The sequence below is a fragment of the Rickettsia argasii T170-B genome, assembly GCF_000965185.1.
Classification (GTDB): Bacteria; Pseudomonadota; Alphaproteobacteria; order Rickettsiales; family Rickettsiaceae; genus Rickettsia; species Rickettsia rickettsii.
In genome coordinates, this window is record NZ_LAOQ01000004.1 from 1 (window position 1) to 57,671 (window position 57,671).

A 57,671-nucleotide genomic window follows, 5' to 3' on the forward strand; every position below is an offset into this window, starting at 1 on the left:
AGCAAGCGTTATTGAGCCGTTGTATTTTCTAGCTATTCTTCCTGCTTCTTCAATAAATTCTCCAGATCTCTTGCCAGATAGTAATTTCCATGCTTCATCAATCATGATTAGAAAGGGACGCTTCCTATCACCTTTAACCATGCTCTGGTTAATATGAACAATCATGATTTGTACAATTACTGCAAGTAGTGCCGGGCTACTACGAAGATGATCAGTTTCAATTACTACTATATCTGAATTTAGTGATAATTTTGCCTTACCACTAAAAAACTTGCCATATTGCCCATCACGGGTAAATGGAAATAGCATATTACCAAGTTCTTGCGAGTAAGACTCTTCTCTTTTAAGCAACCAATCTGCTATGTCAGTTATCTCAGCTCTTGCTCCTTTTGCTTGCCAGACAGCTATTAAGGCCTTTTGTAGCATTGGTTGCTGCAAATCATTAGTGCCATACTGAGGAGCTGCCATGGTTGCTAGAATTGATGGAAAACTTGCTAGAAAATCTGCCTGTGCTTCAATTGAGCCTTCGCTGCCGTCTGCTGGAATTTCTGAAAATAGATTAATAGAAATAGGATTTTTTACATCAAATTCAATATAATTACCGCCCAGTAGCAAACAGGTTCTTTTAAATGATCTACCATAATCAAGAACAAATACTTTGCCGCCTATACCCAAAATTGATAGCATTAACTCCTGCATAAACACTGATTTACCAGATCCTGGTACTCCTGCTATACAAAGATTAAAATTTTCATTTGGAGCTGCATATGCACTATATAAATTTGAGCCAATTAATGCTGAACCAAAGGGCGACCAATACATAATCTGTCCTCTTCTACCGGTAAGTAACATTCCAGGAGAGCTTAAATCCCCTTTCCATTCACCAATGATAGGCAGTAACACCTTACTTTCTGAGGCAATAGTCCTTATACCTCTACCAAGATTTGATAATGCTACGCCAATCCCCCGAGTCCTTTTATTTAATATATTATTGAATCTATTAAATTTACCCATTAAAGAATTTGGTGCTGCTTCAACTAACTGCATCGGTAAACTAGCAAGCACTACTGCTAAATGATCATATTTACAAGGGACAAAATGCCAGCTACTTCGACGAAGCTGTGAGCAAAACTGTGATGCTGCCCCTTTGGCTTTATTCTTCTGATCCCACATAATGACATTTAAGTGGATATTTACTACTCTATCACCACTTTGCAAAGATGCTACTGCTCCTGCTAAATCTTCTGCTTCTAGTTGCAGATTAGGAAAGAATTTACCCATCCCGGCATTAATGTTTCTCTCTAAAGCTTCTCTTTTAGTAATAGCAGATGTTTTTGCCACTAACTGATTTGGTATAATCTGCAAACCAAAATGAATCAGAAAATTTGCTTTAATATATTCATCTCGTCTTAGCTCATTACCTAAAAACAAATCCATTGCCGATAATCGCCACTCAGAAGGTCTTTTTCCTGCCTCTAAGCTTATAAATATTTGATTATCATTAAGACTTACATAATCTTCCTGTTCATATAAAGAAAAATTACCAGGTAAAATCTGCTCAGATAATATTTCATAAGGATTAAGTTCAGGATGCTCTTCTTCTCTCCAGCCAAATATTAAACGGACAAATTTTAATAGCAATGTTGCCTCAACATTATAAGTAGTAAGACCAATTGATTTAAATGTATCTTGTAATACTTCTCTTCTTCGTATCATCTCATTAATATCAATCGTCAGCGTCGGAATAGTTACTGAAATTAATAACACGACATCTTTGATATTTCCCTCTGCCTTTGCTTTTTGCTCTAGAAACTTTGCTCTTCTACTGCTAAGCTCAGCAAAAATTGTACCTTTTCTATGTAATTGCCAGTTATCTAGATATTCTCTTATATGATCAGAGCCAATCATCAATATTTGAAAACTACTTCCTACCGGTAAATTCTCATCACTTTTTAAAAATTCTGCTATCTCTCCTTGAGCTTGCAAGCTTGTCCCAACCAGTGGCCAACCAAGTAGCACAAATCCTACTGAAGCCCTATTAAAAAACAAGCTACTCTCCTCATCATATGATTCATAAACAAAATGTTTAGCTAGTCTTTCCCGAGTAAAATCTTTATCAATTCCTGATGTCATTAATTATACCCTCCAAAGCATCTAGTAGAGCATCTCGATTTAAAATTAGGCTTATCATTATTATTATTTGGATTAAACATATCAAGATCTGCTATTTTATTTACTTCATATAAAGATTTACATTTTAGTCCTTGGGGCAGCGGGCAATCAAAATCGCTTCTATATGGCATCAACTTACAATTAGCAACGCTAAAGCTTAACATTAATAACAACAGCAGATTAATTATTTTATTATTCATTAAAAATTACCCGGATATTGTTGTTCTGACCGCAAATCAATATCTGTCATTTCATCATCATTCTTAATAAAACGTTCTTGCAATTTAGTTTTTGCCTTAGTAAAACTTGTCACTTTATTACCGGCATAATTTTGATAATTACTATAATTTGTGCTATTTTGCGAATAATCAGTAGTAGTTGGTGGTAGTACTCTATCTACTTTAGCAGCCTCTTTATTCTCTCTTAAATCAAAACCTTTTCTAAATACTACATCTATTACTCTACCTGAAGCTACAACAATTACCGGACTCATGCTTTCTGCCCGTTTAATTGCAAAATCAGCAAGCTTTTCTAAAGCATTACCGGTACCGGCATAAACACCGGTTTTAAGAGAATCCTGAGCTTTTAAGGCATTTTGTTGCCCGGTAATCGGTGACACCGGAAATATGCTATTTGTCGCCTGGTTCTGAAAAAATTGTGCTATCCCGCCAAGTACACCGTTAAGCACCGCCATCCTTGCTATATCTGATGATCTATCAACAACTATCCCTTTAATTCCAGGTCTACCATCTTCTCCTATTAACCAGCCTTCTACCGGTGTTTCAATTATCTTGCCGTTACGATTTAATAAAGATACCGTCTCTAACCGGCATTTAGCCCGCTCTGATGAAATATCCCCGCTGCAAGAACCAATTAAAATTGCTTCTTTGATTTGCTCCGTTTTATATCCTTTAGAAAAAATAGCTGTATCAACAAGCCTTATCATTATTGGCTCAGGAGATGCTGAGTTATTAGTGCCGGTTCCAACTACTACTCCAGTAAGCAGCACCCCTCTTGCAAAGCTGCCAGTAGTAATATAATCTTTAAAATCTTTTTTGAGCTCCACATCAGCTCTTTTTACATAACCAAGTAATCTTTTTACTGGAGCAGTAGGAGCAGCAACAATGCTTTGCTCAAGGTTATTATCTAGTAAATCTTCTATTTTTTGATTATTATTAAAATCATTGCCATCATATAATATAGTTTCTTCATGAGGCTCTCTAATGATTCTAACTTTTGACTAAAATCATCAATTTTAGTTTTAGTTTCTAAATATTTATTCTCTATTAGCTTTTCTAAATGATTCTGCATGTTTTTAACTTCATTTAATATTTCTGCAGTCCATTTAGCCCTTGGATCTATGGCCTTTTCTATTCCTGATATTTCCCTTGATTGTCTATCTTCTTGTAAACCTCGGGAAGCTTTTACCTCACTTTCTGACAATCCATAAAATACCAAAACCATTATTACTCCTATGCAAGCTAGCGTTACTAATGGTCTGTTTTTAATTATCTCTATAAGCCCTGATAATCTTTTACTAAATGTAGATGGTAATTTATGATCCTCTACTGTACTTTGTAATTCTTCCTGCTTATTGAAATCTTGATCCATTGCTTTTAATCAATATCTTAATTATCTAACTGATTTTCATCCCACTAGAGACCCACTCTAAATAAAACCCTAAAATAATACCAATAGCTACAATTGCTCCGGCAAGCCTTAAATTACCCCTGACTACTGCCCAGATTGATGATAAAATCGTTGCTCCTGATATCCCGATAGTTTTAAGTTTACCAGTAGAGAGCCCACCAATGCGATCTAACTGTCCTTCTAATGTTTCTCCTAAAGCAACTTCAGATAGTATTACATTTACACAAAAAATTAACAATACCGGCAATAAAGGATATATTATTCTTAAATACTGTTTATTATTTTCTTTTTCTATTACATCTTTGTTTTTTACATTCATGATGCTTATCTTCCTTATTATTAGTTAACTTTGTTACTTCTTGTTCTAAATCAAACTTAATGAGTCTAATAGGAGCTGGTTTAGTTTTAGTAAAATTCAAGATTAAATCTTGGGTCGTACCATTTTCTCCAATTAGAGTTAGGTAAAGTTTACTGTTATCTTGCTGCGGCAAAATAAACAAACAGCCCGAATCATGCACAACTATTTCTGCAGCTTCCCTAGGGTGAATAAAAATATCATTAATTTTTTCTCCTTCGATATTAATCCTAGTTGGAGCATCTTTGGCTATTTGCAGCTCTAACAAAGAATCAGCATGTAACATATAATGTGTCCCATAAGCATTACTACTAAAGCTTGCAAGCATTATTCCAACGCAAACTACTAATATCTGTAACTCTGACTTCAAACTTTTCATTGCTTATTTGCCTCTTCTTCCTTAATACCTGTAAGTAATAATAAATGATTTGCTCCTCGCTTGTAGGTTAACAAATAAGTTTTATCAGCTGCTATATGCTTATTCTCAGAAAACCAATAACGAAATGTTCCATTAATTAATACTCCATCCGCAATGACTTTTACTTTTTTAGGAAAAAATACTGATGAAACATTAGATCCTTTAACAAAATCTAAATGTTCTTTAAAAAACTTATCTAGCTGTTCTGTATTACTAGACACCACCTTCATATCTGCTATTTGCCTCTCTACTTCTTCTGGCGAAGTAGTAAATAATTCTTTCATTACAAAAACTGCCCATTCTTTAAGATAGGTCTCATGATAGCTTTTGGATGATACTATCATTCTTCTATCTGGCTCCATTGCCGGAATTAATAACCATTTTTCTTCCGTGCTAACTGTTTTAATCATCCCAAGAAGACTCGTAAACGCAAGCAGCAATGTGATAAGCAATAATCTCTTATTATATTTAACTAGCTGCTGAATAGAGCTTTGCTTAAATAAATGATCCATTACTTACCTATTTTTTTACCAAGCAAATTAGGATAAGAAGTAGGAGCATATAGCCATTTCTTAGCAACTAAATAACTCTTAAGTACAAAATACTCCGATAGTTTCTTAAACTTCTTAAATGCATAACAAAGTACAACTCCAGCTATAATGCATATTATACCAAGCTTAGCATGTCCACTATTCAGTAACACTATCCCAGGTACTATACCAAGTAAGATCACGAACCACTCATCTAAACTCAGTCCCATATATTTTAAGGAAGTAGTTAGTGACCAATATAATCTTTGATTAGCACAATTATTATTCATATAATAAGGTGATATTGCCGTTAATAGAGTTTTGCTAGTCATGACGTTAACATCCTAATTTTTACATTGCCAGTGGAGTTTTAAGCCATAACAAAAAAAGCGGTAATTCATTTAAAACTGTGACTATCTGGAGATAGAATCTATAGCTCTATCCATGAATTTATTGATAATTAGCAGTAATTTTGCTAATATTAATGAAATAAATTATTGGTAAGTTATGTATGTTTAGAAGTGATGTGGAGTTAAAACTAGAATGTTTAAAGCTTGCTATCCAGTTATGATGCTGTGGATCTTGCAAAACAATATTATCGTTTCCTTATAGAAAATAGTGAAAATGTGCCGATTCAATTCCTTTTTAATAATAAAACTAATTTAAATTAACCATTATAGTTCCAATTACTTATTTTGGGGTTAGTACGTTGCCAAAATTGTAACTACGATCTAGGGCTTCATCAGACCAAGTGACTTGCAATTTTTGTTACCCTCTTTTTTCTTCTTTACCTTCAAAAGATATTCTGTAATATCTTCAGCAGGTATACCACTATCATAATTCATCCACCAGCCATCTTCAGCATTTTCTATTTGAGCAATATCTTCTTTAGTAGTTGATAAAATATAATCTTTAATATCATTTATTATATTAGCTTTAAAAAATTCCTGTATCTTTTCTTTAGTAATAGTATTATCTGCTTTCTCTATAGCTGCATACCAAATAGAATGTGTATGTGTTAAATGACGTAAATAAGCAGCTGAATGTTCACCATAAAAAGAATATACTTTGTGAAGTAATTTTTTTGTTGCTAAGTTATAAATAGCAAAATCTATTTCTCCGGGCAAAGGAATTACATTATCTCTAAAGCTGCCAAATATTGAGAGTAAAGCTGGTACTACTGGCCCATTTTTCCAAGCCTTAATCTCTTCTTCAAACAACACTTTATCAAATAAAGCAAGATGAATACCTTGAGCAAAATATATTAACTTCTGCAGCTTTAACTGGGTTATACTATCCCATGCTTCTTTATCAACTAACACTAAAAAATAATTAGCTACACCAAAACAGCTAAGTACTTTAGCTTTTTCTTTAGTATTCATAATTATAAAATTCTTCATTGTTGTAAAATCTTCAAAAACTCAATAATTCTTAAGAGTATAGAAGAAGCAAAAAAGGAATTTCCAAGCTTGTTGCAACAATTGCTTTATTACTTTCCTCTTCTAGCCTTTCTGTTCTTATAGAACTCACTTAATACAGGAATTATTATAACATGAATAATATTAATTAATATATATTTAAGATTTTATATTTATAATAGTATTTACGGCTCTTTGCATATATTCTCGAGCAGTATCATTGGCAAGTCTAGCATAAACTGCCGTTGATCTTGGATCTCTATGATTTAGAAGTTGTCCTATTACATATTGATTTGCTCCAGTCATTGCCATCCAACTTGGTATTGTTCTTCTTAAATCATGTATCCTTAAATTTGCTATTCCTGCTTTTTTACAAATTCTATTCCATGCTTTCTTTGGTTCTTGTAGGTGACCACTACTGCTGCTCTCACTTGGAAATATCCAAATGCTATTAGATTGCGCTTTTCTTGCTTTTAATATTTCTATTGCCTGATCTAGTAAAGGTAAACGGTGCGGATCACCATTCTTAGTCTCTGGAAGATATAATTGTTTATCAGCAAAACTAACCTGTTCCCATTTCATAGTAAGTAAATTATCTTTACGAACTGATGTATACAAAGCTATTAAGAAAAAATCCTTCATTACTTTGTTTTTCTCATCTGCTATTGCTGTGAAAAATCGTGGTATTTCTTCCCTAGTTAAATAACGATCTCTAGATTGTTCCTGATGTTTCTTTATCCCAATAACTGGATTATTGTAAGCAATTCCAATTCTATTGCTTTACTAAATACAGGACTTAAAACTTCAAGAAATCTATTAGCTCCATATTTACCAGTTTTAGTTAAATTATTAAACAACTCTTGAATATCTGTTTTTTGAATAGTAGATATTTTTCTAGGATATAAATGTTTTGCATATCTATCTACAGAAGCGGCATAATCTTTCCATCTTTTATTATTAATTTTACTATATTCATTAAGGTATTTATCATAAAGCTCCTTAAAGGTCAGTTCTTTGGATAATCTAGCTTTTTCTTCTACAGGATTATATCCTTTGGCAATCTCACCCTTTAATTCAGATGCTTTTACTCTAGCATCATGAATTGATAAATCAGGAAATACTCCTATTTTGATTCTATGATATTTTTTATTAAGTACTGTACCTAAGTAAAATATTTTACTACCACCATATGATACTATTAACAATAATCCTTTTTCTTTGGTATCTTTATATACATCTCGTTTTGCCAGTGGAGCTTTAATCTCGTGAAGTAGCTCTTTAGTAAAAATTAGTGATTTAACTGACATAAATCCTCCCCCAGCTTAATACATATATAATTAAACTGTAATATGCTTTACTCAGAAAAACAAATCTTATGTTAAATAGGATTATACTTTAAAAAATGATTATTTATCCTAACTATATACAATTAAACAACCAATAGTTGCTATAATTTCTTAGCAAATTCAAAAGGTCCAGGTATATTTACAAGATAAAAATTGCTCATGAATTTGCACTCACTATATGCTCATCATATCCACATGTTATTTTCAAATTTGTAATATTTTTTAGAGATTGACAAATAACTGCAACTCTACTACAGTTAAGCTATAACTATTTGGTAATAAGGAAAAGCCTTAAATATGAGGGTTATGAGCTACAAATTAGTGTATGAGAAAAAAGCAAAAAAGTAGGGTGGGAAGGACTTTTACATTGACATCGTAAAGGTCGGTGGTTCGAGCCCACTATCACTCACCATTCTCCATTTTTTGGTATTTCTACAAAGGTATCAAACGGCGAACGCAGCATAAAGTATAGGCTTTTCAATGTTCAAAGAAGGTTAGAGAATATCAATTAGATAGGATAAAATTTATAAACCTTCGGTAGGGCAAATCTCCAAATGGTGACCGTTAATAAATACTTCAGCTTCTTTAGGGTTGGTCTCATAATCAAAATTTATTAATAACTCGTGTCTTGTGTTTTCATAAATTTTATCCGTTAATATACGTTTACCGGTGTTAATTTTTATTTCAACAGCATTCTCCTTCAAAAATTTAACTCCATTTATTCCATATTGATGATGTATTATTCCTTTCTCCATAGCTTTCTCAAACCGTGGCAGTAAAGAATCAACAGCTTTCTTTATTTTTTCATCAATAATACTATAACAATCTTGACCTTTATATTTACCTATATAAGTAGCTTCAGTATTTTTAATATACCCTTTCTCTAGAATATTCCATGAAGTGATATAATGAGTAATTTTATGACTTAATATATGAAGCTGTTGTTTTTTTAAGCTAATAATACTGATGAATTTTTTTGCATCATATTGCTTAAATAATTGATCTAAATCCTCTGCGTCATTAACCTCTCTAAAATCATTTTTAAAAATTTCTTCTTGTTTTTCCTTACTTAATTGGTTTGCATATTCCTTAGCTTTATTTATGTCATTATTAAGTAAAGCAGCATTTATTCCCATTTCTAAAGTTTCTTCATTTTGAGGGGCGTCTTCTAAAACTTTCTCTACATTTTGTAAAACGTTTTGAGCATTTTTAGAAACAAATTCTTTTGCATCTTCTGCCATTAGCGAGATGCTGGCAGCATTAAGGACTTCTGTTATTTCTTCTTTTTTTAGTGTATTTGCATTATAAATTATAGAATTTGGATCAGGAAAAGCTGCTAAAGTAGATAAATTTAAACTTTTATAAATAGCAATATTGTTGTTAGGAATGTTATTTAATATATTATGTGCTATATCCAATTGTTTTGTATAAATGGCAACCGAAAGTACAAGTAACTCATCAGTATTATTGACATCAGTTTTTTAAATTATTGTATTTAAATCCTTTGCTAAACATATTTTTTGTGCAATTTTTCTCTCATCTGAAAGAGCATTATATTTAGCAGTATATTTATAAAGCGCAAAACTTTGAACGTGGTAAGGTAATAAATTTTTAGAATTCATTGTCTCTAATTTTTCATTGGTGATATTATTTAAGTCTCGACCTAATTTTAGTAAAGCTTTAAGTCTACCTTCAGGCATCTTATTTAGTAAATTTTCTATATTTTTTGAATCAGAGTGATAACCATAGATAGTCCATAAATTATATATGATTTATTCCTCTTCAGGTAACCTATCTATTGCACTGTTATAATATTTTATAGCAAGTTCTAACTGACCAGTTTTATAATAAATAACCCCTAAGTTATACTGATACCAACCTATATTTTTGGCATTTACTTGATCATCTATAGTGATATTGCTAAGTGCTGCCGTAAGCAATTTTTTAGCTTCATCTAAGTGATTATTATTAATTAACATGGTAGAGAGCGTATATGTAATATTGTAATAATGCCTTATATGAGGCGTTAAATCTTTAATAATTTTATCTCCATACTCCATGATATAAACTGATTGACTAACTCAAATAAAGTATTGGTATAAGCTTTATGAATTTGAAATTCGTATTGGGAATATATTAAATTTAAATCTATATTTGCTTTTGACAATATATCTATAAATAATTTTTCTGCTACTTCCACATGGTTATTCATTATACTGCAATGTATAGCAGTGATCATCCCTTGAAGTTGAAGAAAAATATTTATAAAATTAATAGTTTCGGGTTCTTTATTTACAATAGGAGTACTATAAGTTTTGGGGCTTATAAAAATGCTAATTTCTTTATTCGCTTTTAATGCAACATGATATTTGCTTAAGGCTTCTTTCAGCACTTTATGTTCTTGAATATTTTTATATTCATAATTATCAAATAAAGTTTTTAGTGTATTAAGTTTTAGGCTTGTTACTTGTGGAATACCCAATTTTTTTGTTGTTTTGCTATCTAAAGAGTTTAAAAGAGTTGTTGCTATTTCTGCACTGGCATCTATAGAACTTTTTACATTTTTTAATGGTTCTATTCATTCCCCCGCTACAATTAAAGACTTTTTTGATTTAGACTCTATTATTTTATTGTGTGACAATGCTATAGGATTAAATTTTGAGACTGCTGAAGATTTAGGATTTTTTATCATAATAAATACTTATTAATAAATAGGCATGTATTATAAAGTAAACCCACTATTTTATAAATAAAATACTAATTTTTTAATTCAAGTTAATAACTTGAAGCATTTCTATTGGTATTTCACCCCTGCTATTTTAACTCTTAATAAACACCAATTCGTTATCGGATGAGTGTTTAGTACTAAATGCATAACCTAAATATGAGAAATTCTTAAGTAGCTCAGGTGAGTCAATTAGGTTGTTAGCAATAACCTTGACCATCGCCCCGCGAGCTTTTTTAGCATTTATACCGATTGTTGATAATTTACCGTTCCTATTTTCTTTAAAATGAACGTTAACTAATTGATATTTAAGTTTATTTGGGTTTATTACAGATGAATATTCTTGTGATGCTAGGTTGAGTAAATATTTATTTTCCTGTTTAGCAAGAATTTTATTAATATAATTAGTGACTTCATCTTGCCAAAAGTTTGTTAAATTTATTTCATTTAATTTTGTTGCCATTTCTAATCTATACGGCTTAATAGTATCTAGCGGTTTTAAGACTCCGTAAAGTCCTGATATAATAAGCAAATGTGATTGCAGGAAATTTAATTCATGATTAGTTAATTTTTCTATATGTATATTATTAAAAACATCTCCTGCATAAGCAAAAATAGCCGCTTTACTCTCTTGATTATCAAAATCCTTAAATCTTTCTTTATTTATATGTGCAAGTTTTGCACTTATATTCATTATTTTCGATAATTGATTCTCAGAATAGCTTTGGAGTGTAGAAAGTAGTTGATTAGTTAACGTAAGGGACATTGGAGTCGTCAGCTCCGTCTTGGGAGCTAACTTCTCGAAATTTAGAGTTTTAGCAGAAGAAATAATAGCAAGCATTTCTATCTAGCTGGAGTACTCGGAAGAGATGAAGTAGTGCTAGCGATATTTCTGTTAGTACTATCGATTGTTTGCATAATTGCATAGCTTGGATCACCGCCAAGCTCTACTACTTCTTTGGGTTTTGTAGTTTTTTGACCGGTACAGCCAATTAAAGCTATAGAAGCAAATAAAATTATTAAATACCTTATCATAAATACTCTGTTTTAATTTTACACTTAAGATAGCTGCCTATTATTATAATGTCAAGTGAGAGGAAAATTTTATTACCCTACCCTATAACCTTTCAGTAATAGTCTAAAGATTCTCCATAATATTTTAACTCTAATTCTGCATAATTTAAATTAGGTTCATCTTCGCTTCTTTCTATTTCGGGTTCAGATTTAAGCTTATCATAATTTTTTCTAGTGTTTAAAGAATATTCTAAAGTTTCTTCATATTCCCATCTAGGTGAGGGTGATTATCAGATTCTTTTTCTAAATATATCATTATTGATGATGTTTTTTCCTTTAAAGATTCATTACATAATTCTTCAACAATAGGATAATATTCTTTCTTATTCAGATACTAAAGGCATGATTGTTGGTGTACTATCATTTAAGTAATTATATAATGCTTCAAAAAAAAATCATATTTCCCATTACCTATAATATCGTGATATATAAAAGAGTCTATATTAAGTGCTTGAATAATCAGCTTCCCATCTATCGATAATATTTTTTTGAAGAGTTCTAAATCTTCAATATGAAGAGCCATGGAATATTATTATTTACTCCTTAAATAAATTTTTAGGCATTCTGTAATAAACCGTATTATAGAATTTTTCGCTGTCAGGAAATTTGCGTTTGCGGATAGAGAAATTACCGAAATTTCTGATTTCGATACGCTTTTGTTTTGTAAGAGATTCGTTTAAATAATCTAAAATTAAATCTACTGAATCTTTAACATCTTCTTTAGAAAGATAATTCAGCTTATCATGTATTTTATCTATTAAATAATTCTTAGTAATCATTATTAAAAAATCGCTTTGATTCCGTTAAAACTATTTTTAAAAAAACTAGGTGCTATACTATCAAAATCTTCAAGTATTATGTCTATTAATTTTGGTTTTGGTTTTAATTGGTAATCTTTAACTAGTAGATTAACATTAATTTTCTGAACTTCCTGTAACCATTTTAATGCAGTATCTTCCGAGCCTATAGCATCTACAAGCTTTAACTTTAAAGCCTGACGACCTGAATATACTCGTCCGTCTGCGAGCTTTTTTACTTCTTCTATAGGAAGATTACGCCTCTCTGCAACAAGTTCAAGGAAGAAATTATAAGTATCTTCTATATTTTCCATAATGGCTACCCGTACTGCTTCCGTCAGTTTTTCGGTAGGATTTGGGACAGCTTTTAATTCACCCGATTTGAAATTATTAAACTTAATCCCCAATTTTTGAGCAAGCTCCGTTACCTCGGCTGTTTGTAGTATTACACCGATTGAACCTGTAATAGTTCCGTTATGACTGATAATATAATCACCTCCAAGAGAGATTAAATAACCGCCGCTTGCAGCCATTGTTCCCATAACGATCACTACCGGCTTTTTTGCGGATATTTTACGCAGAATATTATAAATTTTTTCAGCGCCGACTACCGTACCGCCGGGAGAATTTACGTTAACTATTAACGCTTTAATATGAGAATCATCGATTATTTTTTTGAGCTTTTTGTCACGCTTTTCGTCTTCAAGAATTATTTCGTCTATTAATACGGAAGCTATATAGTCTGCATTACTATTAATAGGTAACACCTCTTTTGGAGCAAAATCTTTACCGACTAGTAAGAATACGATCGCAATTAAAATAATAGCTGCTAGCTTCCAAATTAACAAACGAGATTTTATTTGTCTTCTTTCAATTAAATAATCAGGTGTTATACTCATGATCTTATATACTTTTTTAGAATACTATAGTCAATGCAGACCTATACTGTGACAGGCGTGAGGAGCGCAGCCTATAATATAATAGGCGAGCCGACGCACAACGAAGCACAATATAGGTATCAATTGACTATAGACCGTTCTTAGGACGTTCAGGACTCTTCATCATCTCAAAAAACTCACCGTTAGTTTTAGTATTTTCAAGTTTTTTGAGTAAAAATTCTATTGCTTCACTGCTACCCATCGGATCGATAATACGACGAAGAACCCACATTTTATTTAATATTATTTTATCTACTAATAAATCTTCTTTTCTAGTTCCTGATCTAGTTATATCAATAGCCGGATAAATACGCTTATCGGCAATCTTACGATCTAGAACTATCTCGGAATTACCTGTACCTTTAAACTCCTCAAAAATTACCTCATCCATACGAGAACCGGTTTCAATTAAAGCCGTACCGATTATAGTAAGCGAACCGCCGTTTTCAATATTTCTTGCTGCCCCGAAAAATCTTTTAGGTCTCTGAAGAGCATTAGCATCAACACCGCCCGTTAATACTTTACCTGATGACGGTACTACGGTATTATAAGCACGAGCTAAACGTGTTATCGCATCTACTAAAATTACCACGTCTTTTTTATGTTCTACTAAACGCTTTGCTTTTTTGATAACCATTTCTGCAAGCTGCACGTGCCTACTTGCCGGTTCATCGAAAGTAGAGCTAACAACCTCCCCACACACGGAACGTTGCATATCGGTTACTTCTTCAGGTCTTTCGTCTATTAACAGTACTATTAAAAATACTTCCGGATTATTGGTTGTAATTGCATGTGCTATATTTTGTAATAATACGGTTTTACCTGTACGAGGCGGTGCTACTATTAATGCACGTTGTCCTTTACCCATAGGGGCAACAAGTTCAATAACCCGTGTACTAAAATCCTTACTATCTTTACTATTATTTTCAAGTTCTAATCCTAATTTTTCATCAGGATATAAGGGAGTTAAATTATCAAAATGAACACGATGATAAGCTTTAGCAGGGTCTTCAAAATTTACTCTATTGACTTTCAGTAAAGCAAAATAACGTTCTCCGGCTTTTGGAGCTCTGATCTGACCTTCTACAGTATCACCGGTACGCAGACCAAAGCGACGAATCTGACTAGGAGAAATATAAATATCATCAGGGCCTGCTAAGTAGTTTACTTCCGGCGAACGTAAAAAACCAAATCCGTCAGGTAGTACTTCAAGTACCCCCTCTCCCACTATTAAAACTCCCTGCTCTACGGATTTTTTCAAAATTGCAAAAACTAATTCTTGTTTAAGTAATGAATTAATATTTTCAATTTTTAATTCTTCTGCTTGAGCTTGTAGTTCCTCCGGTAATTTACGTTTTAATTGTTTTAAATTAATAATATTACCGTTCTCTGCAAAATTATTATAATTGTTATTGGATTCGGTATTGTTAAGTTCTGCTGTGGATTCTTTATTAGTTGTGTTCATTATTTTATTATTAATAGATTATAATTGAAAAGTTGAGTTAGCAATCAAGTTTAAAGGTAAGTAATATACTTATTTAAGTTAGGAATCAAATTAGATTTTTAGAAAGTTTTATTTATTCTTACGGTTTAAAGAATTATTTATCTTGTTAGCTTATAAGAGCTGGCTACGTATGTAAAAGCATACTAACAACGTTAATAGCACATTGTCAACCCAAATCGTCATTGCGAGCAGGTAATCGGTAAATGGTCATTGCGAGAAAATTACGAAGCAATCTTGGGGGTTTATTATTATTTCATGAGATTGCCGCACAGCTTACGGCTGCGTAGCTCATGACGACCCTGGTAACCTCTTCTCGCAATGACGGATCAATCAATCCACGTAACTCTAGCAATCCTTTGATTTTAACAATAACACATTTGTATTAAGTAATGGCATGCATACGTTTTTAACTTCATTTAATAAGGCCTCATTGCTTATTTCTTGGTTTAATTCGTTGCGTACCGCATCAAATATTTCTCTTAAACTTTTCTCTTCTACCATATATTTAAAAATATATTTAGTGCTTCTAAATATCGACATTGAGATATTAACATTATTTAATATCCCATTATTAATAGTAAAATTAATAGCATTATTTACTGCTGAAGGATTAGATTCCAAATGCTCATAAATTTGTTTAGCAAAATTGGCAATATTATGGAAGTACGGTATATTATCAAGGTCATCAAGAGAGGCTACACTATCTTTGTGATTTGATACGTAAAATGAATGTTTAATAATATTACCGGTAAGTATTTCGGAAATTGCTTCTCTAGTTACTTTATCCATCTTTTTAACTTTTTGTAGAAGTGAAAAATCTTTTATATAATTTTCCGGTCTTAATAAAATTTTCTCTAAAGGATCAAGATAATCAACAAAATTTAAGCTTGCTTTTTCTACGAATTCATATAACTCAGGAACGGAATAGGCTCTATCCTGTTTGTTCAGGAACATATCATAAACTCCGACGTCACCGAAATTTTGGTAATCTGAAAATAATTCCCAACCTCTTTTATACCAGTTAGTAGCAGGCAAATTATCTAGAATTAGTTTCCCGTTCATTACTTCTTCGACACGGCTCTTAGTATCTTTATTTATCATTTTCATTAAATCCTGAATTTGATAAACACCGGTACGTCCGTATTTAGCATATACCATTAAACCCATACCGCCGGTCGGCTTTAAAGAATCTTTTAGATTTTTTAAACCTTCATCAGGATTGGCTAAATGATGAAGCACGCCGGTACAATTTATATAATCGAATTTTCCAAGTTTTAGATTAGGTATATTTAATATTGAATCATTAATCCATTTAATATTTTTAAGACCTCGTACTTCTGCACGTTTTTGTGCTACTTCCATGCTAGGCTTGCTGAAATCTAGATATATTATTTCGGCATTTTTATCTTTTAACTGCTCGGCAAGATAAATAGTCGAATCACCGGTGCCGCCGCCTGCTATTAAGCACCTAAAATGATTATTAAAATTTTCTTTTCCTTGATATAGAAAATGGTTTAATTCTCCTAAGAACTCACCGCATGTTGCAAGTAAATATTCTTTTTCTTGATTTGGGTCTCTGAAAGGATAAGGATAATCTTGATAATGCTCTTGTACTTCTGCTAAGTCTTTAGAAATTGTAGTATTTTTTGTTTTCTTTAAATTTCGCATAAATTATTATTTTTTAAGTTGTTATTATATATACTTGTCTATCTACTCTTTTAGAAGTATATCTTTTATAATTAATTGAATAGTATAATTATCTTGCCAATTATTAGTTTTTAACGTTCCTATTACGGCAATATTTTTTGCTTTAGGGCTTAATAAAACATCTTCAAATGCAGTTCCTACCGAATTAAAAGCAATAGCAGATAAGGCTTTATTACCAAAGCCTCGCTTATTTGGAACAAGCATACATTTAATATGCTTACTTCCAACGATATCCGCTTTTAATACAAATAAATCATCAAATTTAAATATAGGCTCATGATTTCCTTGACCGAAAGGCTCTAAAGTGTTTAATTCCTCCATTAAAGGGAAATTCACACTATTAACCGTTAAATCAATATCATATTCCGCATGCTTATAATTTTCTAGTTTATTTATGCTAATTCTAAAAGCATTATTAAAAAAAATCTGCAATTCTTGTAATTTTTCAGCCGTTACGGTAAAACCTGCCGCCATAGCATGACCTCCGCCTGCTATTAGCAAATCTTTGCTTTTAGCATTGATAATTTCAGCACCAAAATCAATACCTAAAATAGAACGGCATGAAGCTTTACCAATCCCATCATTTAAAGCTATAACTGCCACCGGCTTATCAAATTTTTCTTTTAATTTGCCGGCAACGATTCCTATAACGCCTGGATGCCATCCTTCTTTTACGATAAATAATAAACTACTATCTTGTTGTGTCAAAGCAATTTCCATCGCTTCTTCTATCATTAATAACTCAATTACTTTACGTTCATTATTATGTTTTTCAAGTTCTTTAGCTAATTTATTTGCTTCATTAGAACAACTAGTAGATAGGAGATTAGCCCCTAAACTTGACTTTCCTACTCTACCGCCCGCATTGATACGCGGACCTAGAATAAACCCTAAATGATAACATTTTGGTATTTCATTAAGTCCTGCCATATCATATAATGTTTTAATCCCTATATTTTGCCTTTGTTGCATTACTTTCAATCCGCTTGCAACAAATGCACGATTTAAGCCTGTTAATTTCATCATATCGCAAACAGTACCAAGAGCCACTAAATCTAGATACTGCATTAGATTAGGCTGAAGCATTGTTTGCGTGAAATAATTTTGCTTCTTTAAATTCGATAATATTGCAGTTGCAAATAAGAAAGCAACTCCTACGGCTGCCAAATGTTTATATTCGCTTTTTTCATCAATACGATTTGGATTTACTATAGCTACTGCATCCGGTAATATTTCCGTAGCTATATGATGATCGATTACTATAACATCAAGATTAACGTCTTTTGCGTATTTTAGGGCTTCATGTGCCATAGCACCGCAATCAACCGTAATTAATAATTCTGTGCCGTTATCTTTAATTTTTTGCATAGCAAAAGGAGTTGGACCGTATCCTTCAGCTATACGATCAGGAACATAAATATCACATAGTATATTTAAATCTCTAAAAATATTTTTAAGTAAAGCGGCTGAAGTAGCACCGTCTACATCATAATCGGCAAAGATACATATTTTTTGGTTATTGAAAATAGCTGTAACGGTTCTATCTACAGCCTTTTCCATATCAAGTAGATGAAAAGGATCAGGTAATAAATTTTTGATTTTCGGTCTCAAGAAATGTTCTACTTCCTCTAGATTATTTACTCTTAATGATACTATCCTAGCAAGTAAATCACTAATTTTGAAACTACGACATAATTCGGTGACTATATCTTCGTTAATCATTTTCTGTTGCCAGATTTTACCGTTTATAGATGCTTGTGGTTTCATTTGTTTATTAGACTGTATTTTTACTGTATATTGTCATTGTGAGTAGGCATTGTTGCGTGGATCAATTTCACCTCTGTCAAGCCACGTGGTGACAGAGGTGAAATTGCTCCACGCAACAATGCCTACTCACAATGACAATATACACTTATATCTCTAAAAGTTTTTTAGCTTCATCATCCGCAATTAAAGCTTCAACAAACTCATCTAATTGTCCGTTTTTAACTACTTCGTCTATCTTATAAAGTGTTAAGTTTATTCTATGGTCGGATACTCTGCCCTGTGGGAAATTATAAGTACGTATCCGTTCCGAACGATCTCCCGAACCTATCTGCCCTCTTCTGCTATCAGCTCTTTCTTGTCCCTTTTTACGTCGTTCTTCTTCATAAATTCTAGCACGTAGAATTTTTAACGCCTTTGCTTTATTTTTATGCTGTGACTTCTCATCTTGCAAGGCTACGGTAATACCGGTAGGGATATGAGTTATACGTACGGCAGAATCGGTAGTATTAACGTGCTGTCCACCAGCCCCTGAAGCTCTATAAGTATCGATTCTTAAGTCTTTATCTTCAATTTTAATATCAACCTCTTCAGCCTCAGGAAGTACTGCAACCGTTGCTGCCGAAGTATGAATACGTCCTTGTGATTCCGTTTCCGGTACTCTCTGTACTCTATGAACGCCTGACTCAAATTTGAGCTTAGAGAATACATCTTTGCCTTTTATTGATGCCGATGCTTCTTTATAACCGCCTATTCCCGTATCGGAAATTGCTAATATCTCAAAACGCCATCCTTTTAACTCAGCGTATCTTTGATACATATTAAAAAGTACTGCAGCAAAAAGTGCAGCTTCTTCTCCACCGCTTCCTGCTCTAACTTCAATAATAGCACTTTTACTATCCGCATCATCTTTTGGTAATAAAGCAATTTTTACGGCTCTTTCAAGTTTTGGTAACGAATTTTCAAGAGTGTATATTTCGTCCTCAATCATTTCTAAAGTGGCATTATCAAGTCCCACTTCTAGCTTAAAATTATTTGCTTCTTCAAGCTCAGATTTAGCCTTATTATATTCTTTAATTTTTGCTACAACATCTTCAAGTTCCGCATATTCTTTAGATGCCTTAACAAACTCGTCTCCCATAATGCCGGAAGATAGTTTGTTGCCTAAATTTTCGTATTTATCTAAAATTTTTGCTAAATTATCTGAAAAACGCATGTTATTTTATTGTGATTTGTTTATGGGTGAGATTTCAACGTTATTGCGAGAAGCAACTGAAAGTTTCGACGAAGCAATCTCAGGATATTTGACGAGATTGCCACTCAGCCTATGGCTGCTCGTAATAACGACTTATATCAACATCCAAGCGGGACTCTCTATAAACTTTTTAAATGCTGCCAAGAACTCAGCACCGACTGCTCCGTCTACTACTCGGTGATCGGCAGAAAGAGTTACGTCCATAATTGTTGCTATAGTTATTTGATCATTCTTGACTATAGCACGTTTTGCACTAGCTCCGACGCTCATTATACAACTTTGCGGTGGGTTAATTATAGCATTGAAATTCTTAATACCATACATACCGAGGTTAGAAATGGTAAACCCTCCGCCCTGAAATTCTTCAGGGGTTAATTTATTATCTTTTGCTTTCTTTATTAATGCTTTCATTTCACGAGATAGTTCTAGAATGTTTTTTTGATTGGCATTTTTAACTATCGGTGTAACAAGCCCGTTCTCAATCGCCACCGCTACTGAAATATCGACATTATTGTAATATCTAATGGCATCTTCTCCCCAGCTAGCATTGGCATTTGGCACTTCTTGTAAAGCTTTGGCTACTGCTAAAATAATAAAATCATTAACCGATATCCTTGTTGATTTATCTTCAGAACAAGATTTATTAATGTCTTCTCTTATATCTAACAATTTATCGACATTACATTCTATAGATAAATAAAAATGTGGAACTGTTTGTTTAGATTCAAGTAGACGCTTGGCTATAATCTTGCGGATATTATTATTTGGTACTAAACGATATTCTTCAGGATTTCTGCTAACTATTTTATTATGAGCAGTGCTAGGAGTATATGATAAGATATCTTGTTTGACTATTCTACCGTGCGGACCGCTACCTTTCACGCTCTCAAATCTAATATTTCCCATTTTTGCAAGTCTTTTTGCAAGCGGTGAGGCGAATATTTTACTAGCATCATGTTTTATAACTGTTACCTGTTCTTCTACATTAGCTATATTCTCGTGGGGTTTCGGAAGATTAGCATCTGTTTTCGGTGACGGTGATACACTATTATTTTTTGCAATAAACGCATCAATGTCCGTTTTTTCTTCTCCCTCTTCACTTAACACGGCAATTAAAGAGTTAACAGGTACATTTTGACTATTTTGTGGGATAACTATTTTAGCAAGTATACCTTCGTCTACTGCTTCTACTTCCATCGTTGCTTTATCGGTTTCAATTTCAGCAATTACTTCTCCAGGATTCACTTTGTCTCCTTCTTTTTTTAACCACCTAGCTAGATTTCCTTCCGTCATAGTTGGAGATAAAGCAGGCATTAAAATTTTAATCGGCATAACTTATTTAGATTTGACTTTTTATTGTTGTTATTACAAGTCATTGCGAGGAGAAGCAAAGCCTCGACGCGGCAACCTCATGAAACAGTAAAATTCCTGAGATTGCCACACTCTCTACGTTCTCGCGCGCAATGACGATTTGAGTAGCTATTGTACCTTAATATCAGGGCTAACGATCATTATCATCTGTTTACCTTCCATTTTAGCATGCTGATCGATTTTAACGAGTCCTTCGAGCCCTACTTCTATACGTTTAAATAGTTCTTGACCGACCTCTTTATGAAGAATCTCTCGTCCCTTAAACCATAAAGAAATTTTTACTTTATCTCCGTCTTTTAAAAATTCTTTTATTTTTCTTAATTTAGTTTCAAAATCACCTATACTAATATTAGGTTTAAATTTCATTTCTTTAAGTACGACGATTTTTTGTTTTTTGCGTGCTTCATGCAAACGTTTTTTGCTTTCGTACTTAAACTTACCAAAATCTAGAATTTTACAGACAGGGGGTACAGCATTCGGTGATATCTCGACTAAGTCAAGACCAGCTCTTTCCGCCATATCTAATGCTTCTCTAATATTTACGACGCCGTGCATTTCGCCGTTTTCGCCTACTAAACGAACTTCTCTAGCTCTGATTTCTCTATTAGCCTTAGGAAAATTATTTTTAGAAATAAAATTTCTCCGTATTATGTTTATAAATAAATATATATTGCATTTAACTTATTTTATTTAAAATTACAAGTAAATAAAATATTTTATCTTTAATTTTATTTAGACAGTTTTAAAAAAATTGAAACTACAAGGCAAATTCCAAATATTAATAAACAGATTCGTGTTAATTTAGCGACTCTTGCCTGTATTTTCAAGTTTTTTAGGTCTATAGCATGCTTATGAGCTTGCTCTTGTTGTGCCATATGCATTAATTCCTGTAAAGTACCGGGATAAATACTCTCATACTCACTGATTAAATCAATTGGCGGTAATATATGTTCAAATTTTTTACGGTAAAAATTATTATCAGGTTCGTTTACACTAAAAGTCTTAGCATAACCTTTATTTAATCTATTATTTTTGTTAAAAAAACGTTTAGTCTCTTTCATATTCCTTTTTTATTTTTTGAAATGTATATAATATATTACTTTCAACTATTTTAAAATAATCAATTAATTGCGTTTCTTTTTTTTGCTGTTGTTTGGAGCTTTTCATATTTATTATATTCTTTAGCTCTGTATATACTAGTTTTATAAAACTTTGTTTCATTGATTATACTAAATTTATAAAATCTATTTTTGGTATTAGCGGTTCACCCCTAAAATTTATAGCATTATTAAATTTATTGCAACAGGTTATAAAATTTTTATCACATCCGGCAGTAATTTTTATTTCCTCGGCATCTTTAACATAATCCGGTATAATATCCTCTAATATAATCAAATCACCGAAATTGCTTAGAACTTTACTGTTAAAATGATTTTCGCTGAATATAATTTGACCGCCGTTATAATAGCCGTTTTCTTTATCTAAATCTAGTATTCTTAAACTGTCCTTGAGCATTTCTTTAACCTTATACATGCCACTATATAAAGCTTTATCTATTTTACATTGACTATCTCCGAAAACTGCTCTACATGTTTTGCTATATCGATTAATTATAGTCTGATTATATTTTACCGTTTCGGGTTTTAAATGTATTTAAAAGTTTAAATCGTATTTTGTATATAAAGTGCAATAATATGTAACGAAATGCTCAAAAACTTTGTCAGTATATATTATTATTTTAACAATAGCATTATTTAAATCGATTGTTGTCGTAATGCCGTTTTCCTCAAAAATACCTTCAATGATTATATGGTTTTGTGCGGAATCATTAAATTCTGCTTCTTTTAAATCTAAACTGGAATTCGGTAAAAAAAACTCTCTCTTCACTTTTTATAGCATGATCGCTATTTGTTAAGTTTAATTCCTCACCGCTAGCTCGCTTAATTTGAAAACAATAAACAAAATTCGTAAGCTTTGTAATTACCTCTTCAATCGCAATACTCATATAATCACCTACACTAACTCTATGTTGGATAACGCTATAGAACCATCATTACAATAAGAATATTCAAAACTATCTATACTAAATCTAACTGCTACGTCAAAAGTAAAATCAGCAGTTAAAATTACATCTTGAACTAAGGGACTTGGTAAGGTCACTATACCATCGTTGTAATCTACAATGCCCATAGTTCTTACATTATTAATATATAGAATTACGCTATTATTAACCGGTTTAGTGATAACTCGTTCGTAAGGAGCAATAGGATCGCTATATATCTTCCTTAGCTGAAATTTATTTAAATTACCGTCCCCTTTAGCAATAACTTCGTTAATTCCTCTATAATCTGCATAATTCCTAAATCTCAAAGCAAAATTACTTCCACATCTTGCTTTAAAAAAGCTATTAAATTGCTCAAATTCCGTACTGCTTAACCTTGCATTTTTGATTAAATATTTCTGACTCGTTAATTGCGAAAGGATCTTCACTATTTTGCTGTTGACATATTTCAATAGTTTTTACGTGAGTAACAACACTTGGTTTGAGAAATTTTTCATTAATATTTACTGACAATAAGGAGGTATTTGTACATTGTTCATGCTTAAGTTCTCTTCCGACTAAGACCATAATATCTCTAAATTGTGTTATATTTATATTTTGAAGTTCATAATTAGGCATTTTTTATTATACTTCGTCCTATAATTCTACTAAACCTTCACATGCGTTGTTATTACCCGTAAATAGTGTACATTTAAAAGCTTTTTCAATTTTATAAGATCTTGCATTAATGTACGAATGTTATTAGAAGCAAGTTTTTTAAATTCGTTTAATTGCTCATATGCATTTGTTAAAAACGCTTGAGACAGATAACTTGGGTTGTTATTCTCTTGGGGCATATATTTATTACCTTGTTAAATTGGAGCTTAAGTAGAAGTTAACAAAAATTAAATCTACAATTTAAATTTAGTAATATTTTTATTAAAAAAAAGTTCGGCAGTGGAAAAAGAGATTATTTTTTTGGAAGGTAGTTGCAATATTATTCTGCCAGTATTATCGATATCTTTAAAAAGACCGGTTACTATATCATTTTGATATTTAACGCTAATATTTTCATATAACTTATAAGCATGTTCTAACCATTTTTTTTTAATAAAAGGAAAACCGTGATTATGCCAAATTTGATAATATTCTTCAAAATTTTCTATTAATATCTCAAGTAAAGCTTGCGGTTCTATAGGTGGTAGATTTTCGCTTATTAAGCTAGTAGTAGGCTGGTCGATATTATCAGGGTGATAGGTAATATTAATGCCGATACCGATAATAAGGTAATAATTATTTTCTACTTTAACAGATTCAAGAAGTATACCGGCAATTTTCCGACTGTTAATTAATACATCATTGGGCCATTTTAGTTGTATAATGTTATTTTCGTTCCTTATGTCATTCCCGCGAAAGCGGGAATGACATATAGAACTATGGGAGTGACATAAAGAGGTTATACTATCATAAACGCTAAGTGCCATAACAAAAGATAATTGCGGCAATAATTCTAGCTCTTTATCAGGCTTTATTAGTAAACTTACATGTAAGTTACCTGACCTAGACTGCCAGTTTTTGCCGCTTCTACCACGTCCATTAGTTTGAGATTTGGCAAGTACTGCATAGTTTGAATCAACATTAGCATTCTGAGCCATTTTCATAGCCTCAGAGTTTGTACTGTCTAGCTTGTCAAAAACAATTAGTTTAAATTTACCGATATTCATTTTTTTTTAGTAGTCGTCATTGCGAGGAAAGGCGAGCTTTGTTGCATGGCTCGAAAAACCCGCTCGATGTCATTCCCGCTTTCGTGGGAATGACATAAAAACACCTAACTTGCCCCCTACTGACATGACTTGTAGCTACACTATGTTTGCTTTGAATTTTTGGTGCTTCGCTTTTACTCTTAGTTATAAAGCTTTCTAAATCTTGTTTAGTAAATTTAAACTTAGCAATATTTTCATCAAAGGTTTTAGTTTTATCAAATCTTACATCTTTATTTTTATCTATTCCAAGTACCTCAATGAAACTATCTTTTATTTTACTTGAAGCAGTAGTATCATTTAAGGTATACAATAAAGCGTTCAATGAGTTTGTATCGCTTTTAGTGTATTATTACGATTAGTTGCAGCAATAATTACATATTCTTTAAGCTTTTCATTTAATTCTTTTTCGTTTAATGCTCTGGTTTTACAAAATGATAATAACATCTTTGCTTTACCATCATGATTTTCAATAACTCCTTCTTGCCATTTAGAAGTATTATTTTCTTTTGACTGAATAAACATTTCTAACAATTTAGTGCCAAATGTTTTATGTAGATTTTTATTATCATAAACTTCATAAACATTTAGTAGAACTTTTTGATGGTCAAATATTTTATCTGCTTCTTTGCCAAGGTCATGATTATTCAAATGTTCTCTAGTTTGACAATATCCTTTATTTAATATACAAATAATTAGAATATTTTGGTGCATCTTTGAAATCCAAAGTATCTATTCCGGCAGTATCTGAAACAACAGTGTTTAAAGCATTTTCACGTAACTGTTCATTAGTTGCTCTTAGAGTTTCAGTATATTTAAATTTTCCTCCTACTTTTGCAAGCGTCTTAAATAATATATCAGCTAAAAACTTTACGATATCACTTGGGCTGTCAAATTTTTTTGCACTATATATAGCAATATTTGCATCAGCTTCCATACCCGTACCCAAAAGCCATAGCTAGAGTTCTACCTTGTTTTTTAGCTAATGGAATCTCCTCCATATTATCAGTTACTGCTTTTGTATCAAATGCCAGTTCATTGCCTTTAAAATATTTTGTTGGTATATTATCTCTATATTCGCCGTCTATATATTTTTTACTGTCAATTTCTACCGGCTTAAAAACAAGCGGTATAGAAGCAGAAGCACAGCAAGCTAAAGCAATTTCAACATTTGGCGTATCAAAGCTATTGAAAATAGTTAGTTCACTTGTCTCTTGCTGAGTTGCCATAATTACTAAATCTTTATACTGCACTGGATCATATTTTCGCAGTAACGCTATATCCTTAAAATATATTTTACCGTCTTTTTGGTTGTATCTTTCTCTTAATTCATCAAGAGCTTTATAATATTTAACATTTACTATATCTGATCTCTGTAAAAAATTTCCTATATTTTCTTTAATAACAAGTTCTAATAGAGCATATAAAGGTTTACCGTCTTTATTTAACTGTACTATATCCGCAGAAAATCCTTTTTTTCCAAGTAAAGTTTGCAGATTTGTATTTTTAGAAATTTCTTCAAATCGCGCAGGCGGGTGTCCCAAGAGCTACCACTGTGGCAGTTATAGCACCAGCGGAAGAACCTGCTACCGCCTTGACATTATCTAAAATACCAGCTTTTTTTGCTGCCTCATAAGCTCCGGAATATATTGTGCTCCCTTAGCTCCTCCTCCACTAAAAGCTATATATTCGATAGGAGCTTTCTGTGCTTGCTCTAACTCCTGCAATGTTTTTGTTTGATTGCTAGAAGATTGTTGAATTTTTTTAGGTTTTTTAACTCCTCTAATATATCAGATTGCTCATTAACTACAGGAGTTTTTGACTCTTGCTTCAGATTATTAATAATAGGATGTTTTCTTACCTTTATATCAGCCATAGTTTTATTTTATTAAATTATCTTCTACAAACTTCCAGTTAATCATATGCTTAATAAATATGTCAACATAATCAGGTCGTTTGTTACGATAATCAATATAATAAGCATGTTCCCATACATCACATGCAAGAAGCGGCTTCATACCGTTTGCTATAGGTGTACCGGCATTAGCGGTTTTTATAATTTGTAACCTATTATCGTGATATACAAGCCATGCCCAGCCGCTACCGAACTGCCCTACTGCCTCTTGCTTAAACTGTTCGCAAAACTCTTCAAAACTACCGAAATCTTTATTAATTTGTTCTAATATTTTACCGCTTGGCTTACCTCCGCCCTGCGGCTTTATTGAATGCCAAAAAAAGGTATGATTCCATATTTGGGCTGCGTTATTAAAAATAGCCGCATTTGAGTTTTGTGATGACCATTCTATTATTTCTTCTAAATCTTTTTTTGTAATTCTTCTTTATCTTTGAGTAAATTGTTTAGATTTTGTACATAAGTATTATGATGCTTACCATGATGATAATCAAGAGTCTCGAGAGTAAAATGTGGTTTAAAACTTTCTTTCTCATAAGGTAAATCAGGTAAGATAAAAGGATATGAGGTTTGATTAGATTTGTTGCAATAGGTCATGTTATTTTCTCCTATGTTGGTTTTTATATATTTATAGCAAGAATCAATACGTCATTGCGAGGAAAAATTGAAAATTTTGACGAAGCAATCTCAGGAGTCCTACTTTATGAGATTGCCACGCTCCTTGCAGTTGCTTGCAATGATGATTTAGTATCCACGCAGGCATGACATCATAGTAACTTATAAAAATCGGAAGCTAAATAAAGCGATCCGGTTATTATAATATTTGCTTTATTATCGCCGTTTATCTTCTTTATATCACTAATCGCTTCTTCGAGTGAGTCGCTTTCGCTAAAATCAATACCACTCTTTCTGCCTTCCAAATTTATTGTTTCTGCACTATGGCTTAGCGGTTCGGATAAAACTTTAACGCCATAACCTTTAATTGTCAAACCCTTAAAGTAAGAGCAAAATTCCTCAATATTCCTATTTTTAGTCATACCGAGTATTAAATATATCGATGATTTTAAATTATCACGCATCCAATTTGCCAAAACTTGAGCTCCGCTATTATTGTGAGCTACGTCTATCCAAATTTGAACATTATCACCTATTAATTTAGAATATTTTTTCGGTTCTATTTTTTCGATTCTAGCAGGCCAAATAGTATTTTGTAATCCTTTAGCAATAACCTCATTATTAATATTAAATTGTTTGTTAATAAGGCTTATTAAGGCAATAACGCTTGCAGCATTTATTAATTGATGATCACCAAGTAGCGAAGGAGTCGGAAACTCATAGGTAAAATTTCGTGATGAATAAATAAATCCGTTGTCCGTCTTTTTAATACCGAAATCATATTCATAACAGAAACTCGGTACTTCTAACTCTTCAGCCTTGGCAAATAATGTTTCATAAACTTCCAAAACTTGCATACTTATAACGCAAGGAACGCAAGACTTCATAATACCAGCTTTCTCAACTGCTATTAGGGGTAATGTATTACCCAGCATATGCATATGATCATATGAAATAGGTGTAATTAAAGTAATTAAAGGTTGTTCTACTATATTTGTTGCGTCTAACCGACCGCCTAGTCCCGTCTCTAAAATTAATATATCGGCTTTTGTTTTCTCAAATGCTAGAAACGCTGCTGCCGTAGTACCTTCAAAGAAGCTAGGTTCAATATTAAATTTTTCGCTTGCTACCCTCACCTGCTCACACACCTGCCATAATTCATTATCCGAGATTTTCTCACCTGCTACTACAATTCGTTCATTAAATTCTAATAAATGAGGAGATGTATAGCAATGTACCTTATAACCGGCAAGCGTAAAGATGCTTTTAAGCATAGCACTACTTGAACCTTTACCGTTTGTACCTGCTATATGTATGACGGGAGGAAGTCTTAAATGAGAGTTACCTAAGGCTCTTAAAAGTCTTGTTATATTTTCAAGATCATATTTAATGTTATTTTTCCAGGTCGGCACCGGAAAATGCGGTATTAGCATTGTTATTGATTTTTTTCATGAATGATAGAGTTATACCATATTTGTGGTCAACTTAAAGATTGATGCCATTCCTACAAATGTGGTGTTTTTGCATGGTTCGAAAAACCTACTCTATGTCATTCCCGCGAAAGCGGGAATCCAGGGTAAAGCAAGATAAATCAAACTTTTAGAAAGCTTAAAAGTAGTGAATTCCCGCTTTCGCGGGAATGACATCGAAACTTTAGATCAACTGTTTTTAGGCAATACTGAAGTTCATCGGGTTTTTGGTTTTACTGCATTGATAAGTCCAATTAATAATACTGATTTAATTATTCCCGGTATTACAAAAGGTAATACGCCGCCGTAAAATGCACCGCTTGCTCCTAAGAGTGTAGAGAGCCACATCCAGCCTAAACTCATAATAATTATATTACCGATCAAACATAAAGATATCTGATTTAACCATTGATTAGAAGTAAAAATTTTATCTTTTAAGCTAGCTATAACATATACGGCAATTACAAAACCTGCTAGATATCCTCCGGTAGGACCGAATAATATTCGTAAACCGCTTGAAAATTCTCCGAACACAGGGATTCCCATTGCTCCAAGAGTTATGAAAGATAATATTGTTAAAGGTGCGGTAGTCTTATTATATGTAAGTCCGATGAATATCACTGCAACGGTTTGCAATGAAATAAATATAGGCTTTATAGGTATTACTATTTGTGAACAAATAGTAAGTAATGCCACTCCTAAAACTATTTCTATTGCTTGCCTTGTGGTTAACGGTAGTGAGATTGAATTAAGTTGCATAAAATTACCGCATGATCTATTTTTAAGTAATTACACTAAATAGAATTATATAATGTCCTTGTCAAGAATATAAAAATGAAAATAAAAATTTATAATGATCTAGGAGTTTCAAAAGAAAGTATTAAGCATTGCGTGCATACCTTAAGACTTTATGCTCCAAAGTATAACGTAGATTATATTACTGCACAAGAAATTATAGACGAAAAGTGGGTTCAAAACACCTTATTACTTATTTTACTCGGTGGAAGAGATTTATACTATGTACAAAAATTGCAAGGCAAAGGAAATGCTAATATAAAGAATTATATTAAAAACGGTGGTAATTTTCTTGGGATATGTGCAGGCAGTTACTACAGCGGTAACTATGTAGAATTCGCTAAAGGAACAAATATAGAGGTTATAAGTAAAAGAGAATTAAAGATTTTCAATGGAACGGTTAGAGGACCATTGCTTGCTCCTTATTATTACAACTCACATAAAGGAGCAAGAGCTGCTTATCTAAAAATAAATCCAACACTTAATTTAAATATTAAGGATTGTTATGCTTTTTATAATGGCGGTGGATATTTTATTGATGCAGAAAATACCAAAGATACTGAAATAATAGCAAGTTATGAGGATTCTCAGGCTGCAATAATAAGATGTACTTACGGCGACGGGACAGCTATTTTAAGTGGAGTGCATCTTGAATATGAGCCTGCACTCATAAAAAATCAATCTCTTAATAATATTCATAAAATACTAAAAGCTCATGATACGGAAAGAATCAAATTATTAAATTATATATTAGACTTCTTCGAAAACGCGCTTATAGAGAGGAATTTGTAGGAAACACGCGCAGCACAGCACCGCAGCATACATAGCAGTACGTGAGAGGATGCGAGCAGCGAATTGACGCACAAATTACCTCTAGAAGTAGAGTTTCCAAAGAAGTCTATTCAAAAATCTAAATCTGTATAATAGTTTGGAGGGGTAAAGCCAGGGATTCTATCTTGTAGTAATAACCTAAAAGCCGGTCTTGATTTAATTAGTGAATACCAATGTTTGATAAGCGTCCATTTATCCCAATAAATCTCACCGAAGTAATCGAGTACCGATAAGTGACAACTTGCGGCAATATCGGCCATAGTTAGTGAATCCGATACCAGATAACTTCTTTTTTCTAGTAAAGAAGTTATATATTCTAAGTGATAATTTAAATTATTTTTTGCAACACGTAAAAACTCGGTTCGTGGGCTGCTCATTTTAGCAATTGATCTTATAACTTTTTCATCGATAATAATCTTAGTAACTTCACGATAAAATTTATCGTTAAACCAAAAGAATAATCGTCTAATTTCGCAACAAATATCAATATCTTCATCTAAAAAATTAAAATTCGGATATTTGCTATTAAGATATTCAACAAAAGGATAAATACCTACCACAAATAAGCCGTATGATTCTGCTAAAATAGGTAAAGTTCCGGCAGGATTTATTTTTAAGAAATCTTTATTGAATTGCCAATAATCTTCTTTAATCGTAGTAAATTCTATATCTAATTCTTTTAAGAAGACACGTGCTTGTCTTGAAAGAGGACAAATAGGATTATGATATAACTTTTTCATTAAATTATTTTACAGTCCTAGTCATTCCGCGACTTGATCGCAGGATCTATCAATATTTATTAAGCTGTTTTCTAAGCTCCCGCGATCAAGTCGCGGGATGACAATAAGGTCTATAAGCCGGATTCTGTATGAATATAAATTCATTGCAGTTATTTATCTAGGATAAACGTTACCGTTTACCTCAAGCGATCTACCCGCATTACAAGCCGGCTAGAGATAACCCGGGAACTTGATAAGTTCTGTAATGCCTATTTGATCTTGCTCTTGGTGGGGTTTACCATGCGTAATTTGTTACCAACTTACCGGTACGCTCTTACCGTACCTTTTCACCCTTACCAAAAATACTCGATCAACTGCAAAAATTGGCTGCGTCATTTCACAAGTACTACGATACTCACGTATTAAGTATACGCTCCGTTCCTCGTCTTATGAACTCCTAGCGCTTTTTGAAGTTGATCTTCGTATTCATACTTGGCGGTGTATTTTCTGTGGTACTGTCCCTAAAGTAATAATACTCTGCCGGAGGTTAACCGGCACCATACCTCTATAGAGTCCGGACTTTCCTCGTGATCTATAGCTTTGCTATATCATCACGCAACTGCACGACCATTTAGAATTATGGTCAATTTTCTTAAATTAGTCAATAACATTTAGAATAAGTTTAATTAACTTATTAGGTTCTGTGAAGGTTTCTAATTGATTTGCTATTTTGAGATATTTTTTAGCAAAAATTAATAAGATTTTTTTTGAAAATTTGACTTTTGTACACAGGATATAATTAAATTAGTAAGTATAATAACAAATTTAAAATTTCAACTATTTTATTAAAGATATTCTTAATTTAACGTTGCTACTATTTTTTTCATACTGTATAAATATGTATTTAATACTCCTAAACCCATAAATTGTTAGCAAATTTTGATATATGATATGAAAAAATTAATTTATTATTTTGGCAGTAATGGTAGTGATGGAAACGCTAGCATGAAAAATATACTTGGTAACAAAGGTGCTGGTCTTGCCGAAATGTCCAACCTAAAACTACCTATTCCTGATGGTTTTACAATAACTACAGAGCTATGTAATTACTTTTATACCCACAATAATAACTTTCCTAAAAACTTTCAAAGCGACTTAAAAAAAGCTATCACTGAACTTGAAATAATGACCGGTAAAATTTTCGGCAGTACAAGCAATCCTTTATTGTTATCGGTGCGTTCGGGCTCTACGATTTCAATGCCTGGAATGATGGATACTATCCTTAATCTTGGAATGAATAATGAAGTGTGTAATGCTCTTGCGGATTCCTGCGGTGATAAACGATTTGCTCTTGATAGTTACAAAAGATTTTTAGAAATGTACGGTTCAACGGTATTATCTATACCTAGTGATCTATTTGAACAAATTTACGAAAAGCACAAGATACAAGCCGATATTCATAAAGATAGCGATATTACCGTAGAATTATTAGAAAAAATTATTGATGATTTCAAACGGTTGCATATTAAGTATACTAAGCAACTAATTAATGATCCTTATGAACAGTTAGAATCGGCAATTAAAGCGGTGCTACATTCTTGGATGAGTAATAGAGCGGTTATATATAGAAAAATCAATAATATTTCGGAGGATTTCGGTACGGCTATTAATATCCAAGCAATGGTTTTTGGTAATTTAGGTAAAACTTCAGCTACGGGAGTTGCTTTTACTAGATCACCTTCTACAGGAGAAAAAAAGCTCTTTGGAGAGTTTTTAATAAATGCTCAAGGTGAAGACATAGTATCGGGCACTAGAACACCTATGCCTATTATTGCAAATGATTCAAATTCTATGCAAGCAATTATGCCGGAAGTATTTAAGGAGTTATCACAAATTGCACAAAAGCTTGAAGAACATTACTTAGATATGCAGGATATAGAATTCACTATAGAAAATAATAAGCTATATATTTTGCAAACACGTACTGCAAAAAGAACAGCCATCGCTGCTATTAATATTGCCGTACAAATGGTAGAAGAAAAGCTTATTTCTAAAGAACAAGCCTTAATGCGAATCGATCCGGAATCATTAAATCAATTATTACATACAAGAATTGATTACAGTAAGGGGCTTACTTCTATTGCTGAGGGGCTACCTGCTTCTCCTGGGGCTGCAACAGGTATTGCAGTATTCTCACCTTATGATGCCGAAAAATTATCTCATCATCATAAAGTAATTTTAGTACGCCATGATACTAGTCCTGAGGATATTAACGGAATGCATGTTTCTTCAGGTATTTTAACTATTAGAGGGGGAATGACTTCACATGCTGCAGTTGTGGCAAGAGGTATGGGGAAGCCTTGTGTTTGCGGTACAAGTAATTTATCTATAGATGAGAAAAAGCAAATATTAACAGCAGGCGACATAGTTATTAAACAAGGTGATATTATAACGATTGACGGAGATAGCGGTAAAATCTTCTTAGGTGAAATGCCGTTAATTCAACCTACTTTCAGTGAGGAATCAAAATTAATTTTAGATTGGGCAGACGAGATTAGTAGCTTAAAAGTTCGTGCAAATGCTGAAACAGTTAACGATGCTTTAGTATCTATAAAGTTTGGAGCTCAAGGTATAGGTTTGTGTCGTAGCGAACATATGTTTTTTGATAAAAATAAAATTCCTTTAGTAAGAGACATAATTATTGCTCCTGATATAGAACGGAGAAAGCTTGCCGTGCAGAAATTATTACCTCTGCAAACTGAGGATTTTAAAGCTTTATTCAGAGTAATGAAAGATAAACCGGTAAATATTAGATTACTTGATCCGCCGTTACATGAGTTTTTACCTACCACCGAAGAAGATAAAAAAAATTTGGCCAATAGCTTAAATCTACCTTTATCCATAATTAATCAACGTCTTCATGCTATGCATGAAGTAAATCCTATGCTCGGTCACCGTGGATGTAGACTTGGTATATGTTCGCCGGAAATTTACCAAATGCAAATTGAAGCAATTTTTACAGCTATTTTTGAGCTACATAAAAAAGAACACATAAAATGTAACTTAGAATTAATGATCCCTTTAATTAGCAATGTAGGTGAAATAAAAAAGCTTAAAATGGATATTTATTCGGTAATAGAGGAATTAGAGCAACGTTATAGATATAAGTTTTCCTTTACGCTTGGTACTATGATAGAACTACCCAGGGCAGCACTCGGCAGTAAGAACATAGCTAAGGAAGTTGACTATTTTAGTTTTGGTACTAATGATTTAACTCAGACTACATATGGAATTTCTAGAGATGATATTGCCTCTTTTCTTCCATATTATTTAGAAGAAAAGATTTTTGAATCCGATCCATTTACTACTCTCGATGAAGAAGGAGTAGGAGAATTAATTGAAATTGCTATAAAACGTGGAAAAAGCAGTAATGCTAATTTGAAACTCGGAGCTTGCGGAGAACATGCAGGGAACCCTGCCTCTATAGAATTTTTTCATAGAATGAATTTAAACTATGTTTCTTGTTCTCCATACCGTATCCCTATAGCAAGAATCGCCGCAGCACAAGCTAAAATTAAACACGGGTGATAAAGGCGTTGTTGCGATCGGGTATTGGATACCTATAGTACCGGACATTTTCGTTCTATATCATTTCCGCGTGGCCTTGTTGTGTGAATCAATTTCACCTCTGTCATCCCGTGGCTTGACCACGGGATCCAGTTAAAAATACTAAAATTATTAGTATTTTTTATTGTTTTTTGGACCCCGTGGTTAAGCCGCGGGGTGACACAGTGGGTTTTACCGGTCCACGCAATGATCAAAAAATTATTTACAAATTAATATGATCATAATACCGATATTAAGCATTTTTGGGTTTTCATCTTTTTTTGCCAAATATTTCAAAACAAGATTGACTTTCGCTATTCCCGTAATAATCAGCATATTAGTACCAATTTTATATTGTTTTGCTATGTTAAAGCTATTACCGGCTGCAACATATATATATTATTTCATCGGTATATTTTTAGCTTTCATGTCATTCTTGCATTTCATAGGCGTTGTTGTAGGGGGTGGCTCCGCTCCTGTCATCCCGCGACTTGATCGCGGGATCCAGTTAAAAATGTTTAGTATTTTTAAGTTATATTTTTGGATACCGTGGTCAAGCCACGGTATGACACCGCACGCATTTCTTGATCTACGCAATAATACCTCCTTCATGTCATTTCTGTGGAAGCAGGAATCTAGAAAAAATATAATTGAAATCATTGTATTTACTTTATTGATTCTTTTGTTTTTTCTTTATACCAGAGATGCATCGCTGCATGCTTATGATGATTTCTCACATTGGGGAATATTTACTAAAGAATTGTTATATTTCGGTGTTTTTGAAAATCAGTCTTCGTTAACTTCCATTATTACTACTCATGCCCATTATCCAAGAGGAGCTGCTGTTTATCATTATTTTATGCTGCTACTTTCAGGTTATTCGGACGGTAACGTATTATTTGCTCATTTCTTATTACATTTAGCATTTCTAGCTCCTTTAGCCGCAAATAAGAAATTGTGGCAAACCGGAATGTTGTTTTCACTTTTACTTTGCGGCGTAGTATTATATACGACCGGAATTCGTTCAATATATAACGATAGTACTATTGGCTTAATGTTCGGAGCTATTTTTGTAATTTATATCCTTGCGGAAGACAGGAAAAAAGCATTGTTGCTTATTTTACCTATTACGATATTACTTGCCTTTTTCCGAGAAATTGGAACATGGCTTGCTAGTTTTGCTTCGATAATTCTTATAGCTCATTATACAATTTTTTATAAAAAGCCTAAAAGATCAAGTGATTATATTACGTATCTGATTTTACTTACTTTACCTATTTTGTGTAATTTTATTTGGATGAGTTATTTTAAAAACACCCATGATTTTTTTGACAGATGCGAACATAGTTTTAGCAATTTAGTATATATTGCTGAAAATTTTAATGAACAGCATAGATCATTATTACTAAATTACGGTAAATTTCTCTTGTTATTCTTATTAAAAGAAGGAAGTTTAGTTGTATATACTATTTGTATAGCTGCATGGTACGGAATTCGTAAATATAAACCGGATTTGCTGAAAGAATATAAATTTTTCCTGATAAGTACGTTTGCGTGTTTTATAATTTTTGCTTTGTGGCGGTTATATTTATATTTCTTTAACTTTAGTTATGAAGAGGCAATTAGAGGGGCATCGTTACTTAGATATCTTGGATGTTATATTATAGCTATCGGAATGATTGCAGCTTCGTATGTTAAAAATAGTATTTTCTTACACAAGCAAAGTAATAAAGAGTTATTTATATTCCTTCTGCTGCTTGCTGTTTCTACGTTTTCCGTAGTAAAAAATATACTAAGAATCAAACACTTAAACTTAGAACAAAAGAATTTTATCCAGCAAACAACAGAAGTTAAAAAGCTATTAGAGCAAGGCAATAAAATTGAATTTAACTTTAGCGGTAAGAAAGATAATTTACAATGCTATATATTAAATTATAATCTAGTACCGTATTTAGGTAAGAAATCCTTACAAGAATGCATAAAAGCTCCTAAAGAAGCGATTATAGAAACAAAGGAAGAAGCGGTATACGCTCCTTTTAAATAGCGTTGAGGATTTGTTGCACAGCTCCTATGTCATTCCTGTGTGGCCTTGTTGTGTAGATATTACCCCATCATTGCAAGCAGTTGTAGTACTTGCGTGGCAATCTCATAAAATGATAACAGACTTCTGAGATTGCTTCATCAATTGCTATGCAATTTCCGTAGCTCAGACGGGAAAGCTGATTCACGCAACAACATCACGCAAGAATAACATAAAACCAATATAGATTTTAACAATTATGTATATAAAATATAATTTAGCTGCCGCTTACCGAATAATGGCGTATTTATCGCTGGATGATCATACTTATATGCATCTATCCGCAAGACCTAAAAATGCCGATTTTTACTATATTTATCCTTTTGGACTAAGATTTGAAGAAGTAACTACAGAGAATCTTTTAAAAGTTAGTTTAGACGGACAAATTTTAGAAGGAGAAGAATAGCAATATAATAACACCAGTTACTTTATTCATGGTAGTATTTATAAAACACGCCCTGATATTTCTGCCATTTTTTATTATCATACTCCTGCAGCTATTGCCGTTTCTGCTTTAAAATGCGGGCTTTTACCGATCAGTCAATGGGTATTGCATTTTTACGACAGAATATCACAGAATATCATATCATAATTATAATGCTCTAGTACTAGATGCCGACAAACAGAGTAGTAGACTTGTTACTGACCTTAAACAGAATTATGTGATGTTACTTCGTAATCACGGTGCTATTACCTGCGGCAAAACTATGCATGAAGCTATGTTTTATACTTACCATTTAGAACAAGTTTGTAAAACGCAATGCCTACTAAATTCTATAAAAGAATAAAAACTTATAATCCCTTCCGTAGAAATATGTAAGCAGACGGTAAAAGACTTATTATCGTTTGAAGAAGATTTAGGCAAACGTGACTGGGTAGCTTGGCTACGACTTGTGAAGATGTGATCACAATACTACGACCCCAGCGGCTTTACTTGCTTGTTTTAAGGATTTATCAAGTGTGGCTATTGGTAACCCACAGCGTAATGCTAGCTCTAAATAGCTAGCATCATAAAGTGTTAATCCATATTGTACGGCTAAATCCATTGTCTCAAACCATATATGTTCCAATGTTATTTGATCAATTTTGATGTAAAGATCCTTTAAAGTATAAATTGCTTGGTGACGTTGATTTATAGTAAGACGTTTTGCACGCTCTGCACATAATAATACATTTCCAATCTCAAGCTCCCAAATAGCAGGGACAATTGCTTCTTCTGTTATGGTTTTATCTAGTATATCCAAGCTTGCTACTTCATCAGGCATAAGCCATGATAAAGCAATTGAAGAATCTAAAACAAAAGAGACCATTTTTTACTTCTTACCCTCATTTTTGTAATTTAGCCATACTTCTAAATCCGATGGTTGTAAATTAATTTCTTTTGCAAGTTTTCGAAGTCTAAGAGCTGCAATCTTTGTTATTTCAATATTATTATGAGAATCAATAGGAACAATTTTTGCAGCAGCTTTTCCTCTTTTAGTAATTAAAATTTCTTCACCTTTACTAGCTCGGTCTAATAATTTAGAAAAATGGGTTTTAGCATCAAAGGCTGTAATTGTGTTTTTCATACAATTAACTAGTTAATTAACTAGTCAGTTATAACATATTTTAAATTTAAATGTCAAAAACTTTAATAGCAATCTTTCCAAACGCTTATAGAGAGGAATTTAAAGGAGACACGAAAGCACTTGTCACCGCAGCGTATACACTAGTACGTGAGGATACGAGTCTAGGCTTGATGTATAAATTACCTCTAGAAGCGAAGTTTGAGAAAATGTCTAATGCCTACAACCGCTACCGTGAATATGTGGAGGATGGAGTTTTACATGTTTTAGCATCTTTTTAAGTAGTGTATCACGCTTAAGTTTTGATGATAAATAATCTAAGAAAGTTTTGCCGTTTAAATAATCTATTGCATGCTGAATTACAGTTGCTAAAAAGCCTTCTGCTGCTAGTTCTTGCTTATTACCGTTATAATCAAGATATTTTACCTTGATTGCTTTTGATCGTGTAATAGATGCTTCAATGCCTGGAAACGATAAAGAACCCTCAATAAAAGTTTGTTTTTCTTCTGAAAAATAAGTTATGTCCGGATTAATAAAAACTATAGGTGATGATTTATTATTTTCATGTAGGTCAACTACCACTATACGCTTTAATATTCCTACCATATTAGCACCCAAGCCCACTGTCCTTTCTATATGTAAATTCTGAAGCATTTTATCGACAATAGTACGAATATTATCATCAACAATGTCTATATATTCTGCTTGTTTTTTAAAAATATCGTTTGGTGCATAAACTATTTGATAGTAAGGTTTATCTTGATTCATTAATATACTACGATAAATGAAGAGTTATTTTTGCATTGCTAAATAAAGATAGATATCATTATTGTGAGCGAACATTGTTGCGTAGACCGGTTTTCCTATCATTACAAGGAATTATAAAGTAATTGACGAAGCAATCCAGATTGCCACGCAGCCTACGGCTGCTCACAATTATGACTCAGTGTCCATACAACAACGCCTCCTTGCAATGGTGTAGCTTTTTCAAACCATCAATATTTATTTGGCAATGCCATTATTTCATTACGATAGCTGATAATATATTCTGATTATAAGGTTCTTGCAAATGATATGAGCGTCTTTTACTTGGATATTTTAACGGATTTGTGTAAGTATCTTCAGCAATATTTTTTATATCTTTGACGCCTGCTTCTTTAAGTTTTAACTCTACAAAAGCCGGTAAATCAAACATATAATGCTTTTCTTTTATAGAGTTTATAAAAAACTGTTTATTGTTAATATCCTTACTTAAGAAAGCTTTATAATATTCATCATCAACTTCATATGAACTTTGAGCTATAGCAGGACCTATCACTGCTATTAAATTCTTTGCTCCTTTTTCTGTTATTTTAGTAACTATATTACTAATAATATTATTTATACTTCCTTTCCAACCTGCATGTGCCGCTCCGATTATTTTACCGTCGCCGCTTGCAAGTAATACCGGTACACAATCTGCCGATTGTACCGCTAATACTAAATTTTTCTTAGTTGTAATGCTGCCATCTGCTTCAGGTACGGCAATTATGGACTCATCAGCATTAACAATTTGATTGCCATGTACTTGGTTTAAAATTAAAATATCTTGTGCTTTAAAATAAGTAGTAATAGATTTTTTGTTTTCAACTATTTCTGTTTCATTTATAGAGTTATTTTTTTTTATATATCTATGACTAGAATTATTGAATGTTTTATTAAAAATTTTATAATAAACTGATCCGTTTATTAATCCTTCCATGAAAATATCCCATATTAATTATAATAGTTTTATTAATACTTTATCCGGTCGTTTACAAAAAAATAAACAGCTAGAAAAAATAATAGCACAATTTCATCAAGACTATAACCTAATTCCTATTATCGGCGTAGAAATAGAGTTTTATTTAAGTCACAATATTGATATAGCTAAATTTGAAATACTTGCAAGAAAATACTTAGCTAGATTTAAAATTGCTAAAATAAAAAAAGAAAAAGGCAATAACCAATTTGAAATAGATCTCCCTCCTTCTGTAAACTTAATACAATATATAAAAAATATATTAGATGTTAAAACTATTTTAAAAAAAATGGCACAGCAGTTAAACGGTTATATAGATTTTTCGCCTAAGCCGTTTTTGGATGATTATGGTAATAGTATGCATTTTCATATTAATTTTAATTCCGAGTTCAATGATTATTATATAATTTTAGCAGCACAAGGGCTATGTCACTATATGTTAGACACCCTACTCGCTTTTATGCCTACTACTCTAGATTATTCACGGATAAATAAAAAATTTATGGCTCCTACGCATATATCGTACGGTGGAAATAATAGAAGCGTAGCCGTACGAACTCCGAATGCTTTTCCCAAACGTTTAGAACATCGCTTATCTTCCCCCGAAACCGATCCATATATAGCAATTTTTACTATTTTAAAGTCAATATTGTTGGCTTTAAAATCTCCAAGTTCGCTCCAAACAATAGAAAAAATTTACGGGAATGCTTTCGATCCACAATATAATTTAACTCCATTACCGACATCATCTCAGGAGAGCTTTATGTTATTTAAACCGGATTTTTTTAAATAATTTGTATTTTGTTCACAAAACCTAAAAACTAAACAATAATTGTTTTTTACAACTAAAATAAAGATTGATATTAAATATAAAACTGCTGAAAATTGTTTCAATTAATTATTTTATTTTTGTAAAACTAAATACTGATGAAGTGCTTTAAGCTGCACTTCACTCTATATTTTCATAATTTTTCATTAGATAATTAAATTCCGCACCATAGATAAATATCATATTTATAATATAGAAGAATATTAATGTAACTATTATACTACCAAGTGAACCATACATTAGATTTAATTGATTATAGTAGACTATATAAGTTGAAAGCAAATAGCCGCTTATTATCCATAATATCACAGTTAATAAAGCCCCTGGAAATACATCAATAAAATTTAGTTTTACATTAGGTAATATATAATACAAAGATGAGGCACCTAAAAATAATAAAATTAAAATTAAAGAATATCTTATAAAATTTAAAATGATCTTATATTTTTCAATGGTCTCTAATATTATCGGAATTTTTGTAAATAATATTGGAATCACCACTAAAAGAAACATAGTAAAGGTAATCAAGGCACTAATTATAAGAAACTGTATAATACTAAGTAATCTTCTTCTTATATAAGGGGGTGGAGATTTTATTTGATATACACGATTTAAAATAGTCCTTAAACATTCTACAAAAGAAGAAGCAGTCCAAATACTGCCTACTATGGCAAGATTCATTAAACTTTGAGGAGGAGCACTGAGTAATTCGCGTATTCTTTTTTCTATTGATTCCGTTGCTTGTTCCGGAAGACTCTCTAGAAAAATTTGTATAAAATTTTGACCAAGTTCTGAAGCTCCTAAAAAGCTTGTTAAAGCTAATAAGAATACTAGGAAAGGGAAAATAGATAAAAGTATCATGAATGACATATATCCCGAATGTTCAACGCCATCATCTTCTATTGTTCTAAATAAGGCTACGTAAAGACAATTAAAAATTTTTCTCATTATAAAAGCTAAGTTGTTATTATTAATTTTATATTTAATCTTAAATAAGTTTGCTGTAAATAATTAATTTACAATTAAAATGAAACTATACTTTATCCTTGATTTGAAATATTAATATAGAAATGAAATTTTTCCTTGCATTAATTTTATATTTTTCTATAATACACCAAAATTTTATTTTTTATAAATTGTTAATTTATGCTTCAGTAAGTAAGTTTTTAAAACATAAGGTATTCATATTTTAAAAATAATTTTAAAGTTTTTATGATATTTTTATTTGATAAGGAATAATTTTATTCTTTAATAATTATTTACCAAATGATTACAAAAAACTTAAAAAATGTTATTTTGTAGTTGCTTGTAATATTAATTTATGGTATTATTTCTACTTACACTTGGATAAGTTTAATGGTATTAAATTATTAATAACCACATGTTTTATAATAATATAGGATAATATCATTTTTGTTCAAAGAAAATTTTTAAATATAGATATAATTAGTAACCAAGGAGAGGATAATGGGGAGAAAAAACGATATTATACAAAAAATCGATAGTTTTATCGGCAAGAAAATTTATTCTTTAAGACTCGCTAAGGGGTTGTCTCGTCAACAACTGGCTGAAGTAATTGATGTTACGCATCAACAATTACAAAAATACGAAAAAGCAATTAATAGAATTTCTGTAGGAAGGCTAGTACTAATCGCAGAAGCTTTAGATAGAAATATTGATTATTTCTTTGAAGGTTTAGAAGAAGCTAATAAACCGCAGCCCGTACATACTCAACATCAACGTATGTGCATTGAAGTTTCAAGAAATTTTATGAAAATTAATAGCACGGAAGAACAACAAGCCATTAATAATTTAGTAAAATGTTTAGCTGGAAAGAAAAACTAATGCATAAAGGCAAGCTACCATCCTGATTATGTTGTGATATCATTTATGTCATCCCCGCAGAAGCGAGAATAACATTGCTTGCCTTGATAATATACAGAATACAAATCTTGATCAGCGTTGTGGAGGGGGCGACTCTCTTTTAATAGGTGTTGATTTATTTAAATTTTCCGACTGAATGCTATCTCTTGCATTCATTAATGCTCTCATAATTTTTATATTCCCTTTGATATTAACTCTATCTCTTCCTACTACCATTTTCGCTTTTTCAATATCCGGCTTATCTTTACTTATAGGTTTTAATTTAGACTTTCCTGATACTACCCTTACATCTTCCGTTTTAACACTAGGGTTTTCAATTGCTTCTGCTCGTTTTTGTTCTTGTAATAACTTATCTATAGTTTGTAAACGTATCTCTTTAGATAAAGTTTTATCATCAATTAAATTAGCTTTAATGAAACTTTGCTGTTCTTCAGTAGAAGATTTAGTACCAAATGCCTTTACCAGCTCATCTACTTTTTTTATTGATTCCTCTTTTTTTTCTTCAAGAGTTTTAAGGTTACCATTTGAAGAAAGCATAGCACGAAAATTATTGACTTTCTCAACTGCAAGCTTAGATATATTATTTAATATACTAGAAGTTTCTTGTACAATTCTTTCTTCTGCCGACACTACCGGTTCTTTAGATTTTTCTAATGCTTCTATAACAGGACTAACAGTGTTAATTACTTCCCGAACTTTGTTATATATATCATCGTGAGGCTTATGTTCTTCTATATTCTGTCCTTTTAACCCTTCAGTTAAATTTTGAGTTTCTCTATCTAAAGCTGCCTCACTCGCTGCATCTTTAGCTTTTTTAAGTGCCTCTTTCTCAGAGTCATTAATATTACTATTATCGATCCCGCTAGAAACTGCCTTAGTTATTTCAGGACCTCCTTTGCCTTCATAAATACCGTCTACTAACCCTTTAGTCATTAGCTCTCTATCAGGTAAATTGGCCTGACTTTCTGCAATACCTTTTTCCGCTGATGCCATAATAAGTGCTTTATTAGGTAAGGATAAAGAGGTATCACTATGAGTAGCTATAGTCTCGCTTATCCCTTTAACAATCGCTGCTTTGTCGTGAGCTTCAAGCGAGCTTCCTGCAACTGTGTTAGTAATTTCTTGAATTATTTCGCCTTTGACTTCTGCTGTAGCCGGACCATCTAAAACATTAGATGTAATGGCTTGTATGTTTGTTGTTTTTAATTCAGTATTACTTAGAGGATCAAACAAAATATCATTTACTTTTTTTATTGTATCTTTTTTAGTTTGTTTCGCCGTAATCTTATCTAAATTCTGCTGCATCAATTGTTGTTGTGCCGGACTGAGAACTTGGGCTTCTACACCTTTCTTTAATACAGAACCTAATAATTTTTGTTTTTCCGCATTGCTTAATTCAAAGACATTAACCTTATCACCTACTGCTATAAGCATTATCCCTTTATCTTCAGTAGAAAGGTTACTTTTTATTACAGCATCCGTAATACCGTCAATTGCTGCAGCTCTACTTGCATCATCTTTAAGACTTAAACCGACATCTACTGCCTTTTCTAATATCTGCTGTTTTTGCTTCGGCTCAAGATTCTCTGAATTTAAAGCGATAGCTACTGTAGCTTCAAGCATTTTTGATTTTTCTAGGTCTGGGGTATTCTGATCATTTTTTATGGTTTCTAATACTGCATTGACTCCAGCTACTTTTGTATCTGGTGTGAGGTTTTTATTATTGACCGTATTTTCAGCTAAAGCAATGATATTAGCCTGCTTTTCAGCAATATCACTTTTCTTATCATTAAGAATTGCCGTGGCTGCTTCTTTAATTAAATCAATTTCTTTTGTTAAACCTGCATTTACATAATTTAATAAATCTTGCATACTGCCTGATAAAGCCGTAGCTGCATTAAGAAGGTTTGGATTTACTTGTTGCGACTGTGGCATTTGTGAAGTCTCAGGTTGCAGTGGTTGGTTAGTAGGAGTAATTGGCGGTACTTGTTGTTTATACTGAGGTGGTTCAACCGATGAACTTGTTGTTTGCTGTGGAGTTATTAGAGGTTGTTCCTTACTTTGTCCCTGTCCTATTATAATATCTTCAGCTTGCGATAAATCAACGCTCTGCCCTTGGTTTAGTTCTACCTCCTTCATCATTTCTTTATATTTACCGCGTGTTACCGCAAGTGTATAAATTTCTCCACCATGCTCTATATAAGCTATTGCGTCATCTCCGGTTCCGGCAAATTTTAAAGGTTTTGGTGAGCTTATTTCTTTAAGTTGAGGTTTACCGTTTGGTCCTTCTTCGTAGTGGGCAGTGAAATATACGGCTTTATCTTTGGAGGGCTTTGTGCCATCAGCTTTTAATGCTACCATCGATAAATGCATTGACCCATCGGCTTTATCAAGTTTTATAGGAAAATCTATTTCCCTATATGAGCTGACCTGAACCTGAGTACCGTCTTGTTTAGCTAAAGTAAAAGGCTTAGTTTTAACAGTTGTTTCATTTAAGGTACAGAGTTCATCACCTGCTTCATTTTTAACTACTGTTGCTCTAAGATCGCTTGCACTTACGTGATTTTCCCACTGTACCGGTTTAAATCCACCAGGGTATCCACTAGCGGCACTAAATGTATTATGAACATTTTTATAGCCGGCTATTTCTATTGATTCTAATTTCTTTTTAAGCTCAGGATTTTCTAAAGCCTTATCAATAAATTCTCTATTAGCCGGATTACCGAAAAAAGTACTTAATGTTTTATCTTTATCTTTTTCTTCTTCTATTTCTTTTCTTTTTTGTTCAGCTAAATCATGGTCTGTAAGGGCTGCCAGGTCTTTTAATATTTGTTCTATTAAATTATCTTTTTGCGGTTGTATAATTGTTTCTCTTACAGCCTTGGTTATTGGGTCTGATGTCTGACTGTCAGGAGAGATATTGCCCGATAAAGCACTAATTGAAGGGGGAGATTGAGCAGAAGAGGCAGAAGTAACGATAAAACCATCGTCAACTTCTAGTTCTGGGGTTGTAGTTTGAGATAAAAATTCTTTTTGCTCTTGTTCTAATGTTTGCTTTTGTTCTTCTGTATATTCCTTATTTGCTAAAGGATCAAATTCACTTGTATCTAGGTTACCGTCTTTATTCATAAAACCTCTCATTTAACCAAAAATTAATTAGTATAAACTGTAAGTGATGCGTAGTCAAGCCGATGTTGTTACATTGATTTTTACCCTCTATGTCATTCCCGCGAAAGCGGGAATCCAGTCACTAAAAAGTCTAAGCACACTAGATTTTTAAATTAAAAGCTCGATTTATTTCGCTTTTTTCTGGATTCCCGCTTTCGCGGGAATGACATAACATATCCTTTTTGCACAGTTTGTGTTATACTGTCAAAGATAGTATATAGAGATTTTAGTAATATCAAGAAAAAACTAACATTATTGAGAAAATTTAATAGAATTTTTATATTCTTTATCGAGTGCTTTAGTTGCCCAAAGCCAGGTTAAGCAAGTAATTATAAATATAATCATTAAACAGATGGAAATAGATTGATAACTAGCGGAAGGTAATATTATAAATACCAATGATTGTAAAAATGCACTACCAGATTTACCGAGTTTTGTACCTATCACGTCGGCAGCAGCTTTGCCTTTTATTTTTATTTCCGGATCTAAAGGAACATAGGCCATTTCTTTTGTTGAATCAAATAAGGTATATTTGCTTGATTTACTAAGCACATTTTGAATAGCACCTATTGTTATAGCAATTAAAGCAGGATCGGTTAGAATAACATTTGCTATTATTAAGCCGGCAAATCTTTCAAAATTATTAACGGAAAAAAATAATATACCGGTAATAAAAACTATTAAAGGGGTGATAACAGCCGCCGTAAACCAGCCAAGTCTTCTAACTATATTTGAACCAAGTACTACAAATAAAATAGTAAATACTCCGGTATAGCTCAAATAACTTCCTATAAAAGCTGCATATTCGGTTGGAGTTTTATAAATTTTAGTAGCTGCTGCTTTCCAAGGACCTTCTACTAAATTAATGGCAATGCCATAGCAGATAAGCAAAGTTGCAATTAATCTAATATGTCTCGACGATAGAAGCATCTGAAAACTTTCGGCAATAGTCATAGATTTTTTCTTTGCTTTAAACCTGAGTAATGCCATATGCTGTTTGTCTAGTACTTTATGATTAAGCAACCAAAAAGTTTTAATAGCTATTATTCCTAAAATTAATACTATAGTTAGTATAATTTGTATAGAAAGTGTATGAAAAGACGATTGCAATGCAAATTTATTAGTTACGTAATCATTAATATTACTTAGATTTTCTAAAAACTGCCCTGCTAAATAAATACCTGTTTGACTAAGTAAACCGAATAACGGATACAATCTTTTAGATTCTTCTACTGTAGTAATATTATTAACAAACTGCCAAAAAAGTAATGCGAAAACTACGTTTGGCCATAATTCAGCTATTATATAAAATAACGAAAAACTCCATTTTGATAAAAGCAATATAAACCATTTTAAATTAGGTAAACTTGCCGTTAAATTTTGAACGGTTATAGGACTGAAATGCAGCATTTCATGATTTGGAAAAATAACGTAAGCAAAAAGAGCAAAGAATGTTAAAAATATTGATATAATAAGATAAAATATATTTTCTGCTTTCATCTTATTAACAAGCTTTACATATATAGCAGTCATTAAAAAAGCTGACGGCATCACTCCCCAAAACTTCAAAAACGAGATAATCTCGGCACCGATCATAGTAGTAACAATACTATCTTTTAAAGCTCTGATTAGATTTTGGATAAATAAAATACAGAACATTAATAAAGTGATGAATAAAAATTTAGAAACTTCGTGGCGTTTTATAGGCCAGATATAATCGGTAAGTTTGGAAAAACAGTTATTGATTTTAGAGGAAGAATTTTCTATATTACTGGGGTTAATCGTCATTATTTGGTCTAACCTATCTTGCTATTGGCTAGAGTTGTATATTAAAGATTTTCTAAATTTAAGTCAAGTTAAAATCAAATTAAAATGAGTAATTATTGGTTAAATATTTATAAACCAAGAGGTATAAGTTCTGCTCAACTTGTTAGCATAGTAAAAAAAATACTCGGTAAAACCAAGATAGGACATGCCGGTACTTTAGACGTAGAAGCGGAAGGAATATTACCGCTTGCCGTAGGTGAAGCTACAAAGCTAATACATCTGCTAATTGATGCTAGAAAAACCTATATTTTTACCGTAAAATTCGGAACGCAAACCAATAGCGGCGATTATGCCGGTAAAGTAATAGCAACAAAAGATTATATCCCTTCTCAAGAAGAAGCTTATGCCGTATGTTCTAAATTTATCGGTAACGTAACACAAATACCGCCGGCTTTTTCAGCTCTTAAAGTTAACGGTGTAAGAGCTTATAAATTGGCTAGAGAGGGAAAAAAAGTAGAATTAAAGCCACGAAATATAACTATTTATGATCTAAAATGTTTAAATTTTGATGAGAAAAATGCTACCGCTACATACTATACGGAATGCTCAAAAGGTACTTATATAAGGACTTTAGCAGAAGATTTGGCATTGTCCTTGCAAAGTTTAGGATTTGTGATAGAATTATGCCGTACTCAGGTTGGAATATTTAAAGAAGAAAATGCTATCCGAATTAAATCGCCTGACGAAATTACCCAAAATTCCCTAGAGGAAAAAAGTATAAAGATAGAAGCAATACTGGACGACATCCTGGTTCTTGATGCAACTGACAGCCAAGCACAGCAAATTAAATATGGACAGAAATGTTTATTTAATTATGAAAAAGACTTTAGACATCTTGCCAAATTTGCTTATAGAGAGGAATTTAAAGGAAACACGGAACGCAGCACCACAGCGTACACTTTAGTACATGAGAATGCGAGTACCGGATTGAAATACAAATTACCTCTAGAAGTAGAGTTTGGCAAGATGTCTGTTGATCTTTTATGGGTTCGCTATAAAGGCACTTTGCTTGCAATAGGTAGCTTAAACAAGAGTTGCTTTAATTCTTTACGAGTATTTAATTTAACACAAGACTTCTTTTAAAACTGGAAGTCTATATATTTAAGGAGAAATTATCGATGTCGATTACTACAGAACGTAAACAACAATTAATTAAAGAATATGCTATAACGGAAAATGATACCGGTTCAAGTGCAGTGCAATGTGCTATCTTAACTGAAAGAATCAATAATTTAACCGAGCATTTTAAATCTAACCATAAAGATCATACTTCAAGACGCGGATTATTAATTTTAGTCGGGCGCCGCCGCAGATTACTTAACTATATTAAAAAGAATAATGTTAGCAAATATTTAGATTTAATAAGTAAGCTAGGAATTAGAAAGATTAAATAGTTGGATAATCGTTATTGCGAGCAGTCGTAGGCTGTGTGGCAATATCTCGTCAAATATCCTGAGATTGCTTCGTCGAATTACTTCGTAATTTTCCTCGCAATGACGTGGTAAAATACAATAAAATATAAATTATGAAATGAGATAAATAGATGTTTAACGAAATAACTAAGAGTGTTACATGGAACGGACAAGTTCTTGAGCTTAGTACAGGTAAAATAGCAAGGCAAGCTGACGGGGCAGTTACGGTAAAAATGGGTAATTCCGTTTTATTATGTACGGCAGTAGTAGCTAACAAAGCAAAAGAGGACATAGGTTTTTTTCCTTTAACAATTAATTATAGAGAAATGGCATATGCTGCCGGTAAGATACCAGGGGGATTTTTTAAACATGAGGGAAAAGCATCAGATAGAGAAGTTTTAGTATCTCGTTTAATAGATAGACCGATTAGACCATTATTTCATCCGGCTTTTATGAATGAAACGCATGTAACTTGCAGTGTTCTTTCATATGATCCTGAAGCTCCGGTAGATATACTTGCAATTATCGGTGCATCGGCTGCACTTAGCCTATCCCCTGCTCCTTATCTAGAAATAGTTGCGGCAAGTAAAGTAGGTTTAATCAATGGTGAATTTGTTTTAAATCCGACACTTGCATTATTAAAAACAAGTCAGCTTGATTTAGTAGTTGCAGGAACATCAGATTCAGTAATGATGGTTGAATCGGAAGCTCATTTACTCTCTGAAGAACAAATGTTAGAAGCCGTAAAATTTGGATTTGAAAGCTTTCAGCCGGTAATAAAGATAATTAAAGAACTAGCAGAAGAAGCTAAAAAACCAAAACTTGAAATGCAAGCTTTATATCCCGCTTCATTAAAGAAAGAAATTGAGAAGTTATTTGTAAAAGAAATTGAACAAGCTTTTGCAATTAAATCTAAACAAGAACGTAGCACTAATTTAGATTTAATACCTGAAAAAGTTCTTACACACTTTGTAAGCAACATAGAAAATAAAAAATATAGTAATTATCAAATCGAATCAGCTTTAAAAGCTATTGAATCAGATATATTACGTAACGAGATTTTAGAAAAAAATAGACGTATCGATGGAAGAAGTACCACGGATATAAGACAAATTGCTTGCGAAATAGGTTTACTACCTTCCGCACATGGTTCAGCTTTATTTACTAGAGGTGAAACGCAAAGCTTAGTTAGTGCTACATTCGGTACTAGTTTAGATGAGCAGATAGTTGACAGTTTAGAGGGGGAGTATAAAGAGCGTTTTATGCTCAATTATATCTTTCCGCCCTACTCTGTAAATGAAGCAATGCCGATGAAAGCACCTAGTCGTCGTGAAGTCGGACACGGTAAACTCGCATGGCGTGCTATTAATCCAATATTACCTAATAAAGTACAATTTCCTTATTCCATTAGAGTAGTTGCTGAAACTACGGAGTCTAACGGTTCTTCTTCAATGGCAACTGTTTGTGGTAGTTCTCTTGCTTTAATGTATGCCGGCGTACCGATAAAAGCACCGGTTGCGGGTATTGCTATGGGACTTGTTAAGGAAGGTAAAAAATTTGCCGTATTATCGGATATTCTCGGCGATGAAGATTATTTCGGTGATATGGACTTTAAGGTTGCAGGAACTAGCGAAGGGATTACTGCATTACAAATGGATATCAAAATATCTGGAGTAGATTTTAAAATAATGAAAGTAGCTTTAGAGCAAGCACGACTCGGTCGTTTGCATATACTGGAGCAAATGAATAAAGTGATCAGTAAACCAAATAACGAACTAAGTAAAAATGCTCCTTCTACTACTACTATAAAAATAGATAAGGATAAAATTAGAGATATTATAGGACCGGGTGGTAAAGTAATAAAGGAAATTTGTGAAACTAGCGGTGCTAAAATAGATATAAGTGATGACGGTACGGTGTCTGTTTATGCTTCAGATAGAGATAAGCTAAAAGTGGCCTTAGATAAAATTAAAGCTATTGCCGTTGAACCTGAAATCGGTGAAATATTTAACGGTACGGTAATGAAAGTCTTAGATTCCGGGGCTTTTATTAATTATTTAGGTAATAAAGACGGCTTTGTTCATATTAGTGAAGTGTCAGAAGAAAGAATAGAAACGGTTAGCAGTGTTTTAAAACAAGGCGATATAGTAAAAGTTAAGCTAATAGGCTTTGATAATAAAGGCAAAGCAAAATTAACTATTAAAAATGCCGATAAAGATAAATCTTCAAATAATACAAAGCCAAAAACTAATGTTAATAATACTAAGGACAATTTAGAACCTGAGCAGCGACGTGATTCTAGTAAAAAACGAGCTTGGAATAAAGATAATAATGCTGAAACTGCTGAAGTAATTACAGAACGTAAGTATTTTAATTGATATGAAGCTTAATCGTCATTGCGAGGAAATTACGAAGTAATTGACGAAGCAATCTCAGGAGTTTGTTATTATTTCATGAGATTGCCGTGCAGCCTACGGCTGCTCGTAATGACGGTTCGGGTATCCACAAAAATAGCTCATAATACTAATAATTTGCTGGATACCGTGGACAAGCCACGGTATGACAATGAGTAAATAAATGACCAACACAAATAATTACCGAATCATCGCAAAGAGGATTATTTCTAGTGAAGCAACTGCTTTAGAAAAATTATCCGAAAATATCCCTGAAGACTTTAACAGAATTATAGAATTTTTACTATCTTTCAAAGGACGGATAATCCTAACCGGCATAGGCAAAAGCGGTTATATTGCAAGAAAAATAGCTGCTAGCTTTTCTTCAACCGGTATGCCTGCTTTTTATTTACATCCGGCAGAAGCAAGTCACGGCGATTTAGGTATGGTGACGAGAAATGATCTAGTAATTATGTTATCTAATTCCGGCGAAACTAAAGAACTATTTAATATAATTGAATATTGTAAGAACTCTTCCATAAAAATTGCTGCAATGACAATGAATAAAAATTCTACTTTAGCTAAAAGAAGCGATTTTTTATTAATAGTACCTGAATACCCGGAAGCTTCTGTAATTGGAGCTCCTACTATATCATCTTTAATCATGCTATCACTCGGTGATGCTTTAATGACTGTTATACATGAAAAACGAGGCTTTACTAAAGATGATTTTAAAATTTATCATCCGGGAGGTACAATCGGCGCTAATTTAACAAAAATTAAAAACCTAATGCGTAGCGGTGATGAAATACCTTTAGTATATGAAGATACTTCCTTTACCGAAACTATAATTATTATGAATAAAAAACGTTTAGGTTGTACACTTGTAACAGATAAAAACCAAAATTTGGTGGGAATTATAACCGATGAGGATTTACGTCGTCATATTAACGATCAAATCTACTTAAAAACAGCATCAAGCATTATGACCAAAAACCCTATTCATATCTCATCGGAAATATTTGCAAAAGAGGCTTTAAATTTAATGAAAGCCAAGAATATCACTAATATACCGATTGTTGATGATAATATTATTATAGGCATTATTCATATTCATGATTTACTACGCATAGGGGTTAGCTAAAATCTATGCCCTCTTCTTATAAACGGCGAAAAAAAATTTGGAAATCTGTATATCTTTTAATAACAGTTGGCATTTTGTATATAGGATATATATTAATTAAAAGCGGTTATATTCATGAAGAAAACGATATTAACGTTACAAAAAAAAGTTTAAAAGATAATAAAAATTTTGATTTAAAGTATAATATTATATTGAAAGATTCAATTTTTGAAGGAGTAAATAAAAATTTAAATGCATATAAGATTAAAACTGAACGAGCTATAAAAGAGTCGAATAACAAATATAAACTAGATATAATAAATGTTATTTATAACGTAAATCAAGACCAAACTCTTATTATCAATGCGAAAGAAGGCTTTTTAGATGAAGAATCAAACATATTAGATTTAAAAAACGATGTAAAACTTTTTTTTGATGAGATCATATTTAACACTAATGATGCAAGGATTGATTTAGTAAATAAGAATATAACCGGTCATTCCCCTGCTAAGTTACTTTACAAAAACTCTTCAATTACTTCGGATAGTTTTAATACAAAAGATGAAAATAATATTATAATTTTTAAAGGCAATGTCTCTACAATCATCGATTTATCGGATTAGAAATCTTGCCAAACCAGCTTATAGAGAGGAATTTAAAGGAGACATGGAACGCAGCACCGCAGCGTACAAAGAAGTACTTGAGGATACGAGTACCAATTCGACGTCTAAATTACCTCTAGAAGCGAAATTTGGAAAGATGTCTATTATTAAACTTGTGTTACTTCTTATAATTAGTACCATAATATATGCTAATGATAAAAATATTTCAAATTTACATATCACATCTGATAGTTTAATTATTGATAGAACCAAACAAAAAGCAGCATATTTTGGAAATGTTATTGTTTACTTCGATAATGCGATACTTAGAACGAAAGAATTATATATTTTTTATAAAACAATAGATAAAAAGCAAACTATTGATCATATAGTTGTCCCTACTAAATTGACTGTAGAAAGAAAAATAAATAATGAATTATTACTTGCAGATAGTGCTAAATATTTTTGCGATAATAAACAACTTATTCTACTTGGTAATGTAATATTACAGCGTGACGATAATGTGTTAAAAACTAATAAACTAATCTACTATGTAGATATTATTAAAAAATAGAGCTATTTACCATTGGTACGTCATTGCAAGCGATTGCAAGAAGTGTGACAATCCAGAAAATAATTTAAAAAATGCTAAAGATTAATATTTTTAACTGGATTGCTTCGTCAATTACTTACGTAATTTTTTCGCAATGACGTTGAAAATTAATCCACACAACAAAATCTTAACAAATAAAAAAGATGGACAGCTTACACGTTAAAAATATATCAAAATCCTACAAAAAAAGGAATATATTAACTGATATATCTCTGAATATAAAACAAGGAGAGATAGTTGGTTTATTCGGTCCGAATGGAGCCGGTAAAACAACTTGCTTTAACATTATTATCGGTTTAATGAAACTGGACTCAGGGCAATTACTTTTAAATGATATAAATATTACCAACTTGCCTATTTATTTACGAGCAAGGCTTGGACTCGGCTATCTTCTTCAAGAACCTTCGATATTTCGGGAATTGTCGGTTGAAGATAATATTAAGGCTGTAGTTGAGATATCTGACAATGATAAAGAAGTAATTGAACAAAAAACCCATAATTTGTTAGAGAAGTTTTCGATAGTTCATTTAAAAGATTTATCCGCTGCTAGCTTATCAGGCGGTGAAAGGCGTAGGCTTGAGATTGCACGTGCACTTGCAATAGAGCCTAAATTTATCATGCTTGATGAACCGCTTGCCGGTATTGACCCGCTTGCTATTTCCGATATCAAAAATCTAATTACTTATTTACGTGAATTTAATATAGGTATATTAATTACCGACCATAACGTACGTGATACTCTAGATATAGTTGACCGTGCTTATGTTATTTTTGAAGGTAAAGTATTATTAGAAGGAAGTGCGAAGGAAATAGCAAATAGCAAGAAAGTTAAGGAAGTGTATTTAGGTGAGAGCTTTAGTTTCTAGACTATGCAAATTCGTCATTGTGAGCGACTTGCAGGTGTTGTTGCATGGATTGTTTTATGTCATTCCCGCGTAGGCGGGGATAACATCGAGTAGGTTTTCTGAGCCATGCAACAAGGCTCTTTTGTAGGAATGACAATGTAATAATATTCAAAACAGTTTTCTATGCAAATTAACAAAGAAATTTTTAGGGCTTATGATATAAGAGGCAATAGCCTTAAAGATTTAACGGAAGAAGTAGCTTATAAAATCGGCTTTGGTTTTGCCGAGATGACTATAATGAAAGATAATGATAAAATCTGTGTCGGTTTAGATGGTCGGCTTAGCTCCCCTAACCTTTGTAAAGCTTTAGAACTAGGATTAACTAATGCAGGGGCTGAAATCATAAATATTGGCGTAGTTCCAACACCAGTTTTATATTTTGCCGATAAACACTTTACACCCGCCGGTAGTATTATGGTCACGGGGTCACACAATCCTCGTGACGATAACGGCTTTAAAATACTACAAAACGGTAAACCTTTTTTCGGTGATCAGATACAGGAGTTATTGACTAAGATTTTGGATAACTACTCCAATACCACACCAGCATACCCTTATGTCATTCCTGCGAAAGCAGGAATCCATAATATACAATCTAAATACCTAAAACGTATTTTAGATGGAATAAACATTAATCCAAAATTAAAAGTAGCTTGGGATTGTGGAAATGGAGCAACCGGCGATATTGTTGAAGAACTTAAAAAGCATCTCTCAAACAAGAATATAATCATACATAGTAAGATTGACGGGAATTTTCCAAGTCATCATCCTGATCCTACAAATCCTGCTAATTTGCAGGAGCTAATAAAAGTGGTTAAAGAACAAAATTGTGACCTTGGTATAGCTTTTGACGGTGACGGTGATAGAATCGGCATTATAAGCTCAAGCGGTAAAATATTATTCGGTGATCAAATTTTATGCATTTTTGCTGAGGATATTTTAAAGGAAAATCCAAACGCAACTATAATAGTTGATGTAAAAGTCAGCCAATTTATAGTCGCTAAAATAAAATCATATGGAGGACATCCTATAATATGGCGAACAGGTCATCCTTTTATTAAAAGCAAAATGCTTGAGACAAAGGCTTTACTCGCTGGCGAAATGAGCGGGCATATATTCTTTGCCGATAAATATTTTGGTTTTGACGATGCAATTTATGCAGCTCTTAGATTTTTAGATTTACTTAGTAGATCAAGTAAAACTCTAGATGAGATAATAGAGGATGTACCGAAAAGCTATAGTACACCGGAAATTAAAATTTTTGTTCCTTCAGAGTTAAAATTACAAATTATTAAAGAGATTAAAGCAAAATCATTAGAAGAGAAAATAGAGTTTAATGATATAGACGGTGTACGGGTAAATACTGCACATGGTTGGTGGCTCTTGCGTAGCTCTAATACCGAATCTATTATAGTTGCAAGGGCTGAATCAGATAGTAAGAATGGTTTAGAGGAAATAATCACTATAATTAATAAATATCTTGAAAAATACGGGTTATTAATTAATTATTAAAACATTATTGCTTTCTAAAATATTATTTTATATATTTTTCTTACATTAAATTAATATAAAGAAAAATAATATGAAAAATCTCAGATATCAATCACTCATTTGTTGATACTAAATTAGTTACAATAACGCCAATAGGTGCAAGTACATTAAATATTAACATTGAGGCACCATTAGTAATAAAACATAAAGACCTTGAGCCTACTAATAATCCTCTTAACAGTGACATAGCCACATCTAACGGTTTAAATAGTCTGACCATTGACTACAGTGATGCGGGCTTATTTAGTGGTCCAACTATTAGTTATGACAACAAACTTGGTACAATAATATTTAGTGGACCAGCAGATGGTAATGCTAATACTGAGACTTGAGGAAATACTATTAATACTGATGAAACCGTTTAAGGGTATGAGGTCATTCCTGCGAGACGTTGTTACATGGATAGGTTTTTCCGTCATTGCGAGGAGTTGCGTTAGCAACGACGCGGCAATCTTATAAGATAATATAAAAAAACTCCTGAGCTTGCCACGCCAGCATAAATGCTGGCTTGCAATGACGATTTTGTAGACAATGCCTTCTCGCAATAACGATACAAGTTCGTATTTATTAGTTAAACAAGTGACAAAGAAAGAAATATACTCAAATGATTTGGAGAATGGGAATGTAAAACGAGGAGCAAGTACGCACAGCCTATATTTAATAGGTGATCCGAAGTTTTGCAGAAACAATTCTTCAAAGCAGAAGAGTATAATTATATTATGCGGGCCGACTGCTAGCGGGAAGTCTTATTTAGGTCATGAACTGGCTAAAGCTTATAACGGCGAAATCATTAATATCGACTCAATGCAGGTTTATAAGGAAATTCCTATTATTACCGCCTCCCCTCCGAAAAGCTACAAACTGAAATCTTGTATCACTTATATAACTTCTTATCAATGACAGAAGATTTCTCGGTAATAAAATATCTAAAACTTGCGACAGAAAAAATAAAAGAAATAACCGACAGGGGTAAGCTACCTATATTAATAGGTGGAACGGGTTTATATATTAATTCTTTAGTTTTTGGCTATAATAATATTCCTGATATATCAGAAGATTTACGAGAACAGGTAAGAAACTTATATTTTAAAATAGGCAATATAGAATTATGGGGTAAATTAGAGAAGCTTGACCCGCTTGCTGCTTCTAAAATAAACCAAAATGATA

At 32.4% G+C, this 57,671-nt stretch carries 50 protein-coding genes, 1 other RNA gene and 8 pseudogenes (1 of these 59 running past the window's edge); 18 read left to right on the forward strand and 41 right to left on the reverse strand.

Annotated elements, in window-relative coordinates:
* From RAT170B_RS04985 to RAT170B_RS11590, 13 genes and pseudogenes are all read right to left on the reverse strand, one after another.
* On the reverse strand, positions 1 to 2,133 hold a 2,133-nt coding region (locus RAT170B_RS04985; protein WP_045805768.1), incomplete at its 3' end, for a TraC family protein.
* Positions 2,133 to 2,372 carry a hypothetical protein gene (locus RAT170B_RS04990; protein ID WP_045805769.1) on the reverse strand — a complete coding sequence of 80 codons (240 nt, stop codon included), beginning with the start codon at positions 2,370 to 2,372 and terminating at the stop codon, positions 2,133 to 2,135. The genes RAT170B_RS04985 and RAT170B_RS04990, both read right to left, overlap by 1 nt.
* Positions 2,372 to 3,783: pseudogene (locus RAT170B_RS12160) on the reverse strand (TraB/VirB10 family protein). The gene RAT170B_RS04990 and the pseudogene RAT170B_RS12160 overlap by 1 nt, the downstream one beginning before the upstream one ends.
* Positions 3,784 to 3,808: 25 nt before the next feature.
* Positions 3,809 to 4,141 carry a hypothetical protein gene (locus RAT170B_RS05000; RefSeq protein WP_045805770.1) on the reverse strand — a complete coding sequence of 111 codons (333 nt, stop codon included), beginning with the start codon at positions 4,139 to 4,141 and terminating at the stop codon, positions 3,809 to 3,811.
* A complete protein-coding gene (locus tag RAT170B_RS05005) occupies positions 4,101 to 4,556 on the reverse strand; it encodes a hypothetical protein (protein ID WP_045805771.1) in 456 nt (151 codons plus the stop codon). Before RAT170B_RS05005 ends, RAT170B_RS05000 begins: the two co-directional genes overlap by 41 nt.
* A complete protein-coding gene (locus RAT170B_RS05010; protein ID WP_045805772.1) occupies positions 4,553 to 5,107 on the reverse strand; it encodes a TraE/TraK family type IV conjugative transfer system protein in 555 nt (184 codons plus the stop codon). The genes RAT170B_RS05005 and RAT170B_RS05010 overlap by 4 nt, the downstream gene beginning before the upstream one ends.
* Positions 5,107 to 5,415, reverse strand: coding sequence for a hypothetical protein (locus tag RAT170B_RS05015; protein ID WP_045805847.1), 309 nt, complete (start codon positions 5,413 to 5,415; stop codon positions 5,107 to 5,109). The genes RAT170B_RS05010 and RAT170B_RS05015 overlap by 1 nt, the downstream gene beginning before the upstream one ends.
* 441 nt (positions 5,416 to 5,856) lie before the next feature.
* A complete protein-coding gene (locus RAT170B_RS05020; protein WP_045805848.1) occupies positions 5,857 to 6,507 on the reverse strand; it encodes a Panacea domain-containing protein in 651 nt (216 codons plus the stop codon).
* A 195-nt stretch (positions 6,508 to 6,702) separates the two neighbouring features.
* A pseudogene (locus tag RAT170B_RS05025) lies at positions 6,703 to 7,850 on the reverse strand (tyrosine-type recombinase/integrase).
* Between the two features lie 563 nt (positions 7,851 to 8,413).
* A complete protein-coding gene (locus RAT170B_RS11575; RefSeq protein WP_261368726.1) occupies positions 8,414 to 9,307 on the reverse strand; it encodes a hypothetical protein in 894 nt (297 codons plus the stop codon).
* A 63-nt stretch (positions 9,308 to 9,370) separates the two neighbouring features.
* A complete protein-coding gene (locus RAT170B_RS11580; protein WP_045805773.1) occupies positions 9,371 to 9,589 on the reverse strand; it encodes a hypothetical protein in 219 nt (72 codons plus the stop codon).
* A 72-nt stretch (positions 9,590 to 9,661) separates the two neighbouring features.
* Positions 9,662 to 9,949 (reverse strand): tetratricopeptide repeat protein, encoded by a 288-nt coding sequence (locus tag RAT170B_RS11585; protein WP_261368727.1) that lies wholly within the window; start codon positions 9,947 to 9,949, stop codon positions 9,662 to 9,664.
* Positions 9,916 to 10,371, reverse strand: a complete 456-nt coding sequence (locus RAT170B_RS11590; protein WP_014120836.1) for a hypothetical protein — start codon at positions 10,369 to 10,371, stop codon at positions 9,916 to 9,918. Before RAT170B_RS11590 ends, RAT170B_RS11585 begins: the two co-directional genes overlap by 34 nt.
* Positions 10,372 to 10,384: 13 nt before the next feature.
* Between RAT170B_RS11590 and RAT170B_RS12165 the strand changes: the two genes are divergently transcribed.
* Positions 10,385 to 10,597 (forward strand): hypothetical protein, encoded by a 213-nt coding sequence (locus RAT170B_RS12165; protein ID WP_014014382.1) that lies wholly within the window; start codon positions 10,385 to 10,387, stop codon positions 10,595 to 10,597.
* A gap of 111 nt (positions 10,598 to 10,708) precedes the next feature.
* On the opposite strand, the gene RAT170B_RS05060 is transcribed toward RAT170B_RS12165, so the two are convergent.
* The 19 genes and pseudogenes from RAT170B_RS05060 to RAT170B_RS05170 form a co-directional block, all read right to left on the reverse strand.
* Positions 10,709 to 11,455 (reverse strand): YaaA family protein, encoded by a 747-nt coding sequence (locus tag RAT170B_RS05060; RefSeq protein ID WP_014014381.1) that lies wholly within the window; start codon positions 11,453 to 11,455, stop codon positions 10,709 to 10,711.
* A gap of 2 nt (positions 11,456 to 11,457) precedes the next feature.
* Positions 11,458 to 11,649 (reverse strand): hypothetical protein, encoded by a 192-nt coding sequence (locus RAT170B_RS05065; RefSeq protein ID WP_045805774.1) that lies wholly within the window; start codon positions 11,647 to 11,649, stop codon positions 11,458 to 11,460.
* Positions 11,650 to 12,224: 575 nt separating this feature from the next.
* The gene (locus RAT170B_RS05070) at positions 12,225 to 12,467 is read right to left on the reverse strand and encodes an HU family DNA-binding protein (RefSeq protein ID WP_045805775.1); all 243 of its coding nucleotides are present in this window, start codon (positions 12,465 to 12,467) and stop codon (positions 12,225 to 12,227) included.
* A 2-nt stretch (positions 12,468 to 12,469) separates the two neighbouring features.
* Positions 12,470 to 13,384 carry a signal peptide peptidase SppA gene (gene sppA, locus RAT170B_RS05075; RefSeq protein ID WP_045805776.1) on the reverse strand — a complete coding sequence of 305 codons (915 nt, stop codon included), beginning with the start codon at positions 13,382 to 13,384 and terminating at the stop codon, positions 12,470 to 12,472.
* 127 nt (positions 13,385 to 13,511) lie between these two features.
* Positions 13,512 to 14,888: a transcription termination factor Rho gene (rho, locus tag RAT170B_RS05080; RefSeq protein WP_045805777.1), complete on the reverse strand. Its 1,377-nt coding sequence runs from the start codon at positions 14,886 to 14,888 to the stop codon at positions 13,512 to 13,514.
* A 384-nt stretch (positions 14,889 to 15,272) separates the two neighbouring features.
* A complete protein-coding gene (locus RAT170B_RS05085) occupies positions 15,273 to 16,595 on the reverse strand; it encodes a class I SAM-dependent methyltransferase (protein ID WP_014014375.1) in 1,323 nt (440 codons plus the stop codon).
* A gap of 42 nt (positions 16,596 to 16,637) precedes the next feature.
* Positions 16,638 to 18,401 carry a single-stranded-DNA-specific exonuclease RecJ gene (recJ, locus tag RAT170B_RS05090; protein ID WP_045805778.1) on the reverse strand — a complete coding sequence of 588 codons (1,764 nt, stop codon included), beginning with the start codon at positions 18,399 to 18,401 and terminating at the stop codon, positions 16,638 to 16,640.
* A gap of 145 nt (positions 18,402 to 18,546) precedes the next feature.
* Complete coding sequence (prfA, locus tag RAT170B_RS05095; RefSeq protein ID WP_014014373.1) at positions 18,547 to 19,614, reverse strand: peptide chain release factor 1; 1,068 nt, start codon at positions 19,612 to 19,614, stop codon at positions 18,547 to 18,549.
* Between the two features lie 132 nt (positions 19,615 to 19,746).
* Positions 19,747 to 20,985, reverse strand: coding sequence for a pyruvate dehydrogenase complex dihydrolipoamide acetyltransferase (locus tag RAT170B_RS05100; protein WP_045805779.1), 1,239 nt, complete (start codon positions 20,983 to 20,985; stop codon positions 19,747 to 19,749).
* A 147-nt stretch (positions 20,986 to 21,132) separates the two neighbouring features.
* Positions 21,133 to 21,693, reverse strand: coding sequence for a translation initiation factor IF-3 (infC, locus tag RAT170B_RS05105; RefSeq protein WP_081497909.1), 561 nt, complete (start codon positions 21,691 to 21,693; stop codon positions 21,133 to 21,135).
* Positions 21,694 to 21,752: 59 nt separating this feature from the next.
* On the reverse strand, positions 21,753 to 22,085 hold the full coding sequence (locus tag RAT170B_RS05110; protein WP_045805780.1) for a DUF2335 domain-containing protein: 333 nt from the start codon (positions 22,083 to 22,085) through the stop codon (positions 21,753 to 21,755).
* Positions 22,086 to 22,248: 163 nt separating this feature from the next.
* On the reverse strand, positions 22,249 to 22,677 hold the full coding sequence (locus tag RAT170B_RS05115) for a phage BR0599 family protein (RefSeq protein WP_082068671.1): 429 nt from the start codon (positions 22,675 to 22,677) through the stop codon (positions 22,249 to 22,251).
* A 123-nt stretch (positions 22,678 to 22,800) separates the two neighbouring features.
* Positions 22,801 to 23,029: pseudogene (locus tag RAT170B_RS05120) on the reverse strand (hypothetical protein); the annotation flags it as partial.
* 8 nt (positions 23,030 to 23,037) lie between these two features.
* The gene (locus RAT170B_RS05125) at positions 23,038 to 23,514 is read right to left on the reverse strand and encodes a TIGR02217 family protein (RefSeq protein WP_045805782.1); all 477 of its coding nucleotides are present in this window, start codon (positions 23,512 to 23,514) and stop codon (positions 23,038 to 23,040) included.
* 462 nt (positions 23,515 to 23,976) lie between these two features.
* Complete coding sequence (locus RAT170B_RS05140) at positions 23,977 to 24,789, reverse strand: biotin--[acetyl-CoA-carboxylase] ligase (protein WP_045805785.1); 813 nt, start codon at positions 24,787 to 24,789, stop codon at positions 23,977 to 23,979.
* 112 nt (positions 24,790 to 24,901) lie between these two features.
* Positions 24,902 to 26,701, reverse strand: a pseudogene (locus RAT170B_RS10545) (patatin-like phospholipase family protein); the annotation flags it as partial.
* 4 nt (positions 26,702 to 26,705) lie between these two features.
* Positions 26,706 to 27,334, reverse strand: a pseudogene (locus RAT170B_RS05155) (superoxide dismutase).
* A 170-nt stretch (positions 27,335 to 27,504) separates the two neighbouring features.
* The gene (locus RAT170B_RS05165) at positions 27,505 to 28,785 is read right to left on the reverse strand and encodes a folylpolyglutamate synthase/dihydrofolate synthase family protein (protein ID WP_014120826.1); all 1,281 of its coding nucleotides are present in this window, start codon (positions 28,783 to 28,785) and stop codon (positions 27,505 to 27,507) included.
* Positions 28,786 to 29,037: 252 nt separating this feature from the next.
* The gene (locus tag RAT170B_RS05170; RefSeq protein ID WP_045805786.1) at positions 29,038 to 29,580 is read right to left on the reverse strand and encodes a biotin transporter BioY; all 543 of its coding nucleotides are present in this window, start codon (positions 29,578 to 29,580) and stop codon (positions 29,038 to 29,040) included.
* Positions 29,581 to 29,655: 75 nt separating this feature from the next.
* Here RAT170B_RS05170 and RAT170B_RS05175 point away from each other — a divergent pair, with 75 nt between their 5' ends.
* Positions 29,656 to 30,408, forward strand: coding sequence for a BPL-N domain-containing protein (locus tag RAT170B_RS05175; protein ID WP_014014360.1), 753 nt, complete (start codon positions 29,656 to 29,658; stop codon positions 30,406 to 30,408).
* Positions 30,363 to 30,531 (forward strand): annotated as a pseudogene (locus RAT170B_RS09845) (palindromic element RPE1 domain-containing protein); the annotation flags it as partial. The gene RAT170B_RS05175 and the pseudogene RAT170B_RS09845, both read left to right, overlap by 46 nt.
* Here the strand turns inward: RAT170B_RS09845 and RAT170B_RS05180 are convergent.
* Together RAT170B_RS05180 and rnpB are read right to left on the reverse strand one after the other, a co-directional pair.
* Positions 30,519 to 31,187 (reverse strand): glutathione S-transferase family protein, encoded by a 669-nt coding sequence (locus tag RAT170B_RS05180; RefSeq protein ID WP_014120824.1) that lies wholly within the window; start codon positions 31,185 to 31,187, stop codon positions 30,519 to 30,521. The pseudogene RAT170B_RS09845 and the gene RAT170B_RS05180 sit on opposite strands and share 13 nt — an antisense overlap.
* 97 nt (positions 31,188 to 31,284) lie before the next feature.
* Positions 31,285 to 31,801: RNase P RNA component class A (gene rnpB, locus RAT170B_RS07845), an RNA gene on the reverse strand.
* Between the two features lie 316 nt (positions 31,802 to 32,117).
* Here rnpB and ppdK point away from each other — a divergent pair.
* From ppdK to RAT170B_RS05195, 3 genes and pseudogenes are all read left to right on the forward strand, one after another.
* Complete coding sequence (gene ppdK / locus RAT170B_RS05185; protein WP_045805787.1) at positions 32,118 to 34,754, forward strand: pyruvate, phosphate dikinase; 2,637 nt, start codon at positions 32,118 to 32,120, stop codon at positions 34,752 to 34,754.
* Positions 34,755 to 35,007: 253 nt separating this feature from the next.
* Positions 35,008 to 36,816 (forward strand): hypothetical protein, encoded by a 1,809-nt coding sequence (locus RAT170B_RS05190; protein ID WP_045805788.1) that lies wholly within the window; start codon positions 35,008 to 35,010, stop codon positions 36,814 to 36,816.
* A 235-nt stretch (positions 36,817 to 37,051) separates the two neighbouring features.
* Positions 37,052 to 37,757, forward strand: a pseudogene (locus RAT170B_RS05195) (class II aldolase/adducin family protein).
* Here RAT170B_RS05195 and RAT170B_RS05200 read toward each other — a convergent pair.
* The 4 genes from RAT170B_RS05200 to pgeF all read right to left on the reverse strand — a co-directional run bounded on the left by RAT170B_RS05200 (position 37,758) and on the right by pgeF (position 40,158).
* Complete coding sequence (locus RAT170B_RS05200; RefSeq protein WP_045805789.1) at positions 37,758 to 38,162, reverse strand: type II toxin-antitoxin system VapC family toxin; 405 nt, start codon at positions 38,160 to 38,162, stop codon at positions 37,758 to 37,760.
* Between the two features lie 3 nt (positions 38,163 to 38,165).
* Positions 38,166 to 38,420 (reverse strand): type II toxin-antitoxin system Phd/YefM family antitoxin, encoded by a 255-nt coding sequence (locus RAT170B_RS05205; protein WP_014014355.1) that lies wholly within the window; start codon positions 38,418 to 38,420, stop codon positions 38,166 to 38,168.
* Between the two features lie 210 nt (positions 38,421 to 38,630).
* Positions 38,631 to 39,185, reverse strand: a complete 555-nt coding sequence (gene def, locus RAT170B_RS05210) for a peptide deformylase (protein WP_045805790.1) — start codon at positions 39,183 to 39,185, stop codon at positions 38,631 to 38,633.
* A 250-nt stretch (positions 39,186 to 39,435) separates the two neighbouring features.
* Entirely contained in the window at positions 39,436 to 40,158 is a 723-nt protein-coding gene (gene pgeF / locus RAT170B_RS05215) for a peptidoglycan editing factor PgeF (RefSeq protein ID WP_045805791.1), read from the reverse strand.
* On the opposite strand from pgeF, the gene RAT170B_RS05220 reads away from it, so the two are divergent.
* The gene (locus tag RAT170B_RS05220) at positions 40,157 to 40,990 is read left to right on the forward strand and encodes a glutamine synthetase family protein (RefSeq protein WP_014014352.1); all 834 of its coding nucleotides are present in this window, start codon (positions 40,157 to 40,159) and stop codon (positions 40,988 to 40,990) included. The genes pgeF and RAT170B_RS05220 overlap by 2 nt on opposite strands.
* Positions 40,991 to 41,146: 156 nt before the next feature.
* On the opposite strand, the gene RAT170B_RS05225 is transcribed toward RAT170B_RS05220, so the two are convergent.
* On the reverse strand, positions 41,147 to 41,974 hold the full coding sequence (locus tag RAT170B_RS05225; RefSeq protein WP_014014351.1) for a YihY/virulence factor BrkB family protein: 828 nt from the start codon (positions 41,972 to 41,974) through the stop codon (positions 41,147 to 41,149).
* Between the two features lie 519 nt (positions 41,975 to 42,493).
* Here RAT170B_RS05225 and RAT170B_RS05230 point away from each other — a divergent pair.
* Positions 42,494 to 42,871, forward strand: a complete 378-nt coding sequence (locus RAT170B_RS05230) for a helix-turn-helix domain-containing protein (RefSeq protein ID WP_014014350.1) — start codon at positions 42,494 to 42,496, stop codon at positions 42,869 to 42,871.
* Positions 42,872 to 42,982: 111 nt separating this feature from the next.
* Here RAT170B_RS05230 and RAT170B_RS05235 read toward each other — a convergent pair whose 3' ends face one another.
* Both RAT170B_RS05235 and tlc4 read right to left on the reverse strand, forming a co-directional pair.
* On the reverse strand, positions 42,983 to 46,039 hold the full coding sequence (locus RAT170B_RS05235) for a Sca4 family spreading effector (RefSeq protein WP_045805849.1): 3,057 nt from the start codon (positions 46,037 to 46,039) through the stop codon (positions 42,983 to 42,985).
* A gap of 291 nt (positions 46,040 to 46,330) precedes the next feature.
* Positions 46,331 to 47,866: an NTP/NDP exchange transporter Tlc4 gene (tlc4, locus tag RAT170B_RS05240; RefSeq protein WP_045805792.1), complete on the reverse strand. Its 1,536-nt coding sequence runs from the start codon at positions 47,864 to 47,866 to the stop codon at positions 46,331 to 46,333.
* Positions 47,867 to 47,950: 84 nt separating this feature from the next.
* Between tlc4 and truB the strand changes: the two genes are divergently transcribed.
* From truB to miaA, 10 genes and pseudogenes are all read left to right on the forward strand, one after another.
* Complete coding sequence (gene truB / locus RAT170B_RS05245) at positions 47,951 to 48,988, forward strand: tRNA pseudouridine(55) synthase TruB (RefSeq protein WP_045805793.1); 1,038 nt, start codon at positions 47,951 to 47,953, stop codon at positions 48,986 to 48,988.
* A 35-nt stretch (positions 48,989 to 49,023) separates the two neighbouring features.
* Positions 49,024 to 49,299, forward strand: coding sequence for a 30S ribosomal protein S15 (gene rpsO / locus RAT170B_RS05250; RefSeq protein ID WP_004995678.1), 276 nt, complete (start codon positions 49,024 to 49,026; stop codon positions 49,297 to 49,299).
* 149 nt (positions 49,300 to 49,448) lie between these two features.
* Positions 49,449 to 51,695, forward strand: coding sequence for a polyribonucleotide nucleotidyltransferase (gene pnp / locus RAT170B_RS05255; protein ID WP_014014346.1), 2,247 nt, complete (start codon positions 49,449 to 49,451; stop codon positions 51,693 to 51,695).
* A gap of 199 nt (positions 51,696 to 51,894) precedes the next feature.
* Positions 51,895 to 52,854, forward strand: a complete 960-nt coding sequence (locus RAT170B_RS05260) for an SIS domain-containing protein (protein ID WP_045805794.1) — start codon at positions 51,895 to 51,897, stop codon at positions 52,852 to 52,854.
* Between the two features lie 5 nt (positions 52,855 to 52,859).
* Positions 52,860 to 53,456, forward strand: coding sequence for an LPS export ABC transporter periplasmic protein LptC (lptC, locus tag RAT170B_RS05265; RefSeq protein WP_024704554.1), 597 nt, complete (start codon positions 52,860 to 52,862; stop codon positions 53,454 to 53,456).
* 136 nt (positions 53,457 to 53,592) lie between these two features.
* Entirely contained in the window at positions 53,593 to 54,009 is a 417-nt protein-coding gene (locus tag RAT170B_RS05270; RefSeq protein ID WP_409994159.1) for an LptA/OstA family protein, read from the forward strand.
* A 182-nt stretch (positions 54,010 to 54,191) separates the two neighbouring features.
* Entirely contained in the window at positions 54,192 to 54,914 is a 723-nt protein-coding gene (gene lptB / locus RAT170B_RS05275; protein ID WP_014014342.1) for an LPS export ABC transporter ATP-binding protein, read from the forward strand.
* Between the two features lie 162 nt (positions 54,915 to 55,076).
* Positions 55,077 to 56,465, forward strand: coding sequence for a phosphomannomutase/phosphoglucomutase (locus RAT170B_RS05280; protein ID WP_045805795.1), 1,389 nt, complete (start codon positions 55,077 to 55,079; stop codon positions 56,463 to 56,465).
* 77 nt (positions 56,466 to 56,542) lie between these two features.
* Complete coding sequence (locus RAT170B_RS12175) at positions 56,543 to 56,836, forward strand: hypothetical protein (RefSeq protein WP_146620358.1); 294 nt, start codon at positions 56,543 to 56,545, stop codon at positions 56,834 to 56,836.
* Positions 56,837 to 57,035: 199 nt separating this feature from the next.
* Positions 57,036 to 57,671 (forward strand): annotated as a pseudogene (miaA, locus tag RAT170B_RS05285) (tRNA (adenosine(37)-N6)-dimethylallyltransferase MiaA) (it continues 455 nt past the right edge of the window).

What these genes read in the sequence shown, in the direction of transcription:
- RAT170B_RS05010 (WP_045805772.1), bottom strand. Translation starts at nt 5,107, where the DNA reads ATGGATCATTTATTTAAGCAAAGCTCTATTCAGCAGCTAGTTAAATAT.
- RAT170B_RS05190 (WP_045805788.1), top strand. Translation starts at nt 35,008, where the DNA reads ATGATCATAATACCGATATTAAGCATTTTTGGGTTTTCATCTTTTTTT.
- ppdK (WP_045805787.1), top strand. Translation starts at nt 32,118, where the DNA reads ATGAAAAAATTAATTTATTATTTTGGCAGTAATGGTAGTGATGGAAAC.
- tlc4 (WP_045805792.1), bottom strand. Translation starts at nt 47,866, where the DNA reads ATGACGATTAACCCCAGTAATATAGAAAATTCTTCCTCTAAAATCAAT.
- RAT170B_RS05165 (WP_014120826.1), bottom strand. Translation starts at nt 28,785, where the DNA reads ATGCTAATACCGCATTTTCCGGTGCCGACCTGGAAAAATAACATTAAA.
- sppA (WP_045805776.1), bottom strand. Translation starts at nt 13,384, where the DNA reads ATGAGTATAACACCTGATTATTTAATTGAAAGAAGACAAATAAAATCT.
- RAT170B_RS04990 (WP_045805769.1), bottom strand. Translation starts at nt 2,372, where the DNA reads ATGAATAATAAAATAATTAATCTGCTGTTGTTATTAATGTTAAGCTTT.
- truB (WP_045805793.1), top strand. Translation starts at nt 47,951, where the DNA reads ATGAGTAATTATTGGTTAAATATTTATAAACCAAGAGGTATAAGTTCT.
- RAT170B_RS05085 (WP_014014375.1), bottom strand. Translation starts at nt 16,595, where the DNA reads ATGCGAAATTTAAAGAAAACAAAAAATACTACAATTTCTAAAGACTTA.
- RAT170B_RS05280 (WP_045805795.1), top strand. Translation starts at nt 55,077, where the DNA reads ATGCAAATTAACAAAGAAATTTTTAGGGCTTATGATATAAGAGGCAAT.
- RAT170B_RS05180 (WP_014120824.1), bottom strand. Translation starts at nt 31,187, where the DNA reads ATGAAAAAGTTATATCATAATCCTATTTGTCCTCTTTCAAGACAAGCA.
- rpsO (WP_004995678.1), top strand. Translation starts at nt 49,024, where the DNA reads ATGTCGATTACTACAGAACGTAAACAACAATTAATTAAAGAATATGCT.
- RAT170B_RS05270 (WP_409994159.1), top strand. Translation starts at nt 53,593, where the DNA reads ATGTCTATTATTAAACTTGTGTTACTTCTTATAATTAGTACCATAATA.
- recJ (WP_045805778.1), bottom strand. Translation starts at nt 18,401, where the DNA reads ATGAAACCACAAGCATCTATAAACGGTAAAATCTGGCAACAGAAAATG.
- RAT170B_RS05235 (WP_045805849.1), bottom strand. Translation starts at nt 46,039, where the DNA reads ATGAATAAAGACGGTAACCTAGATACAAGTGAATTTGATCCTTTAGCA.
- RAT170B_RS05170 (WP_045805786.1), bottom strand. Translation starts at nt 29,580, where the DNA reads ATGCAACTTAATTCAATCTCACTACCGTTAACCACAAGGCAAGCAATA.
- RAT170B_RS05005 (WP_045805771.1), bottom strand. Translation starts at nt 4,556, where the DNA reads ATGAAAAGTTTGAAGTCAGAGTTACAGATATTAGTAGTTTGCGTTGGA.
- RAT170B_RS05205 (WP_014014355.1), bottom strand. Translation starts at nt 38,420, where the DNA reads ATGAAAAACACAATTACAGCCTTTGATGCTAAAACCCATTTTTCTAAA.
- RAT170B_RS05225 (WP_014014351.1), bottom strand. Translation starts at nt 41,974, where the DNA reads ATGAGAAAAATTTTTAATTGTCTTTACGTAGCCTTATTTAGAACAATA.
- pnp (WP_014014346.1), top strand. Translation starts at nt 49,449, where the DNA reads ATGTTTAACGAAATAACTAAGAGTGTTACATGGAACGGACAAGTTCTT.
- lptB (WP_014014342.1), top strand. Translation starts at nt 54,192, where the DNA reads ATGGACAGCTTACACGTTAAAAATATATCAAAATCCTACAAAAAAAGG.
- RAT170B_RS05000 (WP_045805770.1), bottom strand. Translation starts at nt 4,141, where the DNA reads ATGAATGTAAAAAACAAAGATGTAATAGAAAAAGAAAATAATAAACAG.
- RAT170B_RS05260 (WP_045805794.1), top strand. Translation starts at nt 51,895, where the DNA reads ATGACCAACACAAATAATTACCGAATCATCGCAAAGAGGATTATTTCT.
- RAT170B_RS05065 (WP_045805774.1), bottom strand. Translation starts at nt 11,649, where the DNA reads ATGATAAGGTATTTAATAATTTTATTTGCTTCTATAGCTTTAATTGGC.
- RAT170B_RS05060 (WP_014014381.1), bottom strand. Translation starts at nt 11,455, where the DNA reads ATGCTTGCTATTATTTCTTCTGCTAAAACTCTAAATTTCGAGAAGTTA.
- RAT170B_RS05100 (WP_045805779.1), bottom strand. Translation starts at nt 20,985, where the DNA reads ATGCCGATTAAAATTTTAATGCCTGCTTTATCTCCAACTATGACGGAA.
- def (WP_045805790.1), bottom strand. Translation starts at nt 39,185, where the DNA reads ATGAATCAAGATAAACCTTACTATCAAATAGTTTATGCACCAAACGAT.
- RAT170B_RS05020 (WP_045805848.1), bottom strand. Translation starts at nt 6,507, where the DNA reads ATGAATACTAAAGAAAAAGCTAAAGTACTTAGCTGTTTTGGTGTAGCT.
- RAT170B_RS11580 (WP_045805773.1), bottom strand. Translation starts at nt 9,589, where the DNA reads ATGCCTGAAGGTAGACTTAAAGCTTTACTAAAATTAGGTCGAGACTTA.
- pgeF (WP_045805791.1), bottom strand. Translation starts at nt 40,158, where the DNA reads ATGGAAGGATTAATAAACGGATCAGTTTATTATAAAATTTTTAATAAA.
- RAT170B_RS05015 (WP_045805847.1), bottom strand. Translation starts at nt 5,415, where the DNA reads ATGAATAATAATTGTGCTAATCAAAGATTATATTGGTCACTAACTACT.
- RAT170B_RS11585 (WP_261368727.1), bottom strand. Translation starts at nt 9,949, where the DNA reads ATGGAGTATGGAGATAAAATTATTAAAGATTTAACGCCTCATATAAGG.
- rho (WP_045805777.1), bottom strand. Translation starts at nt 14,888, where the DNA reads ATGAACACAACTAATAAAGAATCCACAGCAGAACTTAACAATACCGAA.
- prfA (WP_014014373.1), bottom strand. Translation starts at nt 19,614, where the DNA reads ATGCGTTTTTCAGATAATTTAGCAAAAATTTTAGATAAATACGAAAAT.
- RAT170B_RS05175 (WP_014014360.1), top strand. Translation starts at nt 29,656, where the DNA reads ATGAAAATAAAAATTTATAATGATCTAGGAGTTTCAAAAGAAAGTATT.
- RAT170B_RS05220 (WP_014014352.1), top strand. Translation starts at nt 40,157, where the DNA reads ATGAAAATATCCCATATTAATTATAATAGTTTTATTAATACTTTATCC.
- RAT170B_RS05110 (WP_045805780.1), bottom strand. Translation starts at nt 22,085, where the DNA reads ATGAAAGAGACTAAACGTTTTTTTAACAAAAATAATAGATTAAATAAA.
- RAT170B_RS05200 (WP_045805789.1), bottom strand. Translation starts at nt 38,162, where the DNA reads ATGGTCTCTTTTGTTTTAGATTCTTCAATTGCTTTATCATGGCTTATG.
- RAT170B_RS05230 (WP_014014350.1), top strand. Translation starts at nt 42,494, where the DNA reads ATGGGGAGAAAAAACGATATTATACAAAAAATCGATAGTTTTATCGGC.
- RAT170B_RS05140 (WP_045805785.1), bottom strand. Translation starts at nt 24,789, where the DNA reads ATGAATATCGGTAAATTTAAACTAATTGTTTTTGACAAGCTAGACAGT.
- RAT170B_RS05070 (WP_045805775.1), bottom strand. Translation starts at nt 12,467, where the DNA reads ATGATTACTAAGAATTATTTAATAGATAAAATACATGATAAGCTGAAT.
- lptC (WP_024704554.1), top strand. Translation starts at nt 52,860, where the DNA reads ATGCCCTCTTCTTATAAACGGCGAAAAAAAATTTGGAAATCTGTATAT.